The sequence below is a fragment of the Vibrio cyclitrophicus genome (assembly GCA_023206055.1).
Lineage (GTDB): Bacteria > Pseudomonadota > Gammaproteobacteria > Enterobacterales > Vibrionaceae > Vibrio > Vibrio cyclitrophicus_A.
In genome coordinates, this window is the sequence record CP065366.1 from 634,386 (window position 1) to 692,056 (window position 57,671).

Consider the following 57,671-nt stretch of genomic DNA (forward strand, 5'->3'; position numbering starts at 1 on the left):
ACAAGGTGTTTTTGAAAACGCCGAAGGCCAGATAGAAAAAAGGCTAGCATCGAGTGCTAGCCAAATATAAAAGTTAGGAAGGGTGTTGCTTTTTCCCTAGGCTAACGTCATTGACGCTAGCCCGAGAAATATTATGCGGAAAGCATGAGTGAATCTGCTTTCGCTTCTAAGTTTGAGTTACCCATTAAGAAGTCATCAATGGCAATTGCACATTCACGACCTTCATTAATACAACGAACGACTAGCGACTGGCCAGTACGCATATCACCAGCAGCGAAAACGCCTTTCTGGTTAGTCGCAAAACCTTCAGAAGCAACGTTACCACGCTCGTCCAGCTTAATGTCGAGCTGAGCCAGCACGCCTGTTGGCTCTGGGTGTAAGAAGCCCATTGCTAGAAATGCCATGTCACAAGGAATAACACGTTCAGAGTTCGCGACTTCATCAAAGCCTGGACGCTCACCTGGTTTTGCATCTTGCCAGACGATGTCAGCAATGCGAAGTCCGGTTACATTACCGTTATCGTCAGAGATGAACTCTTTAGTCAGGATGTTCCAATGACGTTCACAACCTTCTTCGTGAGAAGTAGTGGTCTTCATGATCATTGGGTATTGAGGCCAAGGCATATTGGCAGGGCGCTTCTCTGGTGGGATCGGCATGATCTCAACCTGAGTAATGCTTGCTGCCTTATGACGGTTTGATGTGCCCACACAGTCAGAACCTGTATCACCGCCACCGATAACCACAATGTGCTTATCTTTAGCGTGAAGCTCTTCTGTCTTAAGATCTAAGTCGTTGGCACGGCGGTTATTTTGACCAAGGAATTCCATGGCAAAATGAACGCCTTTAAGCTCACGACCTGGGATTGGTAAATCACGAGGAACCGTAGAACCACCCGTTAGCAATACCACATCAAACTCTTGACGTAACTGTTGAGCATTAACATCAACGCCGATGTGTTGGTTAACTTTAAATTCAACGCCAGCTTCAGCCATTAGGTTGATCTTACGATCAATCACGTCCATACCCAGTTTGAAATCTGGGATACCGAAGCGAAGTAGACCACCCACTTTCTCGTCACGTTCAAATACCGTTACTGAGTGACCTGCACTGTTTAGTTGCTCAGCAGCGGCTAGACCAGCAGGGCCTGAACCGATAACTGCAACTGTTTTTCCCGTACGAGAGCGTGGTATTTTAGGTTTTGCGTACCCTTCACGGTACGCAGTTTCTACAATCGTTTTCTCGATATTACAAATAGTGATTGGGTCTTGGTTGATACCAAGAACACAGGCACTTTCACAAGGAGCAGGACAAACACGACCTGTAAACTCAGGGAAGTTGTTGGTAGAGCTTAGGATATTCCAAGCCTCTTCCCAGCTGTCACGGTAAACCGCATCATTGAATTCTGGGATGATGTTACCAATCGGACAGCCGTTGTGACAGAAAGGTACGCCACAGTCCATACAACGAGAGGCTTGAGTATTGATCTTTTCACCAAACTCTTCGTTAAGTACGAACTCTTTGTTGTCTTCAATTCGAACTGACGGGTCGAGCTTCTTTGGAAGCTCACGACCGTGTTCTAAAAATCCAGTAGGCTTACCCATTATACTGCCTCCACTTCTTCCGTTTGTGCCTGTTGTGCTTCAGCTTTACGCTTTTCAAGAACCGCTTTGTAGTCGCGTGGCATGACTTTAACCAGCGATGCAACACTTGCTTCAAAGTTGTCTAGGAAAGACTGAGCAACTTCACTTCCTGTGAATCCAACATGCTTCGTTAGCATATCTAGTAGAAGATCTTTATCTTCTTGTTCAATTGGATCTAGGTCTACAAGTTCTGCGTTGAGCTTGGTCTCGAAGTCACCCGCTTTATCCCAAACATAAGCGACACCGCCACTCATACCTGCAGCAAAGTTACGACCCGTTGAACCAAGGATAATTGCCGCGCCACCTGTCATGTATTCACAACCGTGGTCACCAACACCCTCAACAACAACCTTCGCACCAGAGTTACGAACACAGAAACGTTCGCCAGCCATACCGCGAATGAAAGATTCACCAGAGGTTGCACCGTAGAAACATACGTTACCCACCACGATGTTGTCTTCAGCAACGATAGTCGATTTCGCATCTGGGTACAGTACCAAAGTACCGCCAGACAGACCTTTACCCCAGTAATCGTTCGCGTCGCCTTCTACTTCGAACTTGACGCCTTTCGCAAGGAACGCACCGAAAGATTGACCTGCACTACCGTGGAACTTAACGTTCATTGGCTGTGGTAAGCCTTGGTCTTTGTAAACCTTCGAGATTTCGTTCGACAGCATGGTGCCTGCTGAACGGTCCGTGTTGATGATAGGGAACTGAGCGGTAACCGCTTCACCTTTCTCAAGCGCTGGAATCGCCGCTTGAATCAACTTACGGTCTAGAACGTCTTCAAGATTATGATTCTGTGTTGTTTGGTTGTAGATACCATCTTCTGCACGAGCCTGCTCAATGTGCAGTACCGGTGTTAGATCTAGGTTTTTGTACTTCCAGTGACCGATGTCATCACGAACTTTAAGTTTGTGCGATTGACCCACCATCTCATCGATAGAGCGGAAGCCAAGTTCAGCCATTACTTCACGTAGACCTTCAGCCATGTATTGGAAGAACGTTACTACGTCTTCTACGCGGCCATCGAAACGCTCACGAAGAGTTTTGTTCTGTGTTGCGATACCAACAGGACATGTATTCTTGTGACACTTACGCATCATGATACAGCCTTCAACAACTAGAGCAGCTGTTGCTACGCCCCATTCTTCAGCGCCAAGTAACGTTGCGACTGCAAGGTCACGTGGTGTTTTCATCTGACCATCAGACTGAACAACGATACGGTTACGTAGGCCGTTTTTCAGCAGTGTTTGGTGCGTTTCCGCTAGACCCAGTTCCCAAGGCAGACCGGTGTGACGGATAGAAGACATCGGAGATGCACCCGTACCACCATCAAAACCTGCGATAAGTACTACGTCAGCTTTCGCTTTTGCTACACCCGATGCAATCGTACCTACGCCAGCTTCTGATACTAGCTTCACGTTGACACGGCCGTTACGGTTTGCGTTTTTCAGATCGTAGATCAGCTGAGCCAAATCTTCGATTGAGTAGATATCGTGGTGTGGCGGTGGAGAGATAAGACCTACGCCCGGAGTCGAGTGACGTGTTGCACCGATCCAATCATCAACCTTATCACCAGGTAGTTGACCACCTTCTCCAGGTTTCGCACCTTGAGCCATCTTGATTTGAAGCTCATCAGCGTTAGATAGGTAGTAAGACGTTACACCAAAGCGACCAGAAGCCACCTGTTTGATTGCTGAACGTTCCCAGTCACCGTTTTCTTTGCGTTCGAAACGTGCTGGATCTTCACCACCTTCACCTGAGTTTGATTTCGCGCCAATGCGGTTCATTGCAACAGCCAGTGTTGAGTGAGCCTCATGTGAGATTGAACCAAAGCTCATTGCACCCGTTGCGAAACGCTTAAGGATGTTCTCGATTGGTTCTACTTCTGCTAGAGGAATAGAACCTGCAGGGTTCTTGATGAAATCAAGTTGGCTACGTAGCGTTGCTGCGTTGTCGCCTTGGTCATCGACTGCTTTTGCGTACTTCTTGAACTGACCGTAATCTTTGTTACGCGTCGATTCTTGAAGTAGAGAAATCGTTTCAGGGTTGAATAGGTGTTTCTCACCACGTTGTTTCCACTGGTAAACACCACCAACATCAAGGATCTGAGCTGGGATTTCACGAGCTGGGTAACCAACACGGTGACGAACCAGTACTTCTCGCGCGATATCGTCGATCGTTAGACCTTGGATACGAGAAACAGTACCAGTGAAGTATTTTTCAACCACTGATTTACTAACACCAAGTGCTTCAAAGATTTGTGCACCGTGGTAAGACTGTAGCGTAGAGATTCCCATCTTAGAGAAGATCTTAAGTAGACCGCCGTTAACACCTTTACGGTAGTTATCGAATAACTCACGTGGGTGTACGTTTGGATCTAGCTTCTTCGTACGTTGCAATTCAACAATCGTTTCGATAACTAGGTATGGGTTAACTGCGTTCGCACCGTAACCGATAAGCGTTGCAAAGTGGTGTGTCTCACGAGCGTCGCCCGTTTCAACCACGATGTCACACTTAGCACGTAAACCTTTACGGATTAGATGGTGGTGAACCGCGCCAACCGCCAGCATTGCTGGAATAGCGGCGTGGTTAGAGTTAACCGCACGGTCAGTCAGTAGAATGATAGAGTAGCCATCAATGACAGCGTCTTCTGCGTATTGGCAGATACGCTTAAGTGCGCGCTCTAACTTACCTTGGTCTCCGTTTGCTTGGAATACGATATCTAGCGTCTTCGATTGAAGGTGCTCGTTATCGATTGCACGCAGTTTCTCTAACTCTGAGTTAGAAAGAACAGGAGACTCAAGTTCTACTTTTTGACAGTGTTCAGGTGTTTCAGCAAGTAAGTTCTGATCTTTACCTAGGTAGGTGTTCAGAGACATAACCATACGCTCACGAATCGGGTCGATTGGCGGGTTAGTTACTTGTGCAAACAACTGCTTAAAGTAGTTTGAAAGGTGCTGCGATTGGTGAGAAAGAATCGCTAGCGGCCAGTCAGCACCCATTGCAGAAAGTGGCTCGTAGCCTGTTTTTGCAAGAGGGAGAATGATTTCGTTTACTTCTTCAGAGCTCACACCAAACGATTGTTGTTTGTGAAGCAGTTTCTCTGGAGAAGGTTGGTTAAATTCGTTGCTCGCATCCGGTAGCTTTTTCAAGCTTAGAAGATTCTCTTCAACCCATTTTTCGTAGGGTTGCGATTTAGCGATACCGTCTTTCACTTCTTCATCAGAAATGATGCGGCCTTGCTCAAGGTCAGCAACGAAGATACGACCAGGCTGTAGACGACCACGGTATTCAACGTTTTCTGGTGCGATTTCTACTACGCCAGATTCAGACGCCATCACTAGGAAGTCGTCTTTTGTCACGGTGTAGCGAGAAGGACGCAGGCCGTTACGGTCAAGTGTTGCACCAACTTGAACACCATCGGTGAAACATACTGATGCTGGGCCATCCCATGGTTCCATTACGTTCGCGTGGTACTGGTAGAACGCGCGACGAGTTGGATCCATGTTTTTGTTTTCTTGCCATGCTTCAGGGATCATCATCATCAATGCGTGTGGCAGAGTACGACCAGACAGAACCAGAAGCTCAAGTGCCATATCGAAGTTTGATGAATCCGAACTACCTTCTTGACAGATAGGCAGTAGCATGTCGATTTCAGCTTGTGTGAACAGATCCGATTCAAGGATCGCTTCACGCGCTTTCATCCAGTTAAGGTTGCCGCGAACCGTATTGATTTCGCCATTATGCGCAATGTAACGGAAAGGCTGAGCTAGACGCCAACGTGGGAATGTATTGGTAGAGAAGCGAGAGTGTACCAGTGCTAGAGCTGTCACCATGGTTGGATTTTGCAGATCTAGGAAGTACTGAGGAACTTGTTCTGTTGTTAGCTGACCTTTGTACACCAATGTCTTGTAAGACATAGAGTTGATGTAGAAGTCATCACCAATATTTGACACGCTTTCTAGGCATACACGAACCGTGTAGTTACGTAGAACATACAGTTTGCGTTCAAGCTCTTCAGGTGTAGTACCAGGGCCGCCAGAGATAAATACGTGTTCAAATTGAGGTTCAGTGCTTAGTGGGTCAGCACCAATCATTGAATTGTCAGTTGGAAGTTCACGGTAACCGATAACTTCTAACTCTAGGCGCTGTGCATTGCGTTCTAGAATGTCACGACACTGTGCACGTTTGTGTTCATCTTTAGGGAAAAGTACAACACCAACACCATATTTTTCAAAAGATGGCAGTTTAATTCCAAGCTTTACGGCTTCTTCTAGTAAGAATTCGTGCGGCTTCTGTAGCAGGATACCTGCACCATCACCAGAACACGGATCGCAGCCTTGGCCGCCACGGTGTTCCATACGTGCAAGCATATCGAGTGCTTGAGTTACTACATCATGAGATTTGCGATTCTTTAGATGCGCAACAAAACCGATACCACAAGCGTCATGCTCCAATTCAGGAGTATACAGACCCTGTGAGTTCTGCTCTTGATCTACCATAGATACATCCTTCCAGTTAAATCTAGGCGCAACTTATTTGTATAAAGTTAGCCTTGTCCTTTTATATTTATGGGTCTAAACCTGCCTATGCTGGCGGTTTGAATCCTTTCCGTATCTCGCAGGAAAAGTATTGCGAGAAAAACAATCCTTAGTGATACCTGTTTATTTTTAACCACAAACTAGTGGTTTATATAGGTGGGAGTTAGATATCACCGACTTATTAGCAAGTTTTCGTTGTAAGTAAATACTCAAAAATAGCCAATATGTGTAAGTATCCTACAATTTTGTCTAGGCGAATTGCAATGAAAGTTGACCCATGTAGACCATTTTTTTCGTTTTATTTTGAATTTAATGCCTAACAAATGTGCAACATTAGGCAAATAGAGCCGATTTTTTGCATGTTTATTGATATTTGTTAGGTTGCTCGCAAAAAGCCTTGAGTAAACTAATTGGTCGAATTTTGCAGGGATGTAATTTTTTTTCAAAAAAAGACTGATATTCATTCTTATTTACTTGAGTGCTTTGAAAATATGCAATTACACGAGTTGGTCAATACTATCGGCCAAGACCTTCAACGTCGTTATGGCGAGAAGGTTCACAAGCTGACGCTTCATGGTGGTTTCAGCTGCCCAAACCGAGATGGGACAATTGGCCGTGGAGGCTGTACGTTTTGTAACGTGGCTTCCTTTGTCGACGAACAAACTCAAATTCAAAGTATTGCTGACCAGCTAAAAGACCGTGCGGGTGAGATAGCTCGTGCCAAGAAGTACCTTGCTTACTTTCAGGCTTACACCAGCACTTATGCTGAGGTGCAAGTGCTCAAGAATATGTATGAAGAGGCGCTAAAAGCACCCGGCGCAGAGATCGTCGGCCTTTGTGTTGGCACACGACCAGACTGTGTACCTGATGCGGTGTTGGATCTGTTAGCGGGCTACGTTAAACAAGGCTATGAGATTTGGCTAGAGCTTGGCCTGCAAACCGCCAATGATAAAACCCTCAAGCTAATTAACCGCGGCCACGATTTTGCAGTGTATGAAACGATCACCAAACGCGCCCGCGCTTTAGGTATCAAGGTGTGTACTCACCTGATTGTTGGCCTACCAAAAGAAACTAAAGCGGATAACCTTGAAACCTTAGATAAGGTATTAGCGGTTGGCACCGATGGTATTAAGCTGCACGGCCTTCATATAGTAGAGGGCAGTACTATGGCTAAGGCGTGGAAGGCAGGAAAGCTAGAAGCACCAAGCCTTGAAGAGTACATTGATATCGCGAGTGAGATCATTCAACGCACGCCTGCCGATGTGGTTTATCACCGTGTTTCTTCAGCGGCGAGACGCCCAACGTTACTCTCTCCTTTATGGTGTGAAAACCGCTGGTTAGCGATGACTGAAATAGGTCGTTCGCTCGATAAAACCGGTGCTCAAGGCATCAAAGCTGGCTCTGCATTCGAGTACACATTGCCTGTTTTAAACGCAGCCAATTAATAGAAATGGGTGACTGTAGGTAACAGCAGATAAAACCAACAAATAGTGGTAACATTTCCCTCACAGATTTTAAGGTATAGATTGAGAGTAAATGGAACTGGTAATGACTTGGTTGTGGGACAGGGCGTATGGCTACGGTATTTATATCGTTGTTGCATTGCTGATTGCTCTCATCTGCTGGCATCTCTATTCTCGTTATCAGTCACATATCGAAACGCTTCTACTTGCTACCCCGTCGCCACTCTACTTTGTTGATGTTCGAAGTGGCGAAATACTCTATGCCAATCGCCAAGCCATGCAGTTGCTTGGTATCCGCCAAATCGGCGTTAATTTTCGCTTTCCTACCGTGGAAAGTGAGAACAGCTTTCGTCACTACTTAACCAATCACATCAACTCTCGATCCTTCGATCAGGTTTCCCTGTGGGCGCTTTCTGAATTTGAGTCGTTTAAGATCAACCTCGTCGGTCGTAAGATTCATTTTCGAAATAAACAGACTTGGATGATTCACGCCTCACCTTATAAGAACACCAACGAAGAACTGTCCCAAGAAGTTCGGGAACTGAATGTTGCTCGTACCGCTTTGGACTCTTTGTCTGAGCTGATCTACGTGAAAGATCAAAAGGGTGAGTTGGTCGCGAGTAATCGTTCGTTTAAAAAGTTTTGGAACGGTCGCCCAGAAGAGGGCACCTTGAGTGTTTCTGGTGGCGCATTGAAAGGCCGTGTTAGTGAACGTTCGTGGACAACCGATCAGGACGGAAAAGGGTGTTTGCTCGAAACCTATCAAAGTGTACTTCTTTCCCAAGATGGAGAAACCATCGGCACGCTCTCTATTAGCCATGATGTGACCGATTGGTATGACATGCAGCAGAAACTGCGTGGCGAAATGGAGAAGCGCAAAGATACCGAAGTGGCACTTGCACAGCGTGACACCATCTTGCAGAACATCTTGGAAGCGAGTCCAGACTCGATTGGTATCTTCAACGAAAACATGGTTTATCAAGCGTGTAATAAGCCGTTTGTGGCGGCGCTTGGTATCTCTGAGGTCAGTGATTTAGTGGGTAAGCGCCTGCAAGATGTCGTGCCTAATAGTATGTATATGCGTATCTCAGACACCGATCATCAAGTGCTCCATCATGGTAAATCGTTACGATATATCGATAAGGTGGTCTCCAGTGATGGAGAGTACACTTGGTATGATGTTGTGAAATCACCGTTTAGAGATCCAGCATCAAGTACTAATGGTGTGTTGATTATGGCACGTGATATCACCGAACGTTACCTTGCAGAGCAGAAACTTGAAGAAGCCAACCTTGAGCTTGAACGTCTCAGCTTTATGGACAGCTTGACCCAGGTTTCTAACCGACGTCGTTTTGATGAACAGCTCTCTACACTGTGGCATTATCATGTGCGTGAGAAGTTGCCACTGACGATCATGCTGTGTGATATCGACTTCTTTAAAGGCTACAACGACTTTTACGGACACCAACAAGGCGATGATGCTTTGATTCAGGTTTCGCAGGCATTTAAGCAGGTGTTGAATCGTTCATCTGATTGTGTAGCTCGTTATGGTGGCGAAGAGTTCGGCTTTATTCTGCCAAATACAACGACCGAAGGTGCTCAGCTGGTGGCACAGCGTATCCATGATGAAGTCCTTAAATTGGAGTTGGATCATAAGAAGTCGTCGGTCTCTGAATTCATCACGGTGAGTATTGGTATTATCTCTTACATCCCTACACCTGATGATGAAATGGAGTCGGCCGTTGCCTTAGCTGATAGTGCGCTGTATCAAGCGAAATCAGACGGTCGCAACCGTTCAATGGTGCATCCATACTCAATTCGCTAACTCTATAAAATTGGCAATTTGATTATCCCCGGCTATTTTTGCTTGGTTAGTATTTGTATTGGTTAATTAACCTTCGAAATTACCGCTGAACACTTGCTGCGTGTGATGTAGCTAGCTTACCTCCTATCTTCAAACAGGGTAGAATGTTGCTAGTCTTATCGCATGGAGCGCTAAATGAAACCCATGAAAAATCTTGCCCAGTATTACGTGGATCTACTCGTAAAACTGGGGATTGTCCGCTTTTCTATCTTACTCGCCCTAGCGCTTGTTGCCCTCGCTGTTGTTGTGCAAGTCGGTATCACGCTCGCACTCAAAGGCAATGTTGATGATATCGACATTGTCCGTTCAGTTTTCTTCGGTTTAGTGATCACGCCTTGGGCGGTTTATTTCCTATCTGTGGTCGTAGACCAGCTGGAAGAGTCTCGTCAAAGGTTAGCGAAATTGGTCTCTAAACTTGGCGATATGCGTGAACGAGACCAAGAGCTCAATAATAAAATGCAGCTTAATATTGAGAAGCTTAATCAAGAAATTGAAGAGCGTGAAAAGGCGGAAGAAGCGCGTGCAGAAGCAATGCAAGATCTCGAGAACGAGGTGTTCCAGCGCGAGCGAACCCAACTTGAACTAGCAGAACGTACGGCTCTACTTCGCTCGTTTATCGATGCTTCTCCTGATCTTATCTACTATCGTAATGAAGATGGTGTGTTCTCTGGTTGTAACCGTGCGGTTGAAGAGCTCACTGGTAAAACAGAAAAAGAGCTAGTTGGTTTAACGCCTTGGGATGTCTACAGCAAAGAGGTCGCTCAACAAGTTGTTGAAACAGATAAGAAGGTATTTTCCGACAACCAAGCCCTGACTTACGACCAATGGCTTGAATATCCAGATGGCCGTAAGAGCTACTTTGAACTGCGTAAAGTGCCTTTCTACAGTAAGGATGGTCGTCATTTGGGCTTAGTCGGTTTTGGCCGAGATATTACCGAACGCAAAGAGCATCAAGAATCGCTAGAAAAAGCCAGTCGCGATAAGACCACCTTTATCTCAACCATTAGCCACGAATTAAGAACACCGCTTAACGGCATCATTGGTTTGAGCCGTATGCTGCTCGATAGCCAATTGACCACTGAGCAACGTAAACAGATGCAAACCATCAAGGTAAGCGCGGTGACACTGGGTAATATCTTTAACGATATTATCGACATGGATAAGTTCGACCGCCGTAAGCTTGAACTCTTCCCAACCCCTATCAATTTTGAAGATTTCGTTGTCGAGATCGAAAGTATCTCTGCATTGATGGCCGAGCAGAAAGGATTGAGATTCGATCTAGAAAGGTTGTCTGATCTTCCTGCTGCTGTTGAGGTGGATGGTACTCGTCTTAGACAGGTACTGTGGAACCTTGTTAGTAACGCCATGAAGTTCACCAAAGATGGCGGTGTGGTGATGACAGTCAGCGCCGACATTGATGGTGACTTTGCCAACATTACGATGGAAGTGGAAGATACTGGTATTGGTATCCCTGAAAGTGAAATCGAGAAGATCTTCGCGATGTATTATCAGGTGAAGTCGGGAACGGACAACTTACACGCTGTCGGTACCGGAATTGGTCTTGCTGTATCTCAACAGCTGATCAATATGATGGATGGCCACATTGAAGTCACCAGTGAAGAGGGCTTTGGTAGTACCTTTACGGTTTCGATTCGAGTTCCAGTGAATCACGATACTCAAGCTCTGATCAAAACACCAAGAAAGCAGTCGAACCTTAAGATCTTTATGGTCGAAGATATTGAACTCAATATCACAGTGGCTCGTTCTCTACTTGAAAGCCTTGGCCATGAAGTGACAGTAGTGATGACAGGCAAAGAGGCACAAATTGCTTTTAATCCTGAAGACTATGACTTGGTATTACTGGATATCCAACTGCCAGACATGACTGGTTTCGATATTGCCCAATATTACCGCGAGAAATACAGCCAGCTACCGCCTTTAGTCGCATTAACGGCGAACGTATTAAGCAACAAGCAAGAGTATTTCCAGAAAGGCATGGACGAAGCGATCAGTAAACCGCTATCAGTTCGGGCTATCCAAGATGTAATCAGCGAACTTATCGAAGATGCACCAAAGGTTATTGAAAAAGTAGCACGCACGGATAAGGTAGAGAGCATTGATAAAGTCGACGCGAGCAAGCCTGTTCTTTCAGCGATTGATACCACTTTGCTTGATATTGATATGCTAGAGTCTTATGTTGACATTGTTGGACCGAAACCGGTTTTGGATAGCATCACAATGTTTGAAGATATGATGCCGGAGTATATGGAAATATTGAACTCCAACATGGTCGCGAAAGACCAAGCCAGTATCGCTTCTGAGGCGCACAAGATTAAAGGCGCGGCAGGTTCTATTGGTTTGAAACGCATACAGCAAGTTGCTCAGAAAGCTCAGTCTCCAGATATGCCTGCTTGGTGGGAGAATATTTCAGACTGGGTCGATGAAATTAATAACGAATACCAGAATGACATTGAAGTCCTAAAAAGTTGGTTAAACCAAAGGTAGAAGAATAATGAAAAAATTAGCATTCGCCGCATGCGTAGTGGCATTAGCAGGTTGTTCTGCACCGCAAGTAGAATGGCAGCAAGGTAACCAAGTTGAAGTATCTGCAACGACAGTAACAATGAAAAGCAATCTTTGGCACAACAAGATGCCAACGATTGGAGAGACTCAAGATAAGACACTGCATGGTGCTATCTACCTAGAATCAGACTCAGAGCTGCCAGCAACGCTAGCGGTTGAAAGCGTTACGGTAAAACAGGGTGCAGATACCTTGTTAGTGACGGCTGACGATCTTGATTTAAGAACGCACAGTGAAACTCAGTGGGAAGTCGCTTTTGTGTGGCAGCTAGAGATCGACAGTGACAAGCCTGTTGATGTTGCGGTTGAACTGAAAGATGGCGAAACCGTGAAGTGGCTGGTGGAGAAAGACGTTAAGGTTGATACGGTTTACTAAACCTTGCCCAATTTAGAACAACAAAAAAGGGAGAATGCGTTGGCATTCTCCCTTTTTAATAACTATTGATTGCGCTTCTACTGTTAAATCACTAAGTGCTAAACGGCTAGAAACGCGAATCGAATTAGTCTTCTAGGTCACCACAAAAGCGGTAGCCTTCACCGTGAATCGTTGCGATGATTTCTGGCGTACCAGAAACAGATTCAAAGTGCTTACGAATACGACGGATTGTTACGTCTACAGTACGATCGTGTGGCTTAAGCTCACGGCCAGTCATCTTCTTAAGAAGGTCTGCACGTGTTTGGATTTTACCTGGGTTCTCACAGAAGTGAAGTAGAGCACGGAACTCTGAACGAGGTAGCTTGTAGCCTTCGCCATCTGGGCTAACCAGAGAACGACTGTTGATATCTAGTACCCAACCGTTGAATTCGTACTTCTCAACGCTACGCTTCTCTTCTTGAACAGAGCTTGTGCTCATTGAACGGTTCAGAAGGTTGCGTGCACGGATAGTCAGTTCACGAGGGTTGAAAGGCTTAGTGATGTAGTCATCAGCACCGATCTCTAGGCCAAGGATCTTATCGACTTCATTATCACGACCCGTTAAGAACATAAGCGCTACATTTGCTTGCTCACGTAGTTCACGCGCAAGTAGTAGGCCATTCTTACCTGGAAGGTTGATGTCCATAATTACAAGGTTAACTTGGTTGTCAGATAGCACTTGGTGCATCTCTTCACCGTCGCTAGCCTCAAAAACAGCATATCCCTCTGCTTCAAAAATACTCTTTAGAGTGTTACGAGTTACTTGCTCATCTTCAACGATAAGAATCTGCGGGGTTTGCATTTGGCGGTACCTAAATTTGTGACGAAACTGTGCTAATAGAATAAATTCTAGGCAAAAACATAACATACAGGTAATGTATTTTTGATGATAACTCAAAGTTTTCAAAAAAACACTTACTTCCAGCTATCTGCCTTCCTTGAAGTATTGCCCAATAACGTAGATCCAGTACGCCTTTCAATCATTCTTTTAGTGATTTGAGAGGATTCTATAATGTTAACAGCATGCTAACAATGCGAGAATGTTAATTCCATTCACTTTGTTGATTTACATCAATTGCCGTATCGCAACAAACTTTAATAGTATGGCTACAACTTAACCAATGTTATGGTGATTATTTAGCAGCAAAACAAGAATGATTATTCGAGATGGTTCTCACATCTCACCTGCTAAAGACAAGAATATGAACCAAGGAAGCTGAAAGCTGTCCTTAGAGTCTAGTAGATAAATGTGTTCAATCAACTTTTTATTATTATTAGATTGAGCATAGAACAATGAAAACAAAGGATTAATTCTAATAACATATAAAAGCATAGAGGTTCGCCTGACTTAACAGGTAACGCCTTACTCACGGAGGATATATGCACGATATAACACCCGACTTGTGTGATGAGTTTGAAAGCAAAGTCACATTACTGAACTTACCATTACAGAACTTCGGTCAACGTGGTGCGTTCTTTGGAAAAATTGTAACAGTTCGTTGTTATCACGATAATTCCAAGGTTCGCGAGGTTTTAGAGACCGACGGCAGCGGCAAAGTGCTGGTTGTTGACGGAAATGGCTCGTGCCAAAAAGCACTGCTTGGTGACCAGCTCGCTATTCTTGCAATAGAAAATGGTTGGGAGGGCGTGATCGTTAATGGTGCTGTGCGAGATGTTGGCATGATGTCGCAAATGGACCTGGGCGTTCAGGCGCTAGGTGCATCACCATTCAAAACCGAGAAGCGTGGCGTAGGCCAAGTGAATGTTACGCTCTCTATACATAATCAGCTGATTCAGCCTGGTGACTATATTTATGCCGATTGGAATGGCGTGTTAATTTCATCTGAGTTGTTAATTGAATCGTAATTAACTCAAATTTAATGCCGATGATAGATTAGGTCGGGGAATGGATTGTGATGTGTTGAAAGCTTAGAGCTCAATCCGAGCTAGTTAGTAAACAAAGTACAATCTAAAGAGATTAAAAGCGAAATCCTAGTCCTACTTCAACACCTTGCTGCCACTCTTCATAATCAAGGGTGGCATGCAAATCTAGATTATCTGTCAGTTGCACTCGGCTTGACACTTCTGCAGCTACTGACTTCTCGTTGTCTTCTTCTTCGTCTTTATAGGTGTGCAAAGAACTGTTAAAAGAGACCCTTTCTGAGAACTGATAACTGACACCACTTAAAAATCCGCTTTCATATTTAAGTGAATCGCTGTTGATACGTGTCCCTACATAAAGGTCAACATCAGCAAACAGACTGTATGAGTAACCACTGTCGATTTTCCAAGTGTCGAAGCTTTCACTTGAGGCATTTTGCGTTGAGATAAAGAATTTATGAGATGAACGATCGATTTGACTGGGAAGTAATGGTAAACCGTTCAGTAGAGGCGAACTATTCGCTGAACAAACAACAGGCATAGCAAAAGCTAAAAGAATAAGTAATCTCTTCATTTCCCACTCCTGATGTCATTATTATTGTTCTTCGAACGTTATCGTTCAATTAAAGCACAGAACTTGTACGCTCGCTGCACAATCGATATAGCATTTTGTTATGACTATATATGCAACTGATTACTCTTGCTTGTTCAATGAGTAAATCCAGTACCTTAAGTGAAGGTTTATACAGGGTGTTTTATCCCTTAAATGACGGTTTGCTCTGAAAAACGGTGTGAATGTAAAAAAAACGCAACTTTTCATTGACGTCCAGTGGTAAAAATTGATACACGTAGAGTAAAGCACAAGCAGAGAATTTGATATGCAGCACGTAAGCCACCTAGTAATGACCACAACCATTATTATTACCGACATTAACATTGTTGGGGCAGGCTGCTAAGTAACGGATTTAAAAAAAAAAGGCCTGTATCCAACAAGATACAGGCCTTTTTTTGTACCATTTTTATGACTTATGGAGAAAGGGATGCGCGTTTTAAAGTTTGGAGGTTCATCATTAGCTGATGCAGATCGTTTTTTACGAGCAGCTGATATCATCGCTAATAATGCCCAGCAAGAAGAGCTAGCCGTTGTACTATCGGCTCCAGGAAAAACAACCAATAAGTTGGTCGCTGTTATTGAAGCTGCACTGAAAAATGGTGAAGCAGACGCACAGATTACAGAGATCGAATCCTCATTCGCTGCACTGTTTGCAGATATTCAAGCTATTGTTCCTTCTATTGATGGTTCTGCGTTCCAAGAGCAGGTTGATACTTCTCTTGCTCAGCTAAAGCAGTTCGTAAACGGTATTAACCTACTGGGTATGTGCCCGAATCATGTTAATGCTCGTATCATCAGTAAAGGTGAGCGAATCTCAATCCAGTTGATGAAAGCGGTACTTGAAGCGAAAGGCCAACCAGCTAGCCTGATTGACCCAGTTCAATACCTTTACGCTAAAGGTGATCACCTTGAAGCCATGGTCGATGTGGATGTTTCAACTCAGAACTTCCGTCAATCCCCACTTCCTACAGGCCACGTAAATATCATGCCGGGCTTCACGGCTGGTAACGATAAAGGCGAATTAGTCACACTTGGCCGTAACGGCTCTGACTACTCGGCGGCAGTACTAGCGGCATGTCTACGTGCTGATTGCTGTGAAATCTGGACAGATGTAGACGGCGTTTACAACTGTGACCCACGCTTAGTTGATGATGCACGTCTGCTTAAGTCATTGAGCTACCAAGAAGCGATGGAGCTTTCTTACTTTGGCGCTTCGGTTCTACACCCGAAAACAATCGCACCTATCGCGCAATTCCATATTCCTTGTTTGATCAAAAACAGCTTTAACCCACAGGGTGCGGGTACTTTGATTGGTCAAGACACTGGCGAAGATAACCTAGCAATTAAAGGTATTACTACGTTAAGTGACTTAACAATGGTTAACGTATCAGGCCCTGGCATGAAGGGCATGGTAGGCATGGCGAGTCGTGTATTTGGCGCGATGTCTTCTGCTGGCGTTTCTATTGTCCTTATTACTCAATCTTCTTCTGAGTACAGCATCAGCTTCTGTATTGAATCGGCTGATAAAGTAAAAGCGAAGCAAGTGTTGTCAGACGCGTTTGAACTTGAACTTAAAGATGGCCTATTAGAGCCAGTTGAGTTCATGGACGACGTAGCAATTGTAACGCTGGTGGGTGACGGTATGCGCACTTCACGCGGTGTTGCTTCTCAGTTCTTCTCGTCTTTAGCTGAAGTGAACGTTAACATTGTTGCGATTGCACAAGGTTCATCTGAGCGTGCTATCTCAGCAGTTATCCCTGAAGATAAAATCTCTGAAGCAATCAAAGCGTGTCACGAGAACCTATTTAACTCTAAACACTTCCTAGACGTATTCGTTGTGGGTGTCGGCGGTGTTGGTGGCGAGCTTGTTGACCAGATCCAACGTCAGCAAGGCAAACTGGCTGAAAAAGGCATCGTGATTCGCGTATGTGGTTTAGCAAACAGCAAAGGTTTGTTGCTAGACAGCGATGGTCTACCGCTAGAGCAGTGGCGTGACCGTATGTCGAGTGCGACAGAAGAGTTTAGCCTAGCGCGTTTAACTGCTTTGGTTCAACGTAACCACATCATCAACCCTGTATTGGTTGACTGTACGTCTAGCGAAGGTATTGCGGCGCAGTACGCTGATTTCCTAGCAGCAGGTTTCCACGTGGTAACACCAAACAAGAAAGCAAACACAGCAAGCATGGCTTACTACCATCAGCTTCGTGAAGTGGCACGTAACTCTCGTCGTAAGTTGATGTACGAAACAACCGTAGGTGCTGGTCTACCGGTAATCGAAAACCTACAGAACCTAATCTCTGCAGGTGATGAACTTGAGAAGTTCAACGGCATTCTTTCAGGTTCACTGTCTTACATTTTCGGCAAGCTTGATGAAGGCATGACACTGAGCCAAGCAACCAATATTGCAAAAGATAACGGCTTCACTGAACCGGATCCTCGTGACGATCTATCTGGTATGGATGTGGCGCGTAAGCTACTTATTCTTGCTCGTGAAGCAGGTATGGCACTTGAACTTGAAGATGTTGAAGTTGACCAAGCTCTACCACCGGGTTTTGATGATTCAGGTACGGTTGAAGAATTCATGGCTCGCTTGCCAGAAGCGGATGCTTACTTCAAAGAGCAGTCAGCTATCGCAGCAGAAGAAGGCAAAGTACTTCGTTATGTTGGCGAAATCGCTGAAGGTAAGTGTAAGGTTCGTATCGCTGCTGTTGATGGCGACGACCCAATGTTCAAGATTAAAGATGGCGAGAACGCATTAGCATTCTACAGCCGTTATTACCAACCAATCCCTCTAGTACTGCGTGGTTACGGCGCGGGTACTGAAGTAACAGCAGCAGGCGTATTCTCTGATGTGATGCGTACTCTTGGTTGGAAATTAGGAGTTTAGGAATGAGTTCAAGTGATATGGATGTTGTCGTTTATGCTCCTGCATCAATCGGTAATGTCAGTGTAGGGTTTGATGTGCTGGGGGCCGCAGTGTCTCCAGTGGATGGCACACTGCTGGGTGACCGAGTTATGGTTAAAGCAAGTGATGAACCATTCTCACTTAAAACAGCAGGCAGTTTTGTTTCTAAGCTGCCAACTGAAACCAAAGAAAATATTGTCTATGATTGCTGGGTTGTGTTCTCTCGCGAGTTAGATAAGAAAGGTATCTCAGTTAAGCCTCTAGAGATGACGCTAGAGAAGAACATGCCTATTGGATCCGGTTTAGGGTCGAGTGCATGTTCAATTGTCGCGGCGCTTGATGCCTTGAACCGTTTTCATGGTCAACCGTTGAATGAAACTGAACTGCTTGCTCTGATGGGTGAAATGGAAGGTAAGATTTCAGGCGGTATTCACTACGATAACGTTGCGCCATGTTACCTTGGTGGCGTTCAGCTTATGCTTGAAGAGTTAGGCATCATTAGCCAAGAAGTCCCGTGTTTTGACGATTGGTATTGGGTAATGGCTTATCCGGGCATTAAGGTTTCAACGGCCGAAGCGCGAGAGATTTTGCCTTCTCAGTATCGCCGTCAAGATGTGATTGCTCATGGCCGCCATCTAGCGGGCTTTATCCACGCGTGTCATTCAGGTCAACCTGAACTGGCTGCGAAGATGATCAAAGACGTGATCGCTGAACCATATCGTGAGAAACTGCTTCCAGGGTTTGCTGATGCTCGTAAATACGCGCTATCAGCTGGGGCACTGGCTACTGGTATTTCTGGTAGTGGTCCAACTCTATTTAGCATTTGCAAAGAACAAGATGTCGCCGAGCGTGTTGCACGCTGGTTAGAACAAAATTACGTACAAAATGAAGAAGGATTCGTTCACGTTTGTCGCCTAGATAAGCAGGGTTCGATCGTTACAGGAAGTGAGTTATGAAACTGTACAACATCAAAGAAAATGATGAACAAGTCTCTTTTGGCCAAGCCGTTCGTCAAGGCTTAGGTCGTAATCAAGGTCTATTTTTCCCATCTGAACTGCCAAAGTTTGATGATATCGATGCGTTGCTAGCAGAGGACTTTGTCCCTCGTAGCTCAAAGATTCTGTCGGCATTGATTGGCGATGAACTACCAAAAGAGCAGATCGACCAAATGGTGGATGCAGCGTTCCAATTCCCTGCACCAATCAACCAAGTAAAAGACGGCGTTTATGCGCTTGAACTGTTTCACGGTCCAACACTGGCATTTAAAGATTTCGGCGGCCGTTTTATGGCGCAATCTTTAGCAGCAGTTTCGGATGGTGGTCAAATCACTATCTTAACTGCAACATCAGGTGATACTGGTGCGGCGGTTGCACATGCTTTCTACGGCATGGAAGACATCAATGTTGTGATTCTTTATCCGAAAGGTAAGATCAGCCCACTGCAAGAGAAGCTGTTCTGTACGCTTGGTAAGAACATCCACACTGTGGCGATTGATGGCGACTTTGATGCGTGTCAGGCTCTGGTTAAAGACTCATTTGATGATGCTGAACTGCGTAAAGAGATTGGCTTGAACTCGGCAAACTCTATCAACATCAGCCGTTTAATGGCTCAGATCTGTTACTACTTTGAAGCGGCTTCTCAGCTGACTAAAGAGCAACGTGAAAACCTCGTTATCTCTGTACCAAGTGGTAACTTTGGTAACCTAACGGCTGGTCTATTAGCGAAAGCGCTTGGTCTACCAGTGAAGCGTTTCATTGCGGCAACCAACGAAAATGACACGGTTCCTCGTTACCTAGAAACAGGTCAATGGGAGCCAAAACCGACCGTTGCGACAACATCGAACGCGATGGACGTAAGCCAACCAAACAACTGGCCTCGTATCGAAGAGCTTTGCCAACTGAAAGGTTGGGGACTGGATACTTTGGGTAAAGGTAAAGTATCTGATGAGCAGAGCGCTGAGTCAGTTCGCGACCTAAAAGCTCAAGGTTACCTATGTGAACCTCATGGTGCGATTGCTTACCGTCTATTGGAAGAGCAACTGCAAGAGAACGAGACAGGCCTGTTCTTATGTACGGCACACCCGGCGAAATTCAAAGAAGTGGTTGATGATATTTTGGGTACGGATATCGAACTACCGGGCCCGCTGGCTAAGCACGCGGTGATGGAATTGTTGTCTGAAGATCTTGATAACGATTTTGAAGCGCTAAAAGCAGTGCTTCGTCGAGTTCAACCGTAACGTACATTTGTTTTTTTGAACAAATAAAAACGGCGCTCAATGAGCGCCGTTTTTGTATTCTAATTCAAGCTCTACAAAATTATAGAGACTCAGTGAACGTACGTGCGATAACGTCACGTTGCTGTTCAGTCGTTAGAGAGTTGAAACGTACAGCGTAACCCGATACACGGATAGTTAGCTGTGGGTAGTTCTCTGGGTGAGCAACTGCGTCTTCTAGCGTTTCACGCTTAAGAACGTTAACGTTTAGGTGTAACGTTGCGACTCCAGTATGACTTAAAATATTGTTTATATAGATCTATAAAATCATGACTTATGTTCTCTTGATGAAGATAACCATATAGAGATTTTAAGTTTTATTCATCTTAGTTGATTGAGTGTCCGTGCTCCCAAATTATGATCTAATATATGCACGATAAATATTGTTGATCTTACGATTCATCGATGACGTTTCCTGCGAGAACTCGCTATCATAAAATGATTCGCCATAGTCGAGGCTCAGGTTATGACGTTGACTACCAGTCAAACTATTCCAGCTCGATACGTATGTGAATATTGATTTTAGTAGTTGATGGAAAACATCTAGGTCGGCTACTAAGGTAAATGTCATTAGAGACTGAGGAGAGCCCTCACTAGTTTGATATCTTATAAAATTAAGCTTTAAATGATCTCTGCTCAACCTTGAAGTGATTAACTCAACTTTGGTATTCAAAATACGCAACAAACTGTCATTGATTGTTTGATATTTAGGTTCAAAATTTTTGGTTATACGTGGGTTAGTCAACATAAGGATCTCCTCTGTGGTAAACATAATTAGACCACCACGATATGCTTGCTTTTTGTCCAAAAATAAAAGCAGCGCGATCAATATAGGTAGATCTGAGAACATCATAATTTGATACTTCTCGGTAGAACTAAGAGCTGTGTATTCAAAACGAAACTTTAACTCGTCCTCGTTGGGGTGCGATACGTCATAAATCAATTCGTTGAAGGCTTTTGAGATGGGCTCATTTGGTAATCGCCACGCCAATTCTTCTAAAACTGAAGGCACTGTGGTCATATTGCTAACTAGATGACGATGCGTGACTCTAGAGCCATGAATCAGCTTCTGTGGGCAAGTTGAGTTCAGAGCAGACTGTTTATAAGGAGTTAAATTTGGATCTGTAGCTTTAACGGACAATAGTTCACTAATAGGTTCATTCGTTGAAGATAAGAGATGATTTTTGGTTGGGATCGACATTTTGCCCTCAAAAAGCGGCCAATACTTCCAGTTATTGATAGTATTGTCAATTGTTGTTCGTGGGTGAGAGTACTATCATCTCTTTACCCGATCAGGTGTATAATAAATACTTTGAATCATACACTTATTACGGAACCAAAGTTTGGTCACTAAACCTTGGTTGCGTGAGTTTTCGATTCAGAGCTTATAAATGACCCAAACTTTAGTAGCGTCGTAGATGACATACAATGCCTAGTAGCGCAGCTGTATTTACTCATCAATATTGGGCAAAGAAAAGTCAATAAAACTTCGTAGTGAACTAATATTTAAGTTGTTGTTTACAAATGGATTAAAGAACCTTCAGCTTACTCTGTTGGGCATCTGGAGTGACCTCTAGCAATGATTCCTAGCACACTTTCCCCCCAAAGCTTGTTAGACCTTTTTCAATAAGAAAACTGCTAGCTTGATTTATCCCTATCTATGCTAATGTTTCAACATGGCACACAGAACAAACACAAAAACCTTCGTATATTCAATCCAGTATTTAGGTATGCTTGGGGTGAAAAGGATGTGATAAACATCCAACATCGACATATTAAGCTGTTAGGCATTTGCGTTAAAACACTCCAAAAACAGCAAGTACTCTTGAAATATATACAATGATTTAACGTCGAAAAAATCATAAATATAGGCAAGCATTATGAGTGAAAAAGAAGAAGTAGTATTGAAAATACTGGATTACCTAAATGAAATTGAAGTGCGTGCTACTTATGGCGCTGTTGCTGAGGTGTTGGGAGTATTACCTCGCTCTGTTGGACAGCAGTTTTTAGGTGAAAAGCGACCATATGCTTCTTGGGTTGTTCGTGAAGACACGGGTTTACCTACAGACTATTTGGAAGACCAACTACATCCTAAATTACTTTCCAAGAAGAGCCTTATAAAGTCTGGCTCTGTGTTGAGGCGTAACATCGGACTGAGCAAGAGTATCTAACAAGGCGTTAGCATTCAGGAGCAATATGAATATTTTTGAGGTTGACTATGGCCTTGGCCCATTAATCGATGTAGAGGAAACGATCCAAGCAAGTATCGCAAAGTTGTTTGAGAGGAACCGCACTGAACCTTGGTTCGATGGGGTGTGGATGAACGAATACGGTGAAGTTCTTTACGGCTCTTTGCTTGTTTCAGCTCAAGCTTACTGCATCAGTAGCTTACGAGATATTAACGAAATCCGAGTCAGCTTAGGGCTCAATAAATTGACCAAAGAAAAAGCATATCAAAATCACCGTGTAAAAGTTCAGGGTTATTCTCTAATAGAGATGGTTAATTGTACTGCCAATTATTTCAAGCACCGAGATGAGTGGAGCGATACTTGGCCTGATAATTACACTACACGTGTTCTAACAGCATTCTCAATGGACTGTGAATTTCTGATAAATGAATTTCAGGGGTTAATTGACTCAGAATATGGTTATAAAACACTTTCCGACTTAGTTTCAGAGTGGAGAAATGATCTAATTGATCAATCGAAAAATGAAAGCTAACAAGGCGTCAACTAAATTGAGGCAATTATGAAGTACTTTAGTGATCAAGAAAGAGGTACAACGCCTCGAACAAACAATGAGATCCCGCACAATGTTTGGTGTGGGCTCGTTGCTTTAATTCAAAAGCTAATCAATACGGGATATTTTGGAGAAAATTTTCCAGAGCTTTGCCTTGATGGACAAGGGTGCTGTGGTACTGATGAGACAGGGTTCACCTTTGCTCTAAAAGCTGAAATATTGGGAATTGAATACCCACTTGTTACAGAAAAAGACGAAAATCCTGATGGTTGGTCGCATAAAAAAATCCCGTTTGTTCCTAACTATTTGGACGCACTAGATTTAGTACAGTTTTGCTACGCAAATGTATCTAAGCCTACACAAGGAAGTTATCATTCGTACTATAGGCATCACCATATAGATTCGTTTGATCGTACAACTGGACGAGCCGATTTCTTAGAGAAGGTTAATACCATTTTTACTCGAAATGGTTTGGCTTATGAGCTACTAGCTGACGGCCAAATTAAAAGGGTTATGAGTGGGGCTCTAAGTTCTGTTATTCAACAAGCACCGAAAACATCTGAGCAGGAGCTAAATGACCTACTTGAGCATGCAAATAGAAAAATTTGTAATACTGACGTACGAGTTAGGTATGAAGCTTTAAAAGAGCTTTGGGACGCTTTTGAACGCATAAAGACAGTCGCTGAACCAGAGAAAAGAAAAAAGCAATCATTGGCCACCTTACTAGACAACTGTTCATCTGACTCTGATTTTCGAGCAGAACTAGAAGCAGAAGCTAAGGCTTTGACAAATATAGGAAACGCATTCTTCATTCGTCACTCAGAGATAAGCCAGATTAAACTTACTGATAGCAGTCATATTGAATATCTCTTTCATCGACTTACAAGTTTAATGTTGTTGTTGGCTAAAAATCTAGAGTAGATCAGGGCAGTCTAAGTAAGCACAGTAAGGAGAGGGCTACCCGCTAGCTGTTGAGCTAGCGAGCGGGTTTACCTTACCAACCCTATAAGCGTGACAGAAATCCTGTCGCACTCAATGCACACACAAAAGCTGTAACGGGTTCAAAGCTTGCAACCAAAATTACAAACAATCCCCCAAAAGCAGTGATGAGCTTTGGTAAGGATGCTGAACCCGCATTATCTCGTTTCACCATAGGCTACTCCTCAAATACGTTCCTCTCAGTCTCATGAAGAGTCAGGAAGAGGAGTTCAGACTTTGCCATCTATTTTGTTTACGAGCAGTCGCAATGGTGATGGCAACCTGACTGCACTGATTTGCACATTATATAAATCAGTTGATTGCAGTCAATCAAAAGCCGAACTTCTTGTGAGTGAAAATTTTCAATACGTGAGCTAATACATAAATAGCGAATCTAGTAATCCTTTTAACCATTTATCCCCAATAAAGAGGCTACTACTTTACTTTACGTATATGTTGATTCTTACGAGTCAACGGTGGAAGTTCTATGAGTTCTTCCGTTCACTGAGAATATAAATTATCAGTGTTATTAGCAGAAGGTTTTCTGTAGGTAGCTCGGCTAAAACCTTTATCAAATCAATCATAAGTTACCTTTGTCGGTTGTGGGTCGATTTAGGTAAATTAAAACTTATTAGAGGGGAGGTTAGGCAAGTGGGGTTACCTGTTAAAAGGCTAGGGGTTACCTAGGTTACCCCTAGTTTTTCTCCTACCTAGATTTGATCATTGAAGCCATTCGCTCTAGCTTTACTTGACTCAACCCCTGAACTTGATCAGAACCATCCTTGTGGGTGATCCCTCTCTGTTTGCTTTCTGCTTTCAGCCAGTCTTGTATTACTTTGTTTGTTGGAGGAGTAGCTTCGTTTAAACATAGCTCTTCATAAGCATCAATAGCTATTTGTAATTCAGGCGGGTATGAATTATCTGTGGTTTCTGGAGTCATCGAATCTTCATTAATGAGTAAATCTCTTAATCGTGAAATTTCCTCTTCTGATTCAGAAAGTCTCATCTCTAGTAATTCAACTGACTTGCTTATGCTTTCAGGTTGATAATCCAAACCAATATCTAATCCTTGATATTCAGACCATCTTAAAAATTCTTGCTTTGAAATTATTGTAAGCTCGTAATCCAATACTGCTCGCTGTTTTAGAAACGTTCCATTGTTGTAACTTTTAGAATACCTTTCACCGAACTCATCATTACATGATGTCCAAAGCTCTACTGTATGCAATTTAAATCCATGCTGATTTGTTCCTTTTATACAGTCGCTTAATAGTTCAAGGTAGTGATTGTATGAGTACCTCTGTGATGGCATTTCTATTGATGTCGTAGGTTCAATATTCGCAGCTATTTTTGCGGCAGCACTTAAAGTAAAGTTACTTTTTTGGTTGATAACCTTCACATCATAAGCATGGTCTTTTGCGAGAAGTTGAAGTTTTTCGATTGGCTTAGGGTATCCAATTTCTGATGCTATTTTGCAAAGCTGTTCATATGAGAATAATGCTTCATCTTCTACCTCGGTCTTAGTTTTTAGTAGGTAAACATTCCCAATTAATTCCTCGTTATTGCTGTATTTTGTGCCTTTAACCTCAACTACGAAATTAAAAACTGGCATATCCGGATCACAGATCGCATAGCCACTTTCGATTTCCTCTAGGGTAAATTTGGGACCAACGACTTCAGTTTTGTGAACTATAAAATAACCGTCAACATAACTGATTTTGTCACCTTTAAAAATTAGGCCTTTGAAGTATATGTAGGGGTCTAGCATCTCTTCTATATCAGAAAATGGAATCGAAATAGACCTAGCTATTTGCGATGCCGTAAAAAAGTTTGTGTCCTTATCCATACTGTCTTCGTACCTTTACTCAAATTACAAGGCCCCAAATTGGTAGGTGATCAATTTATTTTGGGGCTTTCCCCAAGCCTTAGTAAAACTAGATTTTTGTAATTATCACAGATATTTAGGTGGAATGAAAGGTGTGGCTAGAGACTGTAGATTGCGAAACTCTTTCGTACTTAAGGTGGGGTTGGGTGTCGAAAGTTAGCACACATAAACTAATGTCGCGGTTGGTATTTAGGCGTTCGAATCTAAATGATTTCTGTCCAAAAACGTCACAATCTGAATTTTAACATTTGGCATTTTTTAGCTCGAAAACGCCCCTTTCAAGTTAGAGTAAAAGTTCATTCGAATACTTAAATACAATGAAATTCAGTACTTTTTTATGACATATGTAGAATAATCCCAATTTGGATAATCAAATAGTTGTCGTTACCTATAAGATAGAGCTCTTTAACAGTTTTACAGCGCTATTTATGTATCCTAACCTTGTTGAAACTTCGATTTTGCATGTGCTGATAATGCCGCGATCAGAAGACATTAAAGATCAATCGCCTTTTCAAGGCTATTTGCTCGATTTGATTTCTAGTCACCACTCTAGATTGCTTGAATACATGAGCATACTTCCAACTTCAGCAAATGAACTATTCATTTCACATGAAGAGCTCATACAACATCGCATAAACTTATCTGTAAGCAATAATTTTTTGCTTGATAAAATCGCCTTTAAAAAATGGTTTGAAGTCTTTCAAACTCATCCATTTATATTTTGTTACTGCGTAGATGAAGAGAGTGCTAAGTATGTTAAGGATGTTGGTAAAGCTTCAAAATATCCGCTGTTAGTCGTGGGCTGGTCAGATATCTGCGACATTGTGTTAGGGGATGAATTTACTCCTTTTCTTTTGGATGAAAAAATTGCGGAAAGATTCAATTTACTAAAAGAAAATGGCGACTTAAATGAAAAGTCGAAAGACTTCTTATCATCAAGAGTAGCAAGAACTACTCAGCTGATAGAACTAGATCAAAAATCGTATAGCCATGCTGTTTCAAATGCGAATGAAGCAGTCTTATACTCACTTGGTTACAGCCTCTCAGGTACAAATGTCTTACAAGGAAGTCATGAACGTCAACCATACATTGAAGCTATTCTGGATACCTCACAAACAGTTCTTTCCTTAACCAATGAGTATAAAACCACATCACTAAAATCAGACATAGTCCTATACTGTCCTAGCATTTTCACTTATCTGTATAACTTCAAAGATCAGTTTTGGAACAGAATTAGAAGAGATTTAAAAAATAAAAAAGCCCGAGATTTTCTAATTGACGGAGTATTTAGAAATAACTCTTATTCCGGAATTAACATGCAAGACTTCAACAAAGAAGATGTTAAGCAAGTTTTTGAAAACAAAGTTTTTCAAATGATACTTTCAACCAGACAGAGTGAATTACGTTTGTCATCGGCAGCGATCAATATGTTATGTACTTCTTATTGTGTGCCAGCAATTCGTCTAGCTAACTCATTAAATTTTTTCCATGGTAATTTTAAAGATATTGAAAGCTTAGTTTCTTCTGGTACAGATAAATCAAAAAGAAAGCTTGATCGAAAATTCAAAGATTTGGTTGAAAAAATGAGGGGGGAGATTGATGAGCCACTTATTGATTTTATCGTTCAAAATTCTAATTCAATAACACTTTGTTCAGACATAAATCTAGATTGGGTTTCTCTTGATCGAATACCACTCATGTTCACACATGAAACATCTAAAATCCCTACTACACCGGGTAACAAGTTTCTTCAAGATTGTACTAATTTTGCCAACGTTACCGTTAAACAAAATGAGTTGCTAAACATCACTGTAATCCGTTCATTTAGAGAACATGATCCTTTGAAATATAAGCTCGAAGAGGCACTAACTCATTACTCAAAGTTAGTTGATGACATCGAAATAACAATTGTAGATGTGGGATCTGAAGACGAGTTTGTAAGTGCCCTTAACGAAATTAAAGGAAGTATTTTAATAATGGATTGCCATGGAAATCATGGAGGGGCTGATTCACATGGTTGGCTACAAATTGGTGGTGATCAAGTTGACATTTGGCACCTGCCGATAATATCACCACCAATTGTTATTCTTAGTGCATGCTTAACTTCAGCATTAGCCGGATCACATGCATCAGTTGCAAACTCATTTCTTGCTAGAGGTAGTATCTCTGTACTGGGTACATTATTACCTGTAAATGCAATTAAATCTGCCATTTTCGTTGGTCGATTAGTATATAGAATAAGCGCTTTTCTAAAAGCTATTCAGAAAATGAGAGTAGAGGTATTAACATGGCGTACATTTATTACTGGCTTTCTACGCATGTCCTTTTGCACCGATTTTTTAATGTTGTTTAGAGACGAGCTGAAATGGATTACACCTGAAGAGTATACGGAACTACATATTCAGTGTAGCTTCTTAATAAATACGATTCATCCAGATTGGTATGATGAATCTTTAAAGTTAATTAGCGAAGTTGCTAATAAGCCGATAGAAACGGTCGACATGACAGTTCAGGATATAGGTTTAACCGAAACAATGTATTACTCTCAATTAGGTCGACCGGAAAGTATAGTTATTGAGTTGTAATGGGAGTCGGTTTAGCTAAAACTGGATGTTGGCAAAAAAACTTCGGGCAAAACCTTAGCGGCGATTAAGGTGACACACATTTCTATTGATGGTGTGTGTCCCTTTCGGCGTATCAACTCTAACAAAATCCTAATCTCGCTAACTCAGATTTGTCCCATTGTGTGCTAAAGCAGATATATGCACCATTTCTATGCACTGCTCTTTGACTGAAATTATCTAATACATTTACTATGAAACCATACGTTTATCAATTCAGTAACGATTCTAAATGGCAACTATACCTTTAAACGAAATCTACCAACACAAACTAAATTTTCTTATCGGTGCTGGAGCCTCTAGTGGTCTATTTCCTACCCTATGGCTCCCTCTCAAAGACTTTGATGATGAAAAAAAGAACGAAACAATTGAAACACTCGCAACTAAGCTAGCTCATCTTGGGGAACAATATAAGGATCATCATGCTTTGCTGTTTATGTACTACTACGAAAACATTATCGAGCCAGTCTGTAAGTTTCAGCTTAGTGACGTCCATATTCCTCATGATGAAGAATGTACAAACGACGATCAGTGTAAGGTCTGTGAAAAAATAGAACTAAGAAAAGAGACTATCGAAAATTATGAAGTCTTCATTGACTCTATTGTAAGGCTGTTACAGCAGAAGAATGACTTTCAAAGACGTTGTAACCTTTTCACTACTAACTACGATGGCTGTGTACCATTAGTAGCAGACAAGCTTATTAAGAAAGGGAATCTTGAATTCTACATCAATGACGGTTCAAGTGGCTTCCTCGAAAGAACTCTATCAGCACGCAATTTCAATAATTACGTTTGTCAATCTGGTGTATTCGGACGAAACTCATCTGATATTCCACAAATAAACTTTATCAACCTGCATGGCTCTGCTTATTGGCGTAAATTAAAAGACACAATCAAGGTTGATTATAATTTTCTTGATACTGCGGTGGTAATCCCAGAAGAAGCTCGCGATAACCTTAAACAGCTAACTGATATTCTCAACGATAAAACTAAAACAACGCAAGATCTACTTGCTCTCAATGTGGAGCTTAATAAGGATATTCGAACAGAATTTTGGGAATCCTATGACAAACTCCCTATTGTCAATCCTACCAAATGGAAGTTTCATGAAACTGTCTTTGAGGAGCATTATTACCAAATGCTTCGCTTACTAAGCTATCGCTTGGAAGAGCAAAATTCGATTCTAATTAGTTTCGCATTTTCGTTTGCTGACGAGCACATCCGCAACTTGATTAAACGTTCACTGTCCAACTCCAAACTACAAGTATTCATTTGCTGCTTTAACGACAAAGAGCATGACACAATGTGTGGATACTTTGGTGGTTACAAAAACGTCACATTAATCAAATTTGACGGTGAAAATTTAGACTTCACTAAGTTCAACAAAGAAGTATTCAATGCTGATTTACTTAGGGATGACGAATAAATGGGTATTAACGTCGGTGAAGTCGTTGCGGTTCGAGGTACTCAAGTCACTCTGCGCATCTATGATGAATCAAGCTTGGAAACTATGTATCACGATGGAAAGAAGTACAGGGGTGTTTCTATACGTGAATATATTGGCGTTAAGCGTGGCTTTTGCACCATTGTTTGCATCATTGAGGGAGAATATCTTGATGAAAAGCGATTTGAACTAGAAGACAACAAAATTCAATATATCCGCAAGGTAGAAGCCAAACCCATAGGTTACTTTGAACAGAGTAAGTTCAAAGACGGTATTAAACTAATGCCGATGATCAAAGACAAATCTTACCTGCTCAACGAGCGCCAAGTGGTCAGCATTTTTAGTCAAGGAACAGATGGGACATTCAATATTGGAAAAATGTTGAAAGAAGATCTACCTGTTTCACTTCCTTGGAACAAGGTTTTTAATAGCCACATTGGTATTTTTGGTAACACTGGTAGTGGTAAATCCAACACGCTAACTAGGCTGTATGCTGAGTTATTTTCCAATTTTGAAGAAAATCTGAAAGATAAGAGTCAGTTTCTCTTAATTGATTTTAACGGTGAATACACTGGTAACCAACTCATCAAGGATCCTGACAATAAGAGAACGTTCAACCTAAGCACTGGTAAAAAAGTAGGTGAAAAGTTGCCGTTGGCTAGTGAGCAGCTTTGGAGTACTGAAATATTAGCCTTGTTATTTCAGGCAACTTCGAACACACAGACACCGTTTATTAACCGTGTTATTGAGCGAAGGAAAAAAGACAAAGATAAAGGTGAGAGCTTAAAAGACTACATTATAGGAACGTTTTACTTATGCTTTGTCAATCCAGCACAAAGTAGAGATTCATTGGTTCATCTTAAAGTAATAGCAGAACACCTTTCAGACGCCCCTCTCATTCACAAGCTAAATGACTTGTTTTGGTATGATAAGAGCTCAAAGTTTGCGTGTAAAATTGTAGGGAGGCAAAACTGGGATTTTTTTGACTCCCAAGAAGATTTTGGTAACAACATAAGGCCAATATTAAACCGTTTAGATATAACAGAAATTGACGCATTAGATGAATTGGTGGTGCGAATTAACGTTCAACTACTTAGAGACTTATCATACGGACATATCCAGTTTGACCACATTCAGCCTCTATTGAAGAGAGTTGAAAGTGCTGTGAATGACCTACGAAAAATCTTTAACGTCAAAGAAAATGTAAATGATGAGTTCAAACTACTGAATGTTGTTTCATTGAGAGGATGCAATCAAGCAACCAAGAAAATAGTGCCTTTGCTGTTGGCGAAGATGTTTTATCAAGAACACAGAGATAATGTCAAAACGCCACCTCAAAATACGTTGCATTTCATTATTGATGAAGCACATAATATTTTGTCGCAGCAGTCAAATCGTGAGCACGAGATCTGGAAAGATTACAGGCTGGAGATGTTCGAAGAGATTATCAAAGAGGGGCGTAAGTTTGGGATGTTCCTTACACTATCAAGCCAGAGACCAGCAGATATTTCACCAACGATAATGTCTCAGCTTCACAACTTCTTTATCCATAGGCTTGTAAATGACAAGGATTTGTTCTTAATTGACAACACAATTAGTACGTTAGATCGAATGTCAAAAAGTTTGATACCGAACTTATCGAAGGGCGCATGTGTTGTAACTGGCACTGCTTTCGATTTGCCAATTGTAATGCAAGTAGATTACATTGAGAGCAAAGAAAGCCGTCCTGCTAGCGATGATGTTGATCTTGAGGAACTCTGGGGACTCACAGATAAAAAAGAGGAATAACGCAGTTTAGCGTCGTAGATGTTATTCAGTGCATTAGTAGCACTGTTGTATTTACTCATAAAAGTTAGCAAAGAAAGTTTAATGAAATTTCGAAGTGACCCAATACTAAAGTTTTTATTTATTAAACAATTAAATGTTATTTGATTTACTCGGATTAGGCATCTGGATCCACCTTCATTGAGCATTTTTTGGGGGCTCCCATTGAGCATTTATGGCCATATCTATCAATGATTTCTAGCACACTTTTCCTCATTATGGGCTTTGTTGATTAGATAGGTAGAAAATCGTTCCCTTTTGACTTACTTCCTCTCATCAAGGTACTCGAATGATACGGTCAAGTTATCCAATCAACCACAGTTACTTCTTTATTTAGGATTGAGTTACTTATTTATTTAGGATTAGACTGCTTGATTATCTCTGAGTTTAACTCCAATTCATCCGTTTATCTTGAGCTATCCTCATCAACATTGTGGTAAATGGCTAACTATGTATAGTAGTGAAATGCACCATAAGGAAGCTTCACACATGGTTGAATTTGTTAATGGCTAATTTTGGTTTATGTTTAACCCTAAGTGTTAGTGTATTGGTTGCAGTGAGATATCACGTTAAATCGGTCTTACGCCAATACAACAAAGAAGATAGACCTCTTTAAATATTTACAATGTTTGTTAGTGAGCAGGCTGTTGTAGCCAATAAAACAGCCACCATTCGGTGGTTGTTTTATTTTTTTAAAGGGCTTACGTCATACCTTTGTCCTACTCTATTGTAAGTGAGTAAGTAGCTTTCTTTAGTCGATTACGCTCTAGTTTGATGTTTATGTAATAAAACACTTGACCAGTGGTCTTAGCGTGCTGTATAGTTGGAAATATTGCTGCTGAAGCCATTTTGTGATATGTTGGTTGTAATTTCATATCTAATGAGTTTTCGAGTGATTAATATTCAAGTCCCCCTTATCCAAAATTCAAGCTGGTGTAGTACAACCTTTTTACCGCTGCCATTGGTCAATGACTTTCCCACTCCTGTGGTAAACAACTTTTGATTAATAGAAATGAGGGGGCCGATAGTAAAGGATATTATTCCTATGCTCTCACTACTCTTAACTGTGATTTATACCCAGAATTAAAAGTTAGAGTTAGTGGTGAAGGTGAGATTGAGCCTTATGCTCCGTCTCGCTCTAAGAAAAAAGAAAACAAACTTCCTCAGATCGTTACTTCTCTAGGTAAATTGGTATACCCACAAAACCTCTATCTAACAGTCTACGCTCGTAAGACCCAGTCTATTGCTACTCGTGCCCAAGCCCTGCTGATGTTTACTCGATGGCTTGATTTAACAGATAAGTCTTACTGGGATGTATTTGCAGATCCTTCTGATGGTGTTGGGTGTGAATTTGCTGATTTTCTTGTTCGGTGTGTTATCGGTGATCATGAAGCAGGGTTAAAGCTCGCCTTGTCTACAGCGAAGACGTACATGCGATTTGTTGTCGATTTTTACAAATGGATGAATCGAGAAGGTGTACTAGTTTGGTCTGATAAAGTAAAACCGTTTGAATTCACACTGAAGCGAATACCTCGTAAATCTAACAAGAATGTAGATATGTTGAGCCACACAAAAAGAAATTATGAGATTGTGGTTCAAACAACTAGTGTCATGAATAAGTTCCCTCGCTCCGCAAAAGTCCCACCACATAAGAAACTGAAGCCATTACCAGAGTATGAATTAGAGGTTCTCGACACTTATATAAATCGAGCTGAGTTTTCGGTGCGTAATCGACTAATGATTGAGTTGGCTTACAAAGGAGGGCTTAGAATTAAAGAAGTTGCCTCATTGAACGAAGGGGCAATCTATCAACCATCTTTAGGCGAGGTCGAGTGCGAACTAGCGCTAAATACATCAAATGGTGTCCAAACTAAGAATGACCTTTCAAGAGTCACTAAAATACCAGCATCTCTAATGACAGAACTCTATGACTATAAGATTTCAGAAGGTAGACAAAGCATAGTTGATTCGTTAGGCACGCTGTCCGAGGGGAGCCAGTTTGAGCCACGCTTATTTCTCAGTAATAGAACTCTCCTAGGGTCAATTCGCCCAAATACAATTCAAGGAATTTGGTCAGATCTGAGATCTGAAATTCGACTTGTTCACACAACTTGGTACTACAGGTTCCATGATTTACGAGCAACTTTTGCAACAGATTTTCTACTGCAAAAAGTGAGAGATTCTGACTTGCCATTGGACTTCTTTTTCAGCGAACTGAAAAGCCTTATGGGACACAGCGAATCAACAGACACTATGGTTTATATCGATTTTTTAAAAGACCTAAAGCTCTACAGGGAAGCCGCATTGAGAAGGAATCAGGAAGCACAGGAGGCTGCTCATGGCGAAAAGTAACATTTCGGATTTATACGTTTCTGACCTTGATAAGAGAAAAGAATCTCCATATGACAGTGATGTTTTAAAATACACCAAGCAAGGTGTTAGTCGGAAGGTTGATATTGCATGCCTAGACCATGTATTTGCTGACGTTGAGCAACCGAAGGTTAAGTGCGGTGTAAGACTAACCTTGGTTGATAAGCTGAAACGACAAATTAAACAGCACTTTGAGTTAGGCAGAGTTAGTACGGGGCAACAAGTATTCTATATCTTACGGTCATTTATTCGACACGCAGATAGGCAGCAACTTGAAACATTCTCTAAAGAATCATGGAAGTCATATTTTGGTGCAAAGGGATATATGTGGAGGTTGGTTGAATCCGCAGAGCGTCAGCATAACCACCCCTACATGTACGATGACGGACAGGTAGAGGGCATAACAGAAAAAACTGCCGCTGGAAAAAAGAGACTTCTGAAGTATGCCCTCTCTGAAATAAATTTAGATGTTTTTGATTGGGACAAAGGCTTAAAAAACTTTTCAGTTGCAGGGATGCCTAAAAAGGCGCTAGAAAATTTTAGCAAAAATGAACATGAAACAACACTCAGACGCTTGCATGATAAGTTTTTCTTACTTACTCCTATCTTAATTGCAGAGCAAGAGTCGGGGCGTTTTTCCGATGATTCAAAAGGCATTGTCTATAGCATAGTTAAGAATACACTTAGCTCGAAAAAACAAAATATTGATGTGGAATTACTGTTTCTAGAAGGTATGACGCTCAATCAAGTACTTAATTTTACAATGGAAATTGGTTATCACCTCTTTTGCCATTATACGGCTTTCAATGACTCTGTAGTTACATCCGTTCGAAGACCAATTGAATTTATAAAGGAAAAATCTGAAGGGAAAGTTTCAAAATACGCCATCATTAAAGGCTTTAAAGGTCGAGCTGCGAAGGAGGTTACAGGGGTTATTGGCGAATCTGAATTAGAGGAAGTCTCTGCACGAGTAGATAAACGGACAGGGGCTGCATTTCTGAACATGCTGCTGAAGCTATCATCAAAATTTAACCCTGATGAGTACGGCTTGTTGCTATATCAGCGAGATAATGAAGGCTTACTTAAAGAACTTAAAACTGACTTTAAAAATGATAACGTTCCACGAAAGTTAGAGCTATTTGCGGATAAGCGTGTCGGGTTAGCGGAAAGGTTGGCGGAGAGCATTAATTCGCTTTGTGAACACAGTTATGTTGAGCAAGTCAAAAGGGTTGTTGATGATGAGGGTATTAGGCGTATTTCAAAGTCTAAAAAGTATTACAAACCTACCAGCAATCAACATACCTCATTGATGCTACGTCTCTCTGTTGCGTTCATGCAATGCTTCACGGCTCAATCATTAAGATATGCTCAGTTGCCACTGCTATATTCAGCACCTGATGAGAATGGGAAGATCACAGTGACGTGTACCTCAGTATTGATAAGCTCAGAATCAGAAGGAGTTCAGAACGCTGTGATTACCTTTTATTTTGATGAGGTATTTTTACCAGCTGTTCAAAAAATAGAGAGCTGGGCAACAGAAAGAAACCCTCTATTTAGAAAACGTAAAAAGGGCAATCAGCACGCTTCAAAATCAAGTATTGATAATTCAAATTATAATATTGATCCTGCCAAGGGAGTGTCTTATTTATTTCCAGAAGGACGGATCGGTGAAACTAGCTTCTTTAACTCGTATCCCGCTACTGCAAATTTTCTGTCGATGATAGGGCTCGCACCTAGCCACTTCTTTTGCACATTAAATTCTACACGATTCCGAAAAACTGTAACGGATAATGAGTATCGATATGGTTCTGAACTTACAGTTATGGCTATCCTTCAGAACTCTAAAAGAGTGTTTGAAAAGCACTATGCTAATGGTCATCAGGGGCTAAATAACGAGATTATCGCTCAAGCATTAGATGTAATTGAGCTGGTTATGAAAGGTGTAGAGCTTGAAGATGCGAAGCAAAAGGTTAGGGATAACTGGAAGGTTGAAGTGCTCTCTTTTGATGAATACAAGAAAAGAGGGAAAGCAAGTAACCCCAATGGTACGTGTTGCGATGGTAAGCCAGAGTTCGAAGGTCAAGAGGATAAGCTAGCTCAGGCAGCAGCACAAAAAATGGGAGTCATAGATGACTCATCAAAACTCCATTGCTATCAATTTGATAAATGCCATGAGTGCCTCAATGCCAAACTGGTCGATGAACCTAATCAGGTCTATAAACTTTTGTCATTTATAGAGTCACTAATTGATGCTGCTGATCTTCATCCTGAAAATGAGGAGCTGGAAGAGCGAATCGAGTCATTTGAAGAAATCGTATCTCAAAACATCTCAGAAAATGTTCTGAAAGAAGCTGAGGCTTTGCTTGAGGCGAATGGTCGTTATTTTTTGTATGGATAGAATGATTTAGGAACACTATGAAAACTATTAAAACAGCGAGTGGCGCAAAAGTTAGCTTTGAAGAATTTGTTGAAGATATCGATACTGATTATGTTGATGATGTACTTTTACCAGCAATTGAGCGTGGAAATTGGGATGAGTTGGAATCTCTCTCGGTAATTAGTGATTCTGAATTTCCCGTGTTGTTTAAGCAAAATGTATGGGATCTAAGCCAGATAGGTGACGGCTATCAAACAAATCGCCTGCTATTTAACCACTCAACAAGGAAAGGCTTTGATGGTTATATTTTGCCAAGAAATATACGCAATGAAATCAAGTGCTTTGCTGCTGTAGAACTGCTGACAGATTACGGTAAATATTCATATACATCGATTGTTGATACGGTTAGCAAGCTCACAGTGATAGCCAAACATGCTACAGAAATTGGGATTACTAGCTTTTCTGATATTGATGAAGATGCCATATTTCGACTTCAAGAGAGCGGTCTGAACATTAACGTTAAGGGGAATAAAGTCTTATCTGCGATTAACAGGTTGGTTCAGTGCCAAGAGTCATTGCCTATCCAGATTGAGATAAATAAATCGTTGGAGCCGAAACATTTTAGCTTGCCAGTGTCACCGCCTGATCAACACTTTGCTATCCCATTCAGGATTTACTTTGAAATGGTGAATTGCGCTATTTCCCAAATCAGTGAAGCATACAAAAATAGAGTAGAGCTTGAAAATGCAGTTGAAGTTTTCCTGACTCATTCGAGTTCAGTAAAGTCTGAACTAATGAGAAAAGTTAGAAGAGGTGAGTTGTCACTGGAAAGCGCCATTCCAAGTGATTCTAAAGCTAACAATATCCGAGAGGTGTTTGAAAGTGAAGGTATTCCAATCATTGACAATGAGCATGAGCCGTTGTGGGAGGATGTTTGGGCAAGTTGTGTTGGCGCAAACTGGAATGGCTCTAAAGCTAGAAGTATCTGGGACGATTTTCTGGTTAAAATTGGCTCGAAGTCTATTCGAGCTAGGTCTGAGTTTTCAGAGTATATTCGTGCTCTTAATTCCAATGCGGCATTTTTAGTGATGGCATTAAGTGGTATGAGAATTGGTGAGCTTTTTGGAATATCTCCCGTGTATGGTGCTCAGGATCATATTAAAATAGGAATTAATACCATTTATGCGCTTACAACAAAGCAGGAGAAGTTGACTCTAGATTCTCAGACTGCCGATGACGTCTATATAACAAATCGGACAGGCTTTAGGGCTTTTCATGTTCTCAACGCTATCCATCGACCTTATCGAAAGCGCTTTGAAAAAGGTTCCAACAGTACCTTCTTTGCTGCCTTAACAGAGGTGTACCACCCAAGACCTATTGAAAAGGTCGGATTAGGACGAACAATTAGAGAGACCATAAAGCGTTTATACAAAGATACATTTGTTTTGAATTCTAATGATTTAGATGCCCTTAGGGCATCTAATCCAGAACATAGCAGACTTCCTGAAGTTGGTGATAGTTTTCTTTATACAAACCACCAATGCCGAAGAAGTTTTGCGTTCTACCTGATTGGTCTAGAGTTAATGGACTTCCCACAGTTAAAGCAACAATTGGGTCATATATCCATTGCTATGACACGTTGGTACGCAAAAAATGCACACTCATTGAAGAAAATTTTTGGTGAAATTAAAGAGGAAAGAGAGGAGCGTTCAGCTAGAGTAATGTCTCGCACCTATAACAAGTTAGCAAACAAAGAGCGCTTGGCTGGAGGGTTAGGTAAAAATCTTTTGAAGGAAGTTATTGAGAATGCTAGCTTTTTTGACCAAGGCATTAATGGCAGAAAACTTTCACCTAGATTTTGGAAAGAGGAAATCAGAACTGGCAAGGTGCATGTCCATGCGATTGGGAGGGGTATGTACTGTACAAAGAGGCAGTGCGCAATGAGAGCTGCTATTGATCTTTCAGAATGTACTGATTGTGGCTGGGATATTATTGAAAATGCAAGTGAGGCGGAATCTATACGAATGACGGCTATGAGAGACCTACTAATTTTACAGGAATCGGGGGAGCTTAATGGCAGTTCAGCTTCGAAGTATGTGATGGACATACGCTCGGCAGAGAAAATCATGTTTGATATAAACTTCCCATATGAAGTCTTTGAGATACCAGATGATATCTCTCAGTTAATCCCTGTACAAAACATATAGAGGTAAATATGGCACGTAACAAGGATGCTTCTCGTAAGGCACTACTCGATGCAATCTCTAGAATTAAAGAGCAGACCTACACGCATAAAGATCTGAAAAAGAAAAGTGTTGTAAAACTGAACAAGTCAAATGTCGAAAAGGAAGCTGGGCTATCTGTTGGCGCTCTTCGTCATCACCCTGATATTGTTAAGTTGATAGAGAAACCTAGCCCTAACAAGAATCATAGTGATGATGTAGCGAGCTTGACTGAAAAGGTTGATAAACTGAAGGTTTTAAATGGAGAGCTAAAAGCCGAGAATGCGCGTGATAAAAAGGATGCAGAGCAAGCAAAACACACCCTAAAAGAGTATCAGTCTGAGTATCATCAAACAGTAACAGCTTTGTTCTTTAAAATACCGTTCAATGAAAGAGAGGAGGCAATAAAGTCACTTGATGACTTCTCTTTGAACGGAGAAGTAACGAATATAAATGAATATAGGCGTAAGTAGCGCCTATCTAACTAGCTCTGGAAACTTTACTGACACTTCAATAAAGCCAATTTTGCGTGCAACTTTCGCTGCTGCATCAATGGTTTTGAATTTTCTAGCATCATCTCCACGTTGTGGAGTAACGATGTATTGTGTTGACTTGTTTTTCCCTTGTAGCATTAGATTCCAATCTGTGCCAAATGCTTCTGGAACTACAATGGCTTTGGTTAATTCACCTGCTTGAAATCTGATTTCAAGCTCTGCTTGTTGCATATCGAGTGCATCCAAATAATTCAATGAATATCACTACTATACGACAAAGATTGGAATTAATCAGTATAGAGTTGTGATTCATCAAAATCTAAATTTGATTTCAGTGTCGTTTATCTATAACGAAGTATCAAGATTGGGAATTGATGTGGATTAAGTAAGTTGTTTAGTAATGGTGCCAGCAGAATCGAACAATAGAAAAAGGCGCTAATTGCGCCTCTATCATTCATTCTACTTAGCTCTTATAGAGACTCAGTGAAAGTACGTGCGATAACGTCACGTTGTTGTTCTTGAGTTAGAGAGTTGAAGCGAACAGCGTAACCCGATACACGGATTGTTAGTTGAGGGTAGTTCTCAGGGTTAGCTACTGCATCTTCTAAAGTCTCACGTTTTAAGACGTTCACGTTCAAATGCTGGCCGCCTTCGATCTTCGCTGGGACTTCAATAGCAACGTCACGAGATTCGTATTCGCCTAGATCTGCTGATGGAACTACTTGGTCTGCTTCGTAGCCTTCAACTGCAACAACACAACGTGCTTCGTTCTTTTCTGTATCTAGCAACCAGATTGAGTTAAGTAGAGAATCGTTAGCTGCTTTAGTGATTTGGATACCTTGGATCATATGGATTTCCTTTTAATTTTTGATTTGATTTTTATGACTTAAAGCGTAACTCTAAGTGCTGACTTCTTAAAAAACATGACTAATAAAAAATATGAGATTGTTTTCTCTTTATGACTATCAAATCCATTGTTGAGAAAGGGTTTGATGCGATTAAGTCATACTTTTTAGTAGTTAGGCTTTCCAATATTACAAATGTTGGCCACCTTCGATGCGTGGTGCTGCTTCGATTGCAACTTCACGGCTTTCGTACTCGCCTAGGTCTGCAGCTGAGATAACTTGGTCAGCTTCGAAACCTGCAGTAGCAACAACACAACGAGCTTCATTCTTCTCGCTATCTAGTAGCCAGATTGAGTTTAGTAGGTCATCGTTTGCTGCTTTAGTAATTTGAATACCTTGGATCATAACTATCTCCTAGTCCACTGAATGTGGTTTGATTATGGTGTTAACTTTCGATTTTTATTGAGCTGGGTAATATATACCTAATATCAGTAAGGTTAACATTGATTTAAGTCAAAAAACAACCAAAAACCATATTTTTACAAAGGTGATTATATTGAGGTAAATCAATAAAACCTTTGAAAACAAAGTAATCACAAAATATTTTAAAGTATAAAAAATATTTAACAGTCATATTTGTTGTAAGTTTACTACATTTGTTGTGTTTTTATTGAACTGCAATCGATACGACCCTTTATTTATTAAGCATTCTGAAAGTGTAAAGTGATTTAATGACAAACAATAATTCATCCTCAAAACCGGAAACAAATATTAAGTTTATTGGCGCTCATGTGTCGGCTGCTGGTGGTGTTGATCAGGCACCTATGCGTGCACGTGAAATAGGTGCTAATGCGTTTGCACTGTTTACCAAGAACCAGAGACAGTGGGCAGCAAAACCGCTAGAAGCGAAAACCATTAGTGCCTTTAAAGCCAATTGCAAAATGTTGGGCTTCGGTGCTGAGCACATTCTTCCTCATGACTCTTACCTTATTAACCTAGGAGCACCAGAAGAAGAGAAGCTGGAAAAATCACGTGCGGCTTTTATTGATGAAATGGAGCGTTGTAATCAACTTGGATTAACGCTTTTGAATTTTCATCCTGGGAGTCATTTGAAGAAAATCTCAGAAAGCGAATGTTTGGCGAAGATCGCTGAATCGATCAACCTAGCTCATCAAGCTGTACCTGATGTAATCGCGGTGATCGAGAATACGTCTGGGCAGGGCACTAATCTTGGTTGGAAGTTTGAACATCTAGCCGAGATTATTGAGCAGGTAGAAGATAAGTCACGTGTTGGTGTGTGCTTAGACACCTGTCATACGTTTACTGCTGGCTATGACTTACGTACAAAAGCGGCGTGTGAGCATACTTTTGCTGAGTTCGACCGCATTGTGGGTATGCACTATCTAAGAGCAATGCACATCAATGATTCAAAAGCTGAGTTCGCGAGCCGAGTCGATCGACACCATTCTTTAGGAAAAGGCGAAATTGGTTGGGATTGTTTTGAGTATATTGGCTCAGATTCTCGCTTTAATGGTATCCCTCTTATCTTGGAAACCATTGATTCGACGATCTGGAAAGAGGAAATTCAACAACTTAGAATGTTTCATCGCTCAGCAACGCTAGCGAGCGAAGAAGCGTAATATAGAGGGGGAAATTTATTTCCGTCTATTTCTAATAATTGGCATCTTTCTTTCATAGTATTAAAGTGAATATGTAGTTCACGATGTCTTAGAGGAGGTGCCTTTATGTATTCAATCACCCAAACTTCAACTGTTGCTGTTGCAAGTCGTTTACCAACACCAAACCGTCACGTGCATAACCACGGACACCATCGAACACAGCAGAAAAGTGGTTAATCGAGATAAACACAACTTGAACTGATTATTATGATTCATCAACAAGTGAACCCTACACATCATGTTTATTGATAGCTGTATGAGGTATAACTAGAGCCTTATTTAGGACAGTTAGCCGATACAGCTATTTTTTTGTCTGGCGAAACCTAGAAACCTTGATGATTGGGAAGTAAAACGATGAGCGCACCAAAGACTTGGGAATCCATTATTAATGATGAACGTGATAAAGAGTACTTTCAGAGTGTCCTCGCGTTTGTTGAACAGCAACGTAATAGTGGCAAAACAGTCTACCCGCCACAACATCAGGTGTTCAGTGCCTTTGATATGACGCCTTTTGGGTCTGTACGTGTGGTTATCCTTGGGCAAGACCCTTATCACGGCGCTAACCAAGCTCATGGCTTAGCATTTTCTGTGTTACCTGGCGTTAAAATCCCACCGTCTCTGCGTAATATGTACAAAGAACTCGCACAAGATATAGAAGGCTTTGAGATCCCTAGTCATGGCTACCTCGACACTTGGGCATCGCAAGGGGTGTTAATGCTGAATACGGTACTAACCGTAGAAGAAGCAAAAGCACACTCACATGCTAAGTGTGGTTGGGAAATCTTTACCGATACCATTATTGCTGAGCTCAACCAGCGTTCTGAGCCGATTATCTTCTTACTGTGGGGCGCGCATGCCCAGAAGAAAGGTCAAGCGATTGATGCAGATAAACACCATGTGTTGGTCGCACCTCATCCATCGCCATTATCAGCACGTCGTGGTTTCTTCGGTTGTCAGCACTTCTCAACAACAAACAAGCTACTTTCTTCTATGGATCAACAACCTATTGACTGGCATCTACCAATAGAAGTGTAGGTTGGTGGTTTTCTGAGCAGGGTCAAATCATAAAGCAGCATATTCGTATACACTTGTAAATAGTAGGTGTAATGGAGTGCAATACTATGATGATTGAAAGGATAAGACGAGAGCATGGCTATATGGCTCGTTTACTCGCGATACTCAACAGTAAGTTAGAGTTTCTGAAACAGGAGCGAGAAATAAACTATAGCCTGATCGCAGAGGTGGTTCATTACCTGATGAACCATTCAGACAAAGTGCATCACCCTAAAGAAGACGTCATTTACCGCTACTATCTCAAGCAGTATGGCAGTGACCAAGTGATTGAAGACTTGGAGTTAGAGCATCAACTGCTTTCTGAGAAAACGGCAGACTTTTTAGGTTTGGTCGATATGATCCTTCAAGATGCGGTGGTTCCTCAGCAAGTCTTTATTGAGCAGCTTGAAGCGTTTGTTAAGGCTCAGAGAAAGCACATGGAATATGAAGAGAAGCATGTGCTCCCCATGATTTTAGAGGCGTTCACGGTGAAAGATTGGCAAGAGGTGGAGTCTCAATGGCTTCAACCCGAAGATGACCCTATCTTTGGAGAGACGATTGCTGATCAATACCGCCAGCTTGCAGCTCGTGTACGACAAAATGAACAAGAGTGCGTTTAGCGCGGTGTAATGTTGAAATGCGTCTATTTTTAGTTGCCTTCTATATTAGAGGGCTGGTTTCCAAATGACGCTTTGAGCGGGTGAAATACCTCACAAAATAAAAAGGCACCTATACAGGTGCCTTTTGCCATCTGATTTCTTATCGTGCTGATTAAAGCTTTATATCGTCAAGGCTAAAATCAAGACCTAGATTCATCTCTCTTAGCTCTTTCTCAAGCTGTCTACGATCGTTGATGGCTTCGATTTCACGCCACTTACGCTTGAGTGGTTTCGAGCGTGATTTTTGAGTTACACGAGGCATTTCTAGTTCTGATACTTCATCGAATTGAAAGCTATCCATAAGCCATATCTCCTTCCGTGGGACTAGTTCTTACGAACCAATAAATATCATATTTAGGTTCACAATAACTTTGATTTGTTTCTCATTTGTTTCAAGTTCATGAAGTTTTTGTTCTGTTTTCTTATGCATGCTCACACATTGCGAGAATTGCTATGTACAAAAAACAAGCAAACAAACCTAAGTAAACGATTAAATTGGGGGTTATTGAATGTTAATTCATTGTGCGAATGGAATAGCGTTTTGACTACAATGCATTTAAGTGCGTATGGTGCCGTGCGGTATAGGGATATCATTGGCCTAGAAAAAAACGAAGATCTTCACTATACCTTGTAAAACCTAGGCTGACGTCATTTTTATGGGATGATGTTCTTGTTGGGGCGGTGCTGTGGCTGTTGTTGATATTATGTCCCGATGATGTGACTTTTATTGGACTGTATTGTTGAAAGTTGTGTTAACAAAAGGTGTGTTATTAGTGAAATGTCATTTTAATATAAGTGTATTTGCATATTGATTTTTAGGCCGTCTCGCTGCATTATCCGCCCGTCAAAAAATACACTGATACGTAAAATGGATGCATGAAGCGACATTTACAGTCTCAATCGCTGCAAGAATATAACAAGAGTGCCGACACAACATTGACAGAGGCATAGGCGATTAAGAGGAAGGCTAGGAAGCATGATCGGTGCTTAAACTCAATTACGAGGTTCACGTGACAGACTTAATCAATTTGATGAACGATCTCCTTTGGGGATCTATCTTAGTTTACTTACTGGTTGGTGTGGGTATCTACTTCACTGTACGACTAGGCTTCATTCAATTCCGCCATTTCGGCCACATGTTCTCTGTTCTTAGAAACAGCCGTAAAGCAGACAGTGCTGGTATCTCTTCTTTCCAAGCTCTTTGTACTAGTCTCGCTGCTCGTGTCGGTACGGGTAACATGGCAGGTGTTGCTGTAGCTCTAACCGCTGGTGGCCCTGGCGCTATCTTCTGGATGTGGCTAATCGCAATGCTAGGTATGGCAACATCGTTTGCAGAAAGCACACTGGCACAGCTATACAAAACGCGTGACAACGACGGTAACTACCGCGGCGGCCCTGCATACTACATGGAGAAAGGCCTAGGCATGCGTTGGATGGGGGTTCTATTCTCTATCTTCCTAATCATTGCATTCGGTCTTGTATTCAACGCGGTTCAAGCAAACGCGATTGCAAGCGCAATGAACACAGCATTTGACCTTGAGCGCAGCTACGTTGGTGTTGGTATCGTAATTATCTCTGCATTCGTTATCTTCGGTGGTATCCGTAAGATTGCACGTACAGCAGAAATTATCGTTCCAATCATGGCATTGGCTTACCTAGCGATCGCTATGTACGTGATGTTCACAAACATTGAGAAAGTGCCTGAAGTACTGGCTCTTATCTTCAAGAGTGCATTCGGTCTGCAAGAAGCAGCGGCGGGTGGTTTAGGTTACGCAATCGCACAAGCGATGATTAACGGCATCAAACGTGGTTTGTTCTCGAACGAAGCGGGTATGGGTTCTGCGCCAAACGCAGCAGCTTCTGCTACGCCTTACCCACCGCATCCAGCATCACAAGGTTACGTGCAAATGCTAGGCGTGTTCATGGATACCATTGTTATCTGTTCAGCAACAGTAGCAATCATCCTGATGTCTGGTGAGTATGTACCACACGGTGAAGTAACAGGTATCGAACTAACGCAACGTGCATTAACCGCACAAGTTGGCGAATGGGGCGGCATCTTTGTAGCGGTAGCGATTTTCTTCTTCGCTTTCACTTCAATCATTGCAAACTACTCGTACGCTGAAACGAACCTTATCTTCCTTGAGCACAACAACAAGAAAGGCCTAGTGCTGTTCCGTATTGTTGTTCTGGGTATGGTTATGTTCGGCTCTCTAGCGACACTACCAACGGTATGGGCTCTGGCTGACGTATCGATGGGTTTAATGGCGATTGTTAACTTGGTGGCGATTATCCTGCTATCGGGCATCGTGATTAAGCTAGCGAAAGACTACAACCGCCAACTAGACGCGGGTAAAGTACCAACATTCGATTCGAATGACTTCCCAGAGCTTAAGTCTCAACTGGAAGACGGTATTTGGGACAACAACAAGAAGTAGTCTTGTTGGAGCGATAAATCGCTCATCCTAAAACGATTAGAAAGGCTAAGGTTTCGACCTTAGCCTTTTTCTTTGTCTGTTATTTGTCTCATTCTGTCTACCAAAGCTCATTCCCCCTATCGAAGCTCATTCTCCCTATTAAAGTAATAGGAATAGTCATAAAGACAAGTTGATGTTTTTTCTATACTCTAGCTGCATCCAGTTAGATAACCGATTAGGGTAAAGTTATGTTAGTTGTCGTTTCTCCAGCCAAAACACTTGATTACGAATCACCAATAGCGACTGAACGCTTTAGTCAGCCTGAGTTTGTTGAACACTCTGCTGAGTTGATTGAAGAGTGCCGTAAGCTGACGCCAGTGGATATTTCTGCACTGATGAAAGTCAGCGATAAAATCGCAGGGTTGAACGTAGCGCGCTTTGAGCAGTGGAGCGAGACCTTTACCCAAGACAACGCACGCCAAGCAATCCTAGCCTTTAAGGGCGATGTATACACTGGCCTAGACGCTGAAACGCTATCGGATGAAGATTTTGACTACGCACAAAATCATCTGCGCATGCTTTCTGGCCTATATGGTTTGCTTAAGCCGTTAGATTTGATGCAGCCTTACCGCCTAGAGATGGGCACACGCTTAGCGAATGCTCGTGGTACTAACTTGTACCAGTTCTGGGGCAATATCATCACAGACAAGCTGAATGAAGCGTTGAATGCCCAAGGCGACAATGTGTTGATCAACCTAGCGTCTAACGAATACTTTAAAGCAGTGAAGCCGAAGAGCCTTGATGGTCAAATCATCACGCCAGTTTTTAAAGACTGCAAGAATGGCCAGTACAAAGTGATCAGCTTTTACGCGAAAAAAGCGCGTGGCATGATGGCTCGATACATCATTGAGAACAAAATCGATTCAGTTGAAGCGTTGACCAAATTTGATACCGCGGGTTACTACTTCGTTGAAGAAGAGTCGAACGCGAAAGAGTTGGTCTTCAAGCGCGAAGAACAAAACTAGACGTTATTGATTAATGGTCGTCACGCTATACGGCGAGATACCCACTAGATAGAAAAAGCCCCATGCAGCGAACTGCATGGGGCTTTTTATTGAATCGTTGAAAGCGTTAGATTACTTGTTCTTAACGGCTTTCTTTTTCTTAGCGATTTTCTTTTTCTTAGCAATTTTTTGCTTCGCTACTGCTTTCTTGTCTTCTTTCTTCGGTTTCTTCTTCTTCGTTACCGCAGCTTTCTTGTGCGTTGGACGCATGCCTTCGATGAAGCGTTCTTTGATCGCATCTTCAGTGTAACGAGCCACACGTTCAATCATTAGCTGATCGTGTGCTTCAATGATAGAAACCGCGTTACCTTTTTTACCTGCACGAGCCGTACGGCCGATACGGTGTAGGTAGACATCTGCTGTACGTGGCATGTCGTAGTTAATAACGTGGCTCACATCTGGAAGGTCGATACCACGAGCTGCGACGTCCGTTGCCAGCAGTACGTTGATAGAACCATCGCGGAAACGAGCAATAGCGTTGTTACGACGATCTTGAGGCATTTCACCTTGGATCCATACACATGGGATCTGTGCACTTTCTAGTTGAGCTCGAAGATCACCTAGGCGGTCACGAGTTTTCAAGAAGATGATGCTGCGTTCAGCTTGCTCTGTGATGATATGTTTTAGGATATCAAGTTTGTGTTTCGCTGAATCGGCGCGGTGATACCATTGAGTGATCTTCTTACGTTCACGAAGTGATGATTTCGCATCGATCTCCGCTGGGTTTTTCAGCAGATCTTCAGTAAAACCTTCAATGCCTTTACCTTCTAGCGTTGCTGAGAACAGTAAAGTTTGCTTACGCCAGCGACATTCTGCTGATAAACGGTCCACAACCGGGCCAAAGCCCATGTCTAGCATGCGGTCTGCTTCATCCAGAACTAACCATTCAATCGCACGACAATCGAAACGCTCACCTTCAATGTATTCCATCAAACGACCAGGTGTTGCGACTACGATATCCTGAGTTGTACTTAAGATATCTGCGTGCTCTTGGTACATCACACCGCCCGTGATCGTGAAGATATTTAGGCTAGTGTATTTAGCAAGCTCACGTGCTTGTTCGGTGATCTGCATTGCTAGCTCACGCGTTGGCGTCAGGATAAGCATACGTGCAGGGCCAGATTTCTTACGTGGGAAATCCAGTAGGTATTGCAGTGCTGGCAATACAAATGATGCTGTTTTACCAGTACCTGTTGGCGCAGAAGCCAAAACGTCTCTTCCATCTAACGCTTGTGGGATTGCTTCAGCTTGTATCTGTGTAGGGCGTTCGTAGCCCATTTCGTCAATTGCTTTAAGCAGCTCTTGGTTTAGATCGAGTTCTGCAAAGGTTCTGATCACTGTTGTTTCTCCACAAGCAATAAATGTTTCTGCCTCAAAAAGCAGACGATAAAAAAGAGTAGTCGGACATTATAGAAGCATTAGTGATTAGGATCACATGGTATTTGCTACATCTTGAGATAAAAATCTTTAGTAAGGGCAATAAATGCCTCGCTATAACCGCCATCGTGATGGATCGTAAGCGATTCACGCTTCAAATCTTGCTCGCAAGCAGGATCTTTAGACAATTCAAACAGAACTCGAATTGCCGGTTTTTTGTCGGTTGTTTTCACATCAAGGCGTTTTGCTAGGTACCAACCACATTGCTCGGCAAGTTTGATGAAGCCTTCTCCCTCTGGCGTTGGCAGTATGAAGCTGGCCGTCGCAGAGTCGGTTGTTATCTCGAAGCAGCGCTTCGCAAGATCAAAGTGATCTAAGCTGTCTGTGTGTCTGGCGGTGGCTCTTTGGCTTTGTTGAGCCTGTTCTCCAGAGTTGAAGTAGGGCGGGTTACAGATGATTGCATCAAACCTTTGTGGAAAATCCGCCGTTAACACGCTGCCGTGATGAAGGGATATTCTATCTTGCCAAGGCGACTGCTCAATATTGACTGTGGCAGCATCAATGGCGTGTTGATCAATATCTATCGCAGAGATTAAAGCATCCTCAAAACGCTGCGTAGCCATCAAGGCCAACAAACCTGTTCCTGTTCCAATATCGAGTACACATGATCTTTGTGGCAGGCTTACCCACGCGCCAAGTAATACGCCATCGGTACTGACTGGCATGCCGCTTTGCCCGCCGTAAATTGAGAATTGCTTAAAATTGAAGCTTTTAGTTTGCACTGTTTTGTCTTTCATTAATGTTCTGAGTATCGAGATATTTTAAGTGATTAGCTCTAATGTTAACCGCTTGTATGGATCAATGTTCTGCTTTAGAAGTTATTGTTGTGAATTGTGGTTAGTTTATAATTGTGGCTATTTTTCTATAGCTAGTGGAATCCACTGCTTTTTGTTCTCATATGCAAATTTATATGGTGTTTTTGTGTGGTGACTTGCAGCTAGCCAGTTGTTTCGTCATTATGCGCGACTATTTTATAGATTGATTGGCAGCCTTGAGCTGTAACATTCATGTAAGCACAACATAAATTCATAAATATAATTAAGGATTATCTGTGAAACAGAGTCTAAAACTAACAGATATAATGGCATTGGGCTTTATGCTTTTTGCGTTTTTCTTGGGTGCGGGTAATATCATCTTCCCACCTCTAGCTGGTCAATTAGCCGGTGATCACTTCCTTCCAGCGATGTCTGGTTTTCTGCTGACTGCCGTTGGTCTGCCGTTAATCACTATCGTCGCTGTGGCAGTGGCTGGTGGCTCTTGGGGTCACTTAACTAAAGATCTTCCTAAGAAAGCTGCAACCATTATGGCTGTGCTGATCTTTATCATTATCGGTCCTGCATTTGCTGCACCGCGTACTGGCCTTGTTGCTTATGAGATGGCGGTGAAACCGTTCTTCATCGATGCCTCTCAAGCTCACCTAACTCTTTTTTCGATTGCATTTTTTGTCGTAGCGATGTTCTTTTCATGGTCGCAAGGTAAGCTTATTGACGTAATTGGTAAGGTACTAACACCTGCACTGTTTGTTGGTTTGGTTGTACTGGCAGTTGCTGTGTTCGTTAACCCACAAGGCGACATTCTTGCGGCTCACGGTGAGTACATTACTCAGCCACTGACCAAAGGTTTCCTTGAAGGCTACAACACCATGGATACGTTTGCTTCGTTGATGTTTGGCATGCTGATTGTTGATGCGATTCGCAGCAAGGGCATTACTGATCGTGCAGCGACGACTAAGTACCTAATTAGCGCGGGTTGTATTGCCGCGGCTGGTCTAGCGTTTGTTTACATCTCTCTGTTCTTCTTGGGCGCAACAAGCGCAACAGTCGCAGCGGGTGCGGACAATGGCGGTGCTATCTTAAGCCTTTACGTTCAATCACTGTTTGGCCCATCAGGTCAGCTAGTGCTTTCAGTGATCGTATTACTGGCATGTCTAACAACGGCGATTGGCCTTGTTTCAGCATGTTCTGATTACTTCAGCTCGCTAACGCCTTTGTCTTACAAGACTTGGGTAATCATCAACGGTGTAGCTTGTGCAACCGTAGCGAACGTTGGCCTTTCTCAACTGATTTCTCTGTCTGTTCCAGTACTGTTTGCACTGTACCCAGTCGCTATCGCGTTGGTTGCTCTGACGTTCTTGCGTAGCCGTTTCCCTAATCCAAAAGCGGCTTACCGCGTGGTGGTATTAGTGTCTCTACTGTTTGCTCTAATTGATGGCGCTAAAGTAGCGGGTGTGGATGTATCTGCACTGAAGATGCTGCCACTGTTTGAGATTGGTATGGGTTGGTTGCTTCCAACAACTGCTGCAATCATCTGCATGTTCTTTGTTGGTAAATCAACAGAACAAGAGATGGCTGAAGAGACTGTTTAATCTTCCGTTGAGATTAGATTGTCCTTCGAGATGAAATAGAAAAGGCCTCATTACTTCGCAGTAATGAGGCCTTTTTGTATTCTGTGGCCTTTTTATATTTAGCTAGTTACTTAGCTGGGGGCACTTCTGTTTGGTTATAGCTTTTCGCTGTACTCAACCAGTACTTGCTCAACCCAACTTGCGATACGGTCGTCGCTAAGCTCGTATTGTGAATCTTCATCAAGCGCCAAACCAACGAATTGAGATTGGTCTTCCGTTAACGCTTTAGATGCTTCGAACTCGTAGCTGTCATCGTTTGGCCAGAAGCCAACAAACTCAGCACCCGCGGTTTTCAGTTCATCATGCAATAGCCCCATCGCATCTAGGAACCATTCACCGTAGCCTTCTTGGTCACCTAAACCAAACAGGGCTACAACCTTGCCTTTCATTGGCGTGGTTGCGATGTCTTCCCACAGTTCATTCCAATCTTCTTGGATTTCACCGAAGTCCCAAGTCGAGATGCCTAGCAATAAAAGGTCGTAGTCCGCCATCAATGAAAGAGGGGTTTCTTTCACGTTATGGATATCAACTAGGTCTTCACCAATAATGCCGCGAATTTTCTCTGCTGCCATTTCTGTGTAGCAGGTGGTTGAGCCGTAAAATAATCCAATTTTCATAGCAAACGTTCGATTTTAATTTCAGATGGCGAATTCTAACCATAAATCGACTTCGATTGCAGCGATTATCCGCTCAAGTCGTAATTTTTATGGCATTCATATTTGCTCTGGCATACTCTCAAAACAGTTTCCAATATTGTGAGTAACACTATGCAGTCGCCTCAAGGGCAGAGCGCAGACCACGGTCTCGTTGAGCAGTTTTTAGATGCTATGTGGATGGAGCGAGGATTATCGGAGAATACACTCATCTCTTATCGTACCGATTTATCCAAGTTATTAGCCTGGATGGAAAAGAACAATTACCGCCTCGACTTCATTAGCCTTTCAGGTTTACAGGATTATCAAGGCTGGTTAGCCGATGCCGATTTTAAGCAGACTTCCCGTGCTCGCATGTTGTCGGCGATTCGTCGCTTGTTCCAATATTTACATCGCGAGAAAGTAAGAGGTGATGATCCAAGCGCCTTGTTGATCAGCCCTAAACTGCCTCAACGCTTGCCGAAAGATTTGAGCGAAGAGCAGGTTGATGCTTTGCTTGAAGCGCCAGATCCGAACGATCCGATTGAGCTTCGCGATAAGGCGATGCTTGAGTTACTATATGCAACCGGTTTGCGTGTGACAGAACTGGTTAGCTTGACGATGGAAAACATCAGCCTAAGACAAGGCGTGGTGCGTGTTATTGGTAAGGGTGGCAAAGAGCGCTTGGTGCCAATGGGCGAAAATGCAGTGGATTGGATAGAGACTTTTATTGAACAAGGTCGTCCACATCTACTTGGCGAAAAGAGTTCTGATGTGGTTTTTCCGAGTAAACGCGCAAAGCAAATGACCCGTCAGACGTTCTGGTATCGTATCAAGCACTACTCGGTCGTCGCTGGGATCGACACAGAATTGTTGTCACCACACGTCTTGAGACACGCTTTTGCGACGCATTTACTGAACTATGGTGCAGATCTAAGGGTCGTACAGATGTTACTTGGGCATAGTGACTTATCGACAACCCAAATTTATACTCACGTGGCGACTGAAAGGCTGAAGCAAATTCATGCGCAGCATCACCCACGTGCTTAAATCCATTTATTTTTAAGGTGAACTTAATGAGCGTATTACGCCGTCTTCCTCTATTAGCGCTTCCTCTCATGATTACTGCATGTAATGCATCAGAAGCGAAAGTAGAAACAACATCAACAGCCGTAGAAGCTGCTCCAGCTCAAGCTATTGATACAGCTGCGTTAACGAAGCGTTTTGAAAAAATCGGTATTAAGGTCGATAAGATTGTTCCCTCGGATATCGACGGTCTTTTAGAGGTTCAAACCAACAGCGGCATTATCTTTTCTTCTCCAGAGGGTGATCACTTCCTAGCTGGTACACTTTACTCTTTGGATGACAACGGTAAGTTCAGTGATGTTTTGGCTGAGCGTCAAGCTCCGTTGAATGCTGAAAAAGTTGCAGCGATGTCGGATACGGTTATTGAATATAAAGCCGATAACGAAAAGTATGTTGTGACGGTATTTACTGACATTACGTGTGGCTACTGTGTTCGTCTGCACAGTCAAATGCAGGGCTACAACGATCTGGGTATTACTGTTCGTTATATGGCTTACCCACGCCAAGGTGCGACAGGGCAAGTTGCCGATCAAATGGCAGCAATCTGGGCTTCAGATGATCCAAAAACAGCGATGCATGATGCTAAAGTCAATCGTCAAATGCCAGCGTCTGGTAAAGACCTAGCAGAGCAAAAGCAGATCATTGCTAAACAGTATCAATTGGGTCGTGAGCTTGGCATCAATGGCACTCCGGCTATCGTGCTAGCAAGTGGTGAATTGGTGAGTGGTTACTTACCGCCAGCACAACTTCTTCAACGTTTAGAGCAATAATCTCGCTTCTGTATTGCCAATTTATCCCCCATGTTTTTGATTTAAGGAGTGGCCTGATTGATATCGGGCCCATTTTTATATGATAGAGATCCAACGCCGTCCTGAGGTCGACATTTCAGTCTTACCTGCTCACTTACCTGACTTGTTAAAGCGCATTTATGTGAGTCGCGGAATCGACAGTGCCGACCAACTAGAGACAGCAGCGAAAGGCTTGCACTCTTATCAAAAACTGGGTGGTATTGATGCTGCGGTTGAGCTGTTGTTCAAAGCGATTCAGCAGCAAAAACGCATTATCATTGTCGGTGATTTTGATGCTGATGGCGCAACCAGTTCCGCTTTGTCGGTGTTGGCACTGCGTATGCTGGGCAGTTCGAATGTCGATTACTTAGTACCAAACCGCTTTGAAGATGGCTACGGCTTGAGCCCGGAAGTTGTTGAACAAGCGATTGAGATTGGTGCCGAAGTGATCATGACCGTGGACAACGGTGTCTCTTCGATTGACGGTGTTCGCTTCGCTAAAGAGCAAGGCCTTGATGTGCTGGTTACTGATCATCACTTACCGGGTAATGAACTGCCAATCGCTGATGCGATGGTGAATCCCAACCTAGAAAGCTGTGCATTTCCTTCAAAAGCACTAGCGGGTGTGGGTGTGGCGTTTTACCTGATGATGGCGCTGTGTGTTCATATGCGTAAATTGGGTTGGTTCGCACAACATGGCATGACAGAACCAAAGTTGATGGAGCTGATCGATTTGGTTGCGTTAGGTACCGTTGCCGATGTGGTACCACTCGATGAAAATAACCGTATTTTGGTTCATCAAGGTTTGCAGCGTATCCGTGCAGGCAAAGCGCGCCCAGGTATTCAGGCCTTGATTGAAATTGCTAAGCGAGACGCTAAGCGTTTGGTCGCTTCTGATTTTGGTTTTGCACTCGGCCCGCGTATCAATGCGGCAGGACGATTGGATGATATGTCGTTTGGTGTTGAGTTGTTGATGAGCAATAACATTCACGCTGCACGTCGAATGGCCAGCGAGTTAGATGGTTTGAACCAAACACGTAAAGAGATTGAAGAGGGCATGAAACAAGAAGCGATGGCTTTTTGTGAGCGGCTTGAGTTTGGTAAAGACGACCTGCCTTCTGGTCTAGCTTTGTTCCAGCGTGATTGGCACCAAGGTGTGATTGGTATTTTGGCTTCGCGTATCAAAGACAAATACCACCGACCAGTGATCGCATTTGCTGATGGTGGTGAAGGCAGTATTAAGGGGTCATGCCGATCGATTCCGGGTTTGCACATGCGCGATGCGCTTGACCGAATCGACACTCAAAACCCTGGCTTGATCTTGAAGTTTGGTGGCCATGCGATGGCGGCCGGTTTGACCATTATGGAAAAAGACTTCGAGCGATTCAGTAAGATGTTTGATGACGTAGTGCGCAAAGAGCTCGGTGAGACAGCGTTGAAGGGCATCATCTTGTCTGATGGCGAACTGTTACCAGAAGAGTTCTCAATGCACACCGCTGAAACGTTGCGTTCAGGTGGTCCTTGGGGACAAGCGTTCCCTGAACCCATCTTCGACGGTGAGTTCAAAGTATTGCATCAAAAGTTGGTCGGTGAAAAACACCTTAAATTAATGCTAGAACCTTTATACAAAGGTCATCCAACCAACGTAATGATCGATGGTATTGCCTTCAACGTTGATTTACGTCGCTGGCCAGATGCGTCCGTGAAAACAGTGAATCTCGCATTTAAGCTGGATATCAACGAGTTTCGTGGCAACCAATCGTTGCAGTTGATGATTGACCATATTGAAGCGAAATAGTTGAAGTCAAATAGCGTTATCTTCACTGAATAATGTTCATTATCTAGCCCCAAATTCAACAAGCTCTGTTCAAAAATAGGGCTTGTTTTCTTTCTTTCCCTTATGAATCCTACGTCTTTTTTCAGCCTGTCAAATTTATATCCCACTAAGTTATTGAATCTTGGCTTTCCACTCTAAAAAATTCTGTATCTCCGTCACACTTTTGAGTACAATTCTTCGGTTAAATTCTACTCATAAATGATGAGCTAAAATGTTTGAAATCAATCCTATTAAAAACCGTCTGCAGGATGTGTCTGAACGCACAAATATCCTGAGGGGGTATCTTTGACTATGACGCTAAGAAAGAGCGTCTAGAAGAAGTAAACGCAGAATTAGAACAACCGGATGTATGGAACGAACCTGAGCGTGCTCAAGCGCTAGGTAAAGAACGTTCTGCATTGGAAGCGGTAGTAGAAACGATCGACCAACTTGACCAAGGTGTTGAGGATGTTGAAGGTCTATTAGAGCTTGCGGTTGAAGAAGAAGACCAAGAAACGTTTGACGAAATTGAACCAGAACTGGCTGAGCTAGAAGCTAAGCTAGAAAAACTGGAATTCCGTCGTATGTTTGCTGGCGATCACGACGCATCAGATTGCTACATCGATTTACAGTCAGGCTCGGGCGGTACAGAAGCTCAAGACTGGACTTCAATGATGTTGCGCATGTACTTACGTTGGGCAGATTCGAAAGGCTTCAAGACCGAAGTTATCGAAGTGTCTGATGGTGATGTTGCTGGCCTTAAAGGCGCAACGGTACGTATTTCTGGTGAGTACGCTTATGGTTGGTTACGTACAGAGACCGGTGTTCACCGTCTAGTTCGTAAGTCACCATTTGATTCAAGTGGCCGTCGTCATACTTCATTTGCATCTGCGTTTATCTACCCAGAGATTGATGACAACATTACGATCGACATTAATCCTTCTGACTTACGTATTGACGTATACCGTGCCTCTGGCGCTGGTGGTCAGCACGTAAACACCACTGAATCGGCGGTACGTATTACTCACGTTCCAACCAACACAGTGGTTCAATGTCAGAATGACCGTTCGCAGCATAAGAACAAAGATCAAGCGATGAAGCAGCTACGTGCTAAGCTTTTTGAACTTGAGATTCAAAAACAAAATGCTGAAAAACAAGCGAGCGAAGAGACGAAATCAGACATCGGTTGGGGCAGTCAAATCCGCTCTTACGTACTGGATGATTCTCGTATCAAAGATTTGCGCACCGGCATCGAAAACCGTAACACTCAAGCGGTTCTTGACGGTGACTTAGACAAGTTTATTGAAGCTAGCCTGAAATCAGGTCTGTAAGCTTTACCAACTATTAAGCTTTACCAATAATATTGGTAAAAATGCCTATATTTGAAAAAATATAGCTGTCCAAATTATAAAAGCAGGGTACATCTCTAATGACTGATGCTGTTCAAAACGAAAACGCACAAGAAGCTTCTTCACCTGAAGAGAACAAACTAATCGCTGAGCGCCGCAGCAAGTTGGATCATATCCGCCTGAACTGCAAAGCTAACGGTCACCCAAATGACTTCCGTCGTGAGCACTTAGCTGGCGACCTTCAAGCGGAATTCGGTGAGAAGACTAAGGAAGAGCTAGAAGAGCTTAACCACATCGTTGCGATCGCTGGTCGTATTATGGCGAAGCGTGGTCCATTCCTTGCGATTCAAGAAACTTCTGGTCGTATCCAAGCATACGCAGCGAAAGACGTTCAAAAAGTACTAAAAGAGAAGTACCAAGGCCTAGATATCGGTGACATCATCGGTGTTAAAGGTGCGCTTCACAAGTCTGGTAAAGGCGACCTTTACGTGAACATGGAAGAGTTTGAATTGCTAACGAAAGCACTTCGTCCTCTGCCAGAGAAGTTCCACGGTCTAACTGACCAAGAGATGCGTTACCGTCAGCGTTACGTTGACCTAATCGTGAACGAAGACTCTCGTAACACATTCATCGTGCGTTCTAAGCTTGTGTCTTCAATCCGTAACTTCATGAGCTCAAAAGGCTACCTAGAAGTTGAAACGCCAATGATGCACGTGATCCCAGGCGGTGCAACTGCACGTCCATTCATCACTCATCACAACGCACTAGACATCGACATGTACCTACGTGTTGCACCTGAGCTTTACCTTAAGCGTCTAGTGGTTGGTGGTTTTGACCGTGTATTCGAGATCAACCGTAACTTCCGTAACGAAGGTCTTTCTCCACGTCACAATCCAGAATTCACAATGATGGAATTCTACCAAGCGTACTCTGACTACAAAGATCTAATGGATCTAACAGAAGAGATGCTAAGCACAGCAGCGATGGACGTTCTTGGTTCGACTTCTATGCCTTATGGCGACGAAACAGTTGAGTTCGGTGGCACTTACGCTCGCATGAGCATGTTCGATGCAATCAAACACTACACACCTGAAAATGCAAACATTCAAGCTCTGACTGAAGACGATCTTCAGAACAGAGAATTGATGGTTAAAATTGCAGAAGAAGTGGGTCTGTACGTTGAGAAGTTCTGGACATGTGGTCAGCTTCTTGAAGAGATCTTTGGTGAAACGGCTGAGCCTCAGCTAATTCAACCAACGTTCATCACGGGTTACCCAGCGGACATCTCTCCACTGGCTCGTCGTAGCG

Annotated in this window: 42 protein-coding genes, 2 pseudogenes and 1 other annotated feature (1 of these 45 only partly in view); of the genes and pseudogenes, 29 read left to right on the forward strand and 15 right to left on the reverse strand. The window is 42.5% G+C overall.

The features are described from left to right. Nucleotides 1-131 precede the first annotated feature (131 nt). Both ITG09_02845 and gltB read right to left on the reverse strand, forming a co-directional pair. Nucleotides 132-1,601 (reverse strand): glutamate synthase subunit beta, encoded by a 1,470-nt coding sequence (locus tag ITG09_02845; protein UPR52606.1) that lies wholly within the window; start codon nt 1,599-1,601, stop codon nt 132-134. After that, on the reverse strand, nt 1,601-6,148 hold the full coding sequence (gene gltB / locus ITG09_02850; GenBank protein UPR52607.1) for a glutamate synthase large subunit: 4,548 nt from the start codon (nt 6,146-6,148) through the stop codon (nt 1,601-1,603). The genes ITG09_02845 and gltB overlap by 1 nt, the downstream gene beginning before the upstream one ends. Nucleotides 6,149-6,678: 530 nt before the next feature. Here gltB and ITG09_02855 point away from each other — a divergent pair. From ITG09_02855 to ITG09_02870, 4 genes are all read left to right on the forward strand, one after another. Then, nucleotides 6,679-7,632 carry a TIGR01212 family radical SAM protein gene (locus ITG09_02855; protein UPR52608.1) on the forward strand — a complete coding sequence of 318 codons (954 nt, stop codon included), beginning with the start codon at nt 6,679-6,681 and terminating at the stop codon, nt 7,630-7,632. Between the two features lie 91 nt (nt 7,633-7,723). Continuing rightward, on the forward strand, nt 7,724-9,475 hold the full coding sequence (locus ITG09_02860; GenBank protein UPR52609.1) for a diguanylate cyclase: 1,752 nt from the start codon (nt 7,724-7,726) through the stop codon (nt 9,473-9,475). Between the two features lie 174 nt (nt 9,476-9,649). Further along, nucleotides 9,650-12,019, forward strand: a complete 2,370-nt coding sequence (arcB, locus tag ITG09_02865) for an aerobic respiration two-component sensor histidine kinase ArcB (GenBank protein UPR52610.1) — start codon at nt 9,650-9,652, stop codon at nt 12,017-12,019. 7 nt (nt 12,020-12,026) lie between these two features. Further along, nucleotides 12,027-12,470 (forward strand): hypothetical protein, encoded by a 444-nt coding sequence (locus ITG09_02870; GenBank protein UPR52611.1) that lies wholly within the window; start codon nt 12,027-12,029, stop codon nt 12,468-12,470. A gap of 124 nt (nt 12,471-12,594) precedes the next feature. Here the strand turns inward: ITG09_02870 and arcA are convergent, their stop codons facing one another. Further along, on the reverse strand, nt 12,595-13,311 hold the full coding sequence (gene arcA / locus ITG09_02875) for a two-component system response regulator ArcA (GenBank protein ID UPR52612.1): 717 nt from the start codon (nt 13,309-13,311) through the stop codon (nt 12,595-12,597). Nucleotides 13,312-13,683: 372 nt separating this feature from the next. Then, entirely contained in the window at nt 13,684-13,842 is a 159-nt protein-coding gene (locus tag ITG09_02880) for a ribonuclease activity regulator protein RraA (protein ID UPR52613.1), read from the reverse strand. A 47-nt stretch (nt 13,843-13,889) separates the two neighbouring features. Here ITG09_02880 and ITG09_02885 point away from each other — a divergent pair, with 47 nt between their 5' ends. After that, a complete protein-coding gene (locus ITG09_02885; GenBank protein ID UPR52614.1) occupies nt 13,890-14,375 on the forward strand; it encodes a putative 4-hydroxy-4-methyl-2-oxoglutarate aldolase in 486 nt (161 codons plus the stop codon). Between the two features lie 112 nt (nt 14,376-14,487). Here the strand turns inward: ITG09_02885 and ITG09_02890 are convergent, their stop codons facing one another. Then, the gene (locus tag ITG09_02890) at nt 14,488-14,964 is read right to left on the reverse strand and encodes a ribonuclease regulator (GenBank protein ID UPR52615.1); all 477 of its coding nucleotides are present in this window, start codon (nt 14,962-14,964) and stop codon (nt 14,488-14,490) included. 317 nt (nt 14,965-15,281) lie between these two features. After that, nucleotides 15,282-15,401: a sequence feature (Thr leader region), on the forward strand. A 29-nt stretch (nt 15,402-15,430) separates the two neighbouring features. On the opposite strand from ITG09_02890, the gene thrA reads away from it, so the two are divergent. The 3 genes from thrA to thrC are packed head-to-tail and all read left to right on the forward strand — an operon-like array spanning nt 15,431 to nt 20,144. Beyond that, complete coding sequence (thrA, locus tag ITG09_02895) at nt 15,431-17,890, forward strand: bifunctional aspartate kinase/homoserine dehydrogenase I (protein ID UPR52616.1); 2,460 nt, start codon at nt 15,431-15,433, stop codon at nt 17,888-17,890. A 17-nt stretch (nt 17,891-17,907) separates the two neighbouring features. Further along, nucleotides 17,908-18,864, forward strand: a complete 957-nt coding sequence (gene thrB, locus ITG09_02900) for a homoserine kinase (GenBank protein ID UPR53574.1) — start codon at nt 17,908-17,910, stop codon at nt 18,862-18,864. Further along, nucleotides 18,861-20,144, forward strand: a complete 1,284-nt coding sequence (thrC, locus tag ITG09_02905; GenBank protein UPR52617.1) for a threonine synthase — start codon at nt 18,861-18,863, stop codon at nt 20,142-20,144. Before thrB ends, thrC begins: the two co-directional genes overlap by 4 nt. A 79-nt stretch (nt 20,145-20,223) precedes the next feature. On the opposite strand, the pseudogene ITG09_02910 reads toward thrC, so the two are convergent. Then, nucleotides 20,224-20,394 (reverse strand): annotated as a pseudogene (locus ITG09_02910) (autonomous glycyl radical cofactor GrcA). 141 nt (nt 20,395-20,535) lie between these two features. Further along, nucleotides 20,536-21,381, reverse strand: a complete 846-nt coding sequence (locus ITG09_02915) for a hypothetical protein (protein ID UPR52618.1) — start codon at nt 21,379-21,381, stop codon at nt 20,536-20,538. Between the two features lie 679 nt (nt 21,382-22,060). Here ITG09_02915 and ITG09_02920 point away from each other — a divergent pair. Genes ITG09_02920 through ITG09_02930 form a run of 3 tightly spaced genes read left to right on the forward strand, consistent with a single transcriptional unit; the run spans nt 22,061 to nt 23,840 of the window. Beyond that, the gene (locus tag ITG09_02920) at nt 22,061-22,351 is read left to right on the forward strand and encodes a hypothetical protein (protein ID UPR52619.1); all 291 of its coding nucleotides are present in this window, start codon (nt 22,061-22,063) and stop codon (nt 22,349-22,351) included. 25 nt (nt 22,352-22,376) lie between these two features. Beyond that, complete coding sequence (locus ITG09_02925; protein UPR52620.1) at nt 22,377-22,901, forward strand: hypothetical protein; 525 nt, start codon at nt 22,377-22,379, stop codon at nt 22,899-22,901. A gap of 27 nt (nt 22,902-22,928) precedes the next feature. Next, nucleotides 22,929-23,840 (forward strand): stationary phase or STEss regulating sigma factor, encoded by a 912-nt coding sequence (locus ITG09_02930; GenBank protein UPR52621.1) that lies wholly within the window; start codon nt 22,929-22,931, stop codon nt 23,838-23,840. Between the two features lie 763 nt (nt 23,841-24,603). Here the strand turns inward: ITG09_02930 and ITG09_02935 are convergent. Continuing rightward, a complete protein-coding gene (locus ITG09_02935) occupies nt 24,604-25,743 on the reverse strand; it encodes a hypothetical protein (GenBank protein ID UPR52622.1) in 1,140 nt (379 codons plus the stop codon). 467 nt (nt 25,744-26,210) lie between these two features. Here ITG09_02935 and ITG09_02940 point away from each other — a divergent pair, with 467 nt between their 5' ends. The 7 genes from ITG09_02940 (at nt 26,211) to ITG09_02970 (ending at nt 39,113) form a co-directional block, all read left to right on the forward strand. After that, nucleotides 26,211-28,367: a hypothetical protein gene (locus ITG09_02940; GenBank protein UPR52623.1), complete on the forward strand. Its 2,157-nt coding sequence runs from the start codon at nt 26,211-26,213 to the stop codon at nt 28,365-28,367. 268 nt (nt 28,368-28,635) lie between these two features. Further along, nucleotides 28,636-29,829 carry a hypothetical protein gene (locus tag ITG09_02945; GenBank protein UPR52624.1) on the forward strand — a complete coding sequence of 398 codons (1,194 nt, stop codon included), beginning with the start codon at nt 28,636-28,638 and terminating at the stop codon, nt 29,827-29,829. Further along, entirely contained in the window at nt 29,830-31,635 is a 1,806-nt protein-coding gene (locus tag ITG09_02950; GenBank protein UPR52625.1) for an ATP-binding protein, read from the forward strand. Nucleotides 31,636-32,670: 1,035 nt separating this feature from the next. Continuing rightward, nucleotides 32,671-34,023, forward strand: coding sequence for a site-specific integrase (locus ITG09_02955; GenBank protein ID UPR52626.1), 1,353 nt, complete (start codon nt 32,671-32,673; stop codon nt 34,021-34,023). Next, nucleotides 34,010-36,439, forward strand: a complete 2,430-nt coding sequence (locus ITG09_02960; protein ID UPR52627.1) for a hypothetical protein — start codon at nt 34,010-34,012, stop codon at nt 36,437-36,439. Before ITG09_02955 ends, ITG09_02960 begins: the two co-directional genes overlap by 14 nt. Nucleotides 36,440-36,456: 17 nt before the next feature. After that, nucleotides 36,457-38,625, forward strand: coding sequence for a site-specific integrase (locus ITG09_02965; GenBank protein UPR52628.1), 2,169 nt, complete (start codon nt 36,457-36,459; stop codon nt 38,623-38,625). 8 nt (nt 38,626-38,633) lie between these two features. Continuing rightward, the gene (locus ITG09_02970; GenBank protein UPR52629.1) at nt 38,634-39,113 is read left to right on the forward strand and encodes a hypothetical protein; all 480 of its coding nucleotides are present in this window, start codon (nt 38,634-38,636) and stop codon (nt 39,111-39,113) included. Nucleotides 39,114-39,116: 3 nt separating this feature from the next. Here the strand turns inward: ITG09_02970 and ITG09_02975 are convergent, their stop codons facing one another. The 3 genes and pseudogenes from ITG09_02975 to ITG09_02985 all read right to left on the reverse strand — a co-directional run bounded on the left by ITG09_02975 (nt 39,117) and on the right by ITG09_02985 (nt 40,384). After that, nucleotides 39,117-39,365: a plasmid replication protein RepB gene (locus ITG09_02975; protein UPR52630.1), complete on the reverse strand. Its 249-nt coding sequence runs from the start codon at nt 39,363-39,365 to the stop codon at nt 39,117-39,119. Between the two features lie 239 nt (nt 39,366-39,604). Then, complete coding sequence (gene grcA / locus ITG09_02980; GenBank protein UPR52631.1) at nt 39,605-39,982, reverse strand: autonomous glycyl radical cofactor GrcA; 378 nt, start codon at nt 39,980-39,982, stop codon at nt 39,605-39,607. 189 nt (nt 39,983-40,171) lie between these two features. After that, a pseudogene (locus ITG09_02985) lies at nt 40,172-40,384 on the reverse strand (autonomous glycyl radical cofactor GrcA). Between the two features lie 326 nt (nt 40,385-40,710). Here ITG09_02985 and nfo point away from each other — a divergent pair. From nfo to ITG09_03000, 3 genes are all read left to right on the forward strand, one after another. Continuing rightward, the gene (gene nfo / locus ITG09_02990) at nt 40,711-41,619 is read left to right on the forward strand and encodes a deoxyribonuclease IV (GenBank protein UPR52632.1); all 909 of its coding nucleotides are present in this window, start codon (nt 40,711-40,713) and stop codon (nt 41,617-41,619) included. 393 nt (nt 41,620-42,012) lie between these two features. Next, complete coding sequence (gene ung, locus ITG09_02995; protein ID UPR52633.1) at nt 42,013-42,693, forward strand: uracil-DNA glycosylase; 681 nt, start codon at nt 42,013-42,015, stop codon at nt 42,691-42,693. Between the two features lie 86 nt (nt 42,694-42,779). Beyond that, nucleotides 42,780-43,331, forward strand: a complete 552-nt coding sequence (locus tag ITG09_03000; GenBank protein UPR52634.1) for a hemerythrin domain-containing protein — start codon at nt 42,780-42,782, stop codon at nt 43,329-43,331. Between the two features lie 151 nt (nt 43,332-43,482). On the opposite strand, the gene ITG09_03005 is transcribed toward ITG09_03000, so the two are convergent. Continuing rightward, nucleotides 43,483-43,671, reverse strand: a complete 189-nt coding sequence (locus ITG09_03005; GenBank protein ID UPR52635.1) for a DUF3545 family protein — start codon at nt 43,669-43,671, stop codon at nt 43,483-43,485. Between the two features lie 709 nt (nt 43,672-44,380). On the opposite strand from ITG09_03005, the gene ITG09_03010 reads away from it, so the two are divergent. Together ITG09_03010 and yaaA are read left to right on the forward strand one after the other, a co-directional pair. After that, on the forward strand, nt 44,381-45,808 hold the full coding sequence (locus ITG09_03010; GenBank protein UPR53575.1) for an alanine:cation symporter family protein: 1,428 nt from the start codon (nt 44,381-44,383) through the stop codon (nt 45,806-45,808). A gap of 227 nt (nt 45,809-46,035) precedes the next feature. Then, the gene (yaaA, locus tag ITG09_03015; protein ID UPR52636.1) at nt 46,036-46,812 is read left to right on the forward strand and encodes a peroxide stress protein YaaA; all 777 of its coding nucleotides are present in this window, start codon (nt 46,036-46,038) and stop codon (nt 46,810-46,812) included. A 111-nt stretch (nt 46,813-46,923) separates the two neighbouring features. On the opposite strand, the gene srmB is transcribed toward yaaA, so the two are convergent. Together srmB and ITG09_03025 are read right to left on the reverse strand one after the other, a co-directional pair. After that, on the reverse strand, nt 46,924-48,189 hold the full coding sequence (gene srmB / locus ITG09_03020; protein UPR52637.1) for an ATP-dependent RNA helicase SrmB: 1,266 nt from the start codon (nt 48,187-48,189) through the stop codon (nt 46,924-46,926). Between the two features lie 107 nt (nt 48,190-48,296). After that, the gene (locus ITG09_03025; protein ID UPR52638.1) at nt 48,297-49,025 is read right to left on the reverse strand and encodes a methyltransferase; all 729 of its coding nucleotides are present in this window, start codon (nt 49,023-49,025) and stop codon (nt 48,297-48,299) included. A gap of 314 nt (nt 49,026-49,339) precedes the next feature. Between ITG09_03025 and brnQ the strand changes: the two genes are divergently transcribed. After that, entirely contained in the window at nt 49,340-50,653 is a 1,314-nt protein-coding gene (gene brnQ / locus ITG09_03030; GenBank protein UPR52639.1) for a branched-chain amino acid transport system II carrier protein, read from the forward strand. 134 nt (nt 50,654-50,787) lie between these two features. Here the strand turns inward: brnQ and fldB are convergent, their stop codons facing one another. Continuing rightward, nucleotides 50,788-51,309 carry a flavodoxin FldB gene (gene fldB, locus ITG09_03035; GenBank protein UPR52640.1) on the reverse strand — a complete coding sequence of 174 codons (522 nt, stop codon included), beginning with the start codon at nt 51,307-51,309 and terminating at the stop codon, nt 50,788-50,790. 150 nt (nt 51,310-51,459) lie between these two features. Between fldB and xerD the strand changes: the two genes are divergently transcribed. The 5 genes from xerD to lysS form a co-directional block, all read left to right on the forward strand. Beyond that, the gene (gene xerD, locus ITG09_03040) at nt 51,460-52,374 is read left to right on the forward strand and encodes a site-specific tyrosine recombinase XerD (protein UPR52641.1); all 915 of its coding nucleotides are present in this window, start codon (nt 51,460-51,462) and stop codon (nt 52,372-52,374) included. A 26-nt stretch (nt 52,375-52,400) separates the two neighbouring features. Further along, complete coding sequence (locus ITG09_03045) at nt 52,401-53,180, forward strand: thioredoxin fold domain-containing protein (GenBank protein ID UPR52642.1); 780 nt, start codon at nt 52,401-52,403, stop codon at nt 53,178-53,180. 79 nt (nt 53,181-53,259) lie between these two features. After that, nucleotides 53,260-54,996, forward strand: a complete 1,737-nt coding sequence (gene recJ / locus ITG09_03050; protein ID UPR52643.1) for a single-stranded-DNA-specific exonuclease RecJ — start codon at nt 53,260-53,262, stop codon at nt 54,994-54,996. 250 nt (nt 54,997-55,246) lie between these two features. Beyond that, a protein-coding gene (gene prfB / locus ITG09_03055) for a peptide chain release factor 2 (protein ID UPR52644.1) occupies nt 55,247-56,345 on the forward strand; the annotation gives its coding sequence in 2 pieces (ribosomal slippage) (nt 55,247-55,321 and nt 55,323-56,345; 1,098 coding nt in all). A gap of 98 nt (nt 56,346-56,443) precedes the next feature. Further along, nucleotides 56,444-57,671, forward strand: the 5' portion of a protein-coding gene (lysS, locus tag ITG09_03060) for a lysine--tRNA ligase (GenBank protein UPR52645.1). It continues 305 nt past the right edge of the window; the window shows 1,228 of its 1,533 coding nt (coding positions 1-1,228); the start codon lies at nt 56,444-56,446; its stop codon lies beyond the right edge, outside the window.

What these genes read in the sequence shown, in the direction of transcription:
- ITG09_02845 (UPR52606.1), bottom strand. Translation starts at nt 1,601, where the DNA reads ATGGGTAAGCCTACTGGATTTTTAGAACACGGTCGTGAGCTTCCAAAG.
- gltB (UPR52607.1), bottom strand. Translation starts at nt 6,148, where the DNA reads ATGGTAGATCAAGAGCAGAACTCACAGGGTCTGTATACTCCTGAATTG.
- ITG09_02855 (UPR52608.1), top strand. Translation starts at nt 6,679, where the DNA reads ATGCAATTACACGAGTTGGTCAATACTATCGGCCAAGACCTTCAACGT.
- ITG09_02860 (UPR52609.1), top strand. Translation starts at nt 7,724, where the DNA reads ATGGAACTGGTAATGACTTGGTTGTGGGACAGGGCGTATGGCTACGGT.
- arcB (UPR52610.1), top strand. Translation starts at nt 9,650, where the DNA reads ATGAAACCCATGAAAAATCTTGCCCAGTATTACGTGGATCTACTCGTA.
- ITG09_02870 (UPR52611.1), top strand. Translation starts at nt 12,027, where the DNA reads ATGAAAAAATTAGCATTCGCCGCATGCGTAGTGGCATTAGCAGGTTGT.
- arcA (UPR52612.1), bottom strand. Translation starts at nt 13,311, where the DNA reads ATGCAAACCCCGCAGATTCTTATCGTTGAAGATGAGCAAGTAACTCGT.
- ITG09_02880 (UPR52613.1), bottom strand. Translation starts at nt 13,842, where the DNA reads ATGCTTTTATATGTTATTAGAATTAATCCTTTGTTTTCATTGTTCTAT.
- ITG09_02885 (UPR52614.1), top strand. Translation starts at nt 13,890, where the DNA reads ATGCACGATATAACACCCGACTTGTGTGATGAGTTTGAAAGCAAAGTC.
- ITG09_02890 (UPR52615.1), bottom strand. Translation starts at nt 14,964, where the DNA reads ATGAAGAGATTACTTATTCTTTTAGCTTTTGCTATGCCTGTTGTTTGT.
- thrA (UPR52616.1), top strand. Translation starts at nt 15,431, where the DNA reads ATGCGCGTTTTAAAGTTTGGAGGTTCATCATTAGCTGATGCAGATCGT.
- thrB (UPR53574.1), top strand. Translation starts at nt 17,908, where the DNA reads ATGGATGTTGTCGTTTATGCTCCTGCATCAATCGGTAATGTCAGTGTA.
- thrC (UPR52617.1), top strand. Translation starts at nt 18,861, where the DNA reads ATGAAACTGTACAACATCAAAGAAAATGATGAACAAGTCTCTTTTGGC.
- ITG09_02915 (UPR52618.1), bottom strand. Translation starts at nt 21,381, where the DNA reads ATGTCGATCCCAACCAAAAATCATCTCTTATCTTCAACGAATGAACCT.
- ITG09_02920 (UPR52619.1), top strand. Translation starts at nt 22,061, where the DNA reads ATGAGTGAAAAAGAAGAAGTAGTATTGAAAATACTGGATTACCTAAAT.
- ITG09_02925 (UPR52620.1), top strand. Translation starts at nt 22,377, where the DNA reads ATGAATATTTTTGAGGTTGACTATGGCCTTGGCCCATTAATCGATGTA.
- ITG09_02930 (UPR52621.1), top strand. Translation starts at nt 22,929, where the DNA reads ATGAAGTACTTTAGTGATCAAGAAAGAGGTACAACGCCTCGAACAAAC.
- ITG09_02935 (UPR52622.1), bottom strand. Translation starts at nt 25,743, where the DNA reads ATGGATAAGGACACAAACTTTTTTACGGCATCGCAAATAGCTAGGTCT.
- ITG09_02940 (UPR52623.1), top strand. Translation starts at nt 26,211, where the DNA reads ATGTATCCTAACCTTGTTGAAACTTCGATTTTGCATGTGCTGATAATG.
- ITG09_02945 (UPR52624.1), top strand. Translation starts at nt 28,636, where the DNA reads ATGGCAACTATACCTTTAAACGAAATCTACCAACACAAACTAAATTTT.
- ITG09_02950 (UPR52625.1), top strand. Translation starts at nt 29,830, where the DNA reads ATGGGTATTAACGTCGGTGAAGTCGTTGCGGTTCGAGGTACTCAAGTC.
- ITG09_02960 (UPR52627.1), top strand. Translation starts at nt 34,010, where the DNA reads ATGGCGAAAAGTAACATTTCGGATTTATACGTTTCTGACCTTGATAAG.
- ITG09_02965 (UPR52628.1), top strand. Translation starts at nt 36,457, where the DNA reads ATGAAAACTATTAAAACAGCGAGTGGCGCAAAAGTTAGCTTTGAAGAA.
- ITG09_02970 (UPR52629.1), top strand. Translation starts at nt 38,634, where the DNA reads ATGGCACGTAACAAGGATGCTTCTCGTAAGGCACTACTCGATGCAATC.
- ITG09_02975 (UPR52630.1), bottom strand. Translation starts at nt 39,365, where the DNA reads ATGCAACAAGCAGAGCTTGAAATCAGATTTCAAGCAGGTGAATTAACC.
- grcA (UPR52631.1), bottom strand. Translation starts at nt 39,982, where the DNA reads ATGATCCAAGGTATCCAAATCACTAAAGCAGCTAACGATTCTCTACTT.
- nfo (UPR52632.1), top strand. Translation starts at nt 40,711, where the DNA reads ATGACAAACAATAATTCATCCTCAAAACCGGAAACAAATATTAAGTTT.
- ung (UPR52633.1), top strand. Translation starts at nt 42,013, where the DNA reads ATGAGCGCACCAAAGACTTGGGAATCCATTATTAATGATGAACGTGAT.
- ITG09_03000 (UPR52634.1), top strand. Translation starts at nt 42,780, where the DNA reads ATGATGATTGAAAGGATAAGACGAGAGCATGGCTATATGGCTCGTTTA.
- ITG09_03005 (UPR52635.1), bottom strand. Translation starts at nt 43,671, where the DNA reads ATGGATAGCTTTCAATTCGATGAAGTATCAGAACTAGAAATGCCTCGT.
- yaaA (UPR52636.1), top strand. Translation starts at nt 46,036, where the DNA reads ATGTTAGTTGTCGTTTCTCCAGCCAAAACACTTGATTACGAATCACCA.
- ITG09_03025 (UPR52638.1), bottom strand. Translation starts at nt 49,025, where the DNA reads ATGAAAGACAAAACAGTGCAAACTAAAAGCTTCAATTTTAAGCAATTC.
- fldB (UPR52640.1), bottom strand. Translation starts at nt 51,309, where the DNA reads ATGAAAATTGGATTATTTTACGGCTCAACCACCTGCTACACAGAAATG.
- xerD (UPR52641.1), top strand. Translation starts at nt 51,460, where the DNA reads ATGCAGTCGCCTCAAGGGCAGAGCGCAGACCACGGTCTCGTTGAGCAG.
- ITG09_03045 (UPR52642.1), top strand. Translation starts at nt 52,401, where the DNA reads ATGAGCGTATTACGCCGTCTTCCTCTATTAGCGCTTCCTCTCATGATT.
- recJ (UPR52643.1), top strand. Translation starts at nt 53,260, where the DNA reads ATGATAGAGATCCAACGCCGTCCTGAGGTCGACATTTCAGTCTTACCT.